The organism is Intestinicryptomonas porci, from assembly GCF_033971905.1.
Classification (GTDB): Bacteria; Verrucomicrobiota; Verrucomicrobiia; order Opitutales; family Intestinicryptomonadaceae; genus Intestinicryptomonas; species Intestinicryptomonas porci.
This window is the reverse complement of record NZ_JALBUT010000006.1, coordinates 115,167-160,523: the sequence shown is the minus strand read 5'-3', so window position 1 is coordinate 160,523 and position 45,357 is coordinate 115,167. Positions and strand designations below refer to the sequence as shown.

Below are 45,357 nucleotides of genomic sequence, written 5' to 3'. Positions count from 1 at the left end.
GTAGCAAAAATTACGAAGTAATTTTCCCGTAGGGCGACAACAGCGCGGATTTTGCAAAGCAAAACCAAGCGAGGGAGTGCAATTATGAGCCCTGAGTTTCGAAAGAAGCTCAGGGCTCTCTTGTTTTGGGACAAAACCACTGGAAAGTTTTTGCTCTCCTTGTTATCTACTACCTGACGCTATGATGTTTGATTCCTTAATTTTGTTGTGAATCTACCTCTGCTTTTTTTAACTAAGAAAGTAAGCTTGATTTTCAAAAAGGCTTTTGTTAGAAAAATTTTATGAAAAAAAGTTTTTTATTCTTTGTGTTTTTTTTAACATGCGTTTTTTGTTTATCGGAAAATAAAAGCAATCTTGTAAATGTTTCAACTTCGGCACCGTCCGCAAGTAATAAATCTGAAGTTTCTGATTTTTGGATATCCAAAAGCGGAAAACGACATAATAAAAATTGCAGGTATTATAGAAATTGCAAGGGCAGATCATGCACTAAAAATGAGGGAATACCTTGCAAAATTTGCGGCGGATAAATATGTCCTTATGTACAATATTTGATTTATGTAAGCGTTAAGGTATGAGAAGATTTTGTTTTTTGTTCTTTTGTATGCTTTTCTTGCATTTGATGGCGATGGCTGAAAAGATAAACGTTTTGAACGATGATTTTTTTATAAAAAGAAATGCCAATGCCATAGAAGGTCTAAATGCGCAATTTGAAAATTTACAAAATAATTTTATATCAAATATAGGCGAAGAAATTTTATGGGTCGGCATCAGCGATTATGGCATTATTCGTCAAAACATTTATGTGGTTGTTACCTCTGATAATGCTTATCTTTTTAAAAATAAAAGCATTGTAAACGACATGGATTTAGGGGATTTTGCGAAGATTTTGCTGACTCCCAAATTGAAGGAATTGTCGGATAAGGTTATTCAAAATCTTAATTCCGGTAAAATTAAAAATAGCGGGATTATTTATGACTCTCCCTTAATTTTATTAAAGTGGAAGAATGGAAGTTCGGCATTTCGTGAAAAAGCATTCTATTCTGACCCTTCGCAAAACGAACTTTTAGGTGATATTTTTGCCTTTATGGGCGAATGTGAAAATATTGGAACTTTTGGTTTCTTCAAACTTTTAAGGGAAGAAAATCCATCGGCAAACATCGCTTTTTCTCCTGCTTTGGTGAATATGGGGCTACGCTTTATTTGTGAAAATTCTTGCGGAGCAGTCAAGCAAGAGGTAGAGCCTTTTGTGTCGTCGGAGCCTTTACCTAAAAAAGAATGGATATTTAATTTTTCACTTACTGCAAATTATAATAAATCGCTTACTCTTGTTGACGGCATAAAAAAGTGCGGATTTTCGTTATCGTCTGCCGATTTCGGATTTTCAAATGATGTATTGAGGCTAGTTTTAAAATCTAAATTTGAGGGAAAATGGCAGAAAGATTTTGATAAAGTTTTTACGTCAAAAGGAATTTTTGGCTCAAAAGAGTTTGGCTATTACGAAGTCGATTTTATGAAGCGCAACGACGAAGAGGCGAAATATGCCGAAACTGACAGTTTTGAAGTTGTATCGCTGCCATTTAAATATGGCGACTATGAAATGTTTTTCTTCAAGCCTAAACAGGGAAAGGGTTTGGCGGATTTTGACGCGTCTAATTATAAATCTGCCATTGAAAGAACGAGATATGCGTCAAGAAACGTAAAGTTGTCTATCCCAAAATTTAAAATAAAATCGGATTTGGATTTTATTCCCACGCTTAAAAAGTTAGGCATAAACCGTCTCTTTGAATATACAAATGACTACAAGTTGTTTAAGGAAGAAATTTCTGTTGCGTGTGAAAAATTCCGGTCTGAAACGGAAGTTGAAATTGACGAAAAGGGGGCGATTGTAATTTCACAAGTTGTTGTTATGCTAGCTGTTTTTGGTTCTGAAAATATATCGGGTCCCATTGAATTTAAATTGGATAAGCCCTTTATTTATGCAATCTATAATCGCAGAACTTCGCAAATTTTGTATATCGGGCAAATTGTGACTTTTGAAAACAAAATCAAGAAATCCGACAATAACAACTTAAAAACAATGTTAACCGAATACTTGGACGAACAAGCAAAAAAATGAAAGCTCGCATCCGTTCTTGCGATATGAATGCGGGTTCCGATTAGCTATATATGACAATAAGATTACAAACTTAACAACTGTCTTTATTTTACTATTCGCAAAAGGTTTTTAAATTTCCCGCGTTAAAAAATTTTTTCTAAATTATTTTGCGTCTTGCGTTTATTTTTTTGAAAAAAGACTTTGCAAAAATTTGCCGATAGGTTTTTTTGTTTAGGTATGAAGAAGATTAATGACTCCGTTTTTTTCTTGGGAATAGCCGACAGGGAGCGCAAGCTGTTCGACCAGCTTGTTCCGCTCAGGGAAGGCACCACTTACAATTCGTATCTTGTGAAAGGCGGCGAAAAAAATGCGTTAATCGACACGATGTATGCGCCGTTTGCAAAAGAATATTTGGATGACGTAAAGTCGGCAGGGGTAAAAATCGACTACATTGTTTCAAACCATGCCGAGCAGGATCACTCTTCCTTAATACCCGCGCTTCTTGAAATTTATCATGACGCGGTTGTTTTATGTTCCTTGAAAGGTGCGGAAAATTTAAAGAACATGCTGAATGTTGATTCCTCTAAAATCCGCGTTGTTTCCGACAATGAAGAGGTGTCGCTGGGCGGAAAAACCCTGCGTTTTTACATGACGGCGTTTGTGCATTGGCCTGACACGATGTTTACTTATCTGGTTGAGGACAATCTGCTTTTTACCTGCGATTTCTTCGGGGCGCATTATACTTCGTTTGATTTGTATGCAGACAATTCTCCTGCCTTGGAGCTTGCGGCGAAGAGCTATTATGCTGAAATCATGATGCCTTTTGCGTCGTTTTGCAGAAAGCATCTTGCGCTTGCAAGAAAGATAAATCCCGCGATGGTTTTGCCGAGCCACGGGGCGGTTTACAAAGACCCGAAATTCATTTTCGAGCTTTACGAAAAATGGACTTCGACGGAAGTTTCGGGCAAGGTTTTGATTTGCTATGTTTCGATGTACGGCAACACGAAGATTTTGGCGGAGCGTCTCTTAAATTCGTTGTCAAAGCTTGGCATTTCCGCAAAGGCGGTTGATTTGATGGAAACCGACGAGGGTGAGCTTGCCGAAGAGTTGATTGACGCAACGGGTGTTGTTTTCGGCTCTTCATGCATATTGTCGGGGCCGCATCCGCGCTTGGTTTACTGCGCTTATTTGATGTCGATTTTGAAGCCTAAAACAAAGTTTTACACGCTAATCGGCTCTATCGGGTGGGGCGGAAATTTGATTGCGCCGATTGAGGCGAATTTAAAACTCCCGTCAATCGAAAAGCTTGATCCGTTTGTAATAAAAGGATGTCCCAAGCCCCAGGATTTTGAGGCGTTGGAAGCGTTTGCACGTGCCATTGCCGACAAGGTTGCAGAGTTAAAATCAGCTTAAATTCGGGTTTGTCATAACTTCAACAAGCGCGGGACCGTCGAATTGCAGGGCTTTTTCGACGGCTTCTTCGAGTTCTTCCGCTTCCGAAACTCTTATGCCGAACGTGCCGCACGACTTTGCAAACTCTGCGAAATTCGGATTTTTAAGCGAAGTTGACCAAACATTGAAGCGGGCGTTTGTCTGCTCCAATGATATTTTTGCAAGCTCGGAATTGTTGAATACGACGCATTTTATCGGCATCTTGTATTTTGAGACGGTTGTCCAGTCTGCGAGGTATTGGGCTAATCCGCCGTCGCCCACCACTGCGAACACCGGCAAGTTTTTAAATTCTCCGTCTTCTTTTGTCGCGCAGTATGCCCCCATGGCGGAAGGAAGCCCGACGCCGATTGAGCCGAGATAAAAAGAGAGCAATATTCTTTGGTTCTTCGCCTCGAAATATCTGCCGAAAGAGTAGGCGACGTTGCCGACATCAACGCTTATTATTGATTTTTCTGGAATTTTTTTCGACAAAACTTGGCAGGCGAATGCGGGCGAGATTGAGTTTGTTTCGTTTTTTGCGGCTCGTTTGGATTTTTCCGAAATCCAATTTTCTTTCAGCGTTTTTATTTCGGGACGGAAATCTTGTTTTTTTACCGCCTTTTCTTTAACCATTGCAAAAAGCGCGGATAGGGCGAGTTTTGTGTCTGACAAAATCGCACAGTCTGCCTTACGGCGTTTGCCAAAAGCTGACGGGTCATTATCTATTTGAATGACGGGAACTGTTTTTGAAAGCCCTGTATGCTTGCTGAATCCGCAGCCTGCTGCAATTATCAAGTCCGCTTTTTCGGCAAGTTGCATTGATGCCGATGTTCCGCTTCTTCCAAGCACTCCGCAAGCGAGTTCTCCGCTTTCATTAACGAAGCCTTTTGCGCGGTATGTCGTAAAAATCGGCGCGTTTAAAATGTTTGCAAAATCGAGGCATTCTTTTACTGCGCCTTTTGCGCCGAAGCCCATAAGAATTGCGGGGCGGCTTGATTTTTCAAGCATTTGACAGGCTTTTTCCAGAGACTTCGGGCTTGGATAACATTCCGTTTTGCAAGTTTTTGGGAATGTTTTTGAAGGCGATGCGGCGGCAGTTTGTACATCGTCGGGAACAACAATTTGGCTTACGCCGCGTTTTACGACTGCGTTTGCGTAGGCTTCGTTTGCAGTTTTTGCAAAGTCGGAATTTTCAAACAAGGTGTATTGGTTTTGCGCAACGCTTTCAAAAATGGAAGTTAAGTTCAGCTCTTGGAATATTCCATAATCAAGTTCGCTTGTCGGAACTTGCCCCATTATTGCGATTGCGGGGGAATTATCCAAGGCGGCGTCGCAAAGCCCTGTGAGTAGGTTTGTGGCTCCGGGGCCCGCGATTGAAAGGCAGGCGGCGGGTTTTCCTGTAAGTTTTCCGTATGCGGACGCCGCGAATGCCGCGCTTGATTCGTGGCGAATTCCGAAAAATTCCATTTTGCCTTTTTCTACATTTTTTCTGATTGCATCGGCAAGCCCAAGGTTTGAATGCCCGACCATCCCGAACACAAAGCGAAGCCCGTTTTCTTGAAGTGTGTCAATCAGGACTTCCGCGGCGGTGTGATTTTCGCTTTCGTTGGTCTCCTGATTTTCAGGCTCAAACATTCCTTTTGGCGCGCCGCAAAGGGGGCAGCACCAGTCGCCTTTCAAGTCCTTAAAAAGTGTTTTTTCCGCTGATTCATCGTATTTATATCCGCAAACCGTGCATATGTAAGTCATTTTCAATCCTTTTTTTTATTGTGTATTTATTTTTTTGATGCGCAAATTTATTGCAAGAAAATTTTATGAATTGACTTGGATTTAGATGAAAATAAAATTCATTAGTATGAAAAGATTGGCGTCATTATTTATTCTTTTGCCGTTTTTTGCTTTAAGCTTATCGGCATCGGAAGTTTTGGTTTTGTCTGCTCCAAAATCTGAAAATTCAAAAGCAAATGCGGCTTTCTCGCGGAGTCTTTCGGAGGTTTACGAGCTCAGGGTTCAAAATATTGAAATTTTTAACGACGCGCTGAAATCTTTGAAAGCACTTGAAAACCAAAAAGGCGCGGAGCTTCCCGTCTTGCGGCTTTCTCTATTTGACGATGTTTCTTTCGATATAAAAATTTCTTCCCTAAAAACAAATTCCTTGGGCGTATTCTGTGTCAAGGGAAGTTTGGAAGGCGGCAAAAATTCGTATGCAGTATTGGCGGTTTCTTCAAGCGGGGTTTTGACCGCAAAAATTTTCGACGCATCGAAAAATTACGAGTATAAAATCGTTTGCGACGTTTTAAATTCAGAGCAGAAAGCGGTTGAAAACGACGTTTCAAAAATGCCGAATTTGCCTTGCGGAACTGTGCAAGAAAGGGTGCTTGGCAAATGAAAAAGTTTGCGATTTTAATATTTTTACTTTTCGCGATTCCGCAGTTTGCGCTTTCTGCCGCGATAGACATAATGCTTGTCTTTGACATCGACGCCCAAAACTACGCAAGGCGCAACTACGGCGGAAGCTTGGAAGCATACGCAACGGAAATAATTGAAGAAGCGAATATTTTTTACGCAAATTCAAATGTGAACATCGAGCTTAACTGCGTAAAAGTCCACGCTTGGAACTACAGTTCGTCGGGAGACGGAAGCGTCGATTTGGAGAATGTTACAAACTCTTCTGAAATTGCGTCTTTGCGCGACGAGTGCAATGCCGACATGGTGTCGTTGATTACAAACGCGTCTTCTTGGGGAAATTTGGGCGGCATCGCTTGGCTTGTCAGTTCTTCTTCCGCAAACAAGTCTCTTTTGTTTTCGGCAGTCAACCGCTCTACGGGATCTGCTTCTACTTTTGTCCACGAGCTTGGGCATAACATGGGGCTTACGCACTCGCCCGACCAGGCGACGGAGCCGGGCGGCAACGGGCTTTATCCATATTCATGTGGCTATCATTTTATGGGTTCAAGCGGCAAGAAATATCATACGATAATGGCGTACAACTTTGACGGTAAAGGCGGCTACTATTCGCCTACTTCGATGTTTTCTTCTCCCGAAATAATTTTTGACGGCGTTCCAATGGGAACTTACGAAAAGCACAACTCGTCGCTTTCATTAAACCAAAGGAGGCTTGACATTGCAAGGGTTGGGTTTGATTCGCATTCCGCGCCGAGAATTCTCGAATTTACGCGGAATGCCAAGATAAACTCTGCGGGCGACACTGCGGATTTTACGGTAGAGGCGGAAAATTTGTCGGGGATTTCATACCGCTGGCAGATAAAAGAAAACGCAAATTCGCAGTGGTCGGATTTGCCGCATTGCGCGTCGAAAACATTGTCTTTCTCAGGAGATGAAATTTTTGAAAAGTACGGGGCAAAATTCAGGTGCGTTCTTTCAAATGCTTACGGAAGCAAGATTTCGGAAGAGGTTGGCTTTGAATTTGCCGTGGCTCCAATAACGCTTCTATCTTCAACCGATTCCAATATTGAGGTTTTTGAAGGGCAGAGCGCGGATTTGTTCGTGGAAGTCAAGGAAACGGACGTCAAATTCCAATGGCAGGTAAAAAAAGGCTCGGTATGGTCTGACATAGACGGCGCAAATTCCCCCGAATGGGAGGCGAAAAACATTCTTTCAAAAACGTCATTCAGGTGCAAGATAACGAGGGGTGAATTTGAATTTTACGCCCCGCAAATATCAGTGTCCATTTTAAAAAACGCAAAAATCACTTCCGATTTAAGTTCGGAAATCCGCGCTTATACAGGCAATGTGATTGTTTTTTCAATAAAGGCTTCGGGCGACGGGCTTTCGTATTGCTGGCAGAAGCTTTCAGAGGGCATTTGGCTCGACATTGAAGGTGCGGACGGGGCAAGTTGCCGAATTGCAAATGTCGGATTGGAAGATGCGGGGCAATACAGGTGCGTGGTTTCAAACGGTGGCGGCTTTGTTGTTTCAAATACTGCAAATTTGCAGGTTTTGCGGAGCGCGCGGATTGACGCCGAGCTTGGTGACACAGATGTGTATTCAGGCGACGATGCGTTTTTTGAAGTTATTGCAACGGGCGACAATTTGGCGTACCAGTGGCAAAGTTCTAAGAATATGTCTTCATGGACGAATTTAAAGGGCGAAACTTCTTCGGTGCTTAAAATTGAAAATGTCGGCTTAAAAGACGGCGGAATTTTTTACAGATGCAAAGTTTCAAACGCGGGGGCTGCGGCATACTCGAATGCCGCGGAACTTATAGTGAAAGCCCGCGCAAAAATCGAAAAGTGCATGCGTTTTTACACGGCTAAGCATTCGTCTTTGAACATAGAAGCTTCGGGCTTTGATCTGCATTACAAGTGGCAGAAATTTGACGGCGATATTTGGATTGATGTCGGAGAAGATTTAAATACGCTCAAGCTATCTTCCGCCGACTGGCAAAACAGGGTGAAATTCCGCTGTATCATCGGAAACACTTTGAATTTTGAAAACCAAATCATAACGGAATTTTCCGCGGTAAATTCAAGCATTGTTTTGGACGAATTTGAAAAATCCTTGGAATGCTATGAGGGCGTTAAAATAAAACTTGCTGCCAATGCCGAAAACTTGCTTGAAGGCTCTAAGCTGACCTTTAAATGGGAGTGCGACAAAAACGACGGCAAGGGCTTAAAGCAGGTCGGAACAAAGCCCGAACTATCCATAACTCCGACACTCAAAATGGACGGGTGGTCTTACAAGCTTACTGTTTCAAATGGAGAGGACGCCGAAGAGGCGGCGTTTTCTTTGAAGGTGTTTGAAAAACTCAAAATCACGCAAAAGCCCAAGCCATTAACGGTATTTGAAGGTTTGCAAAGCGAGGCTTTTTCAGTGTCGGTATCGGGGTATAATCCGTCATACCGGTGGCAGATGCAGGTAGCCCGCGTGAATGAAAAGGGAAAAATCGAATGGGTTTGGGAAGACATCGAAAATGCAAACTCTTCAGAATTTTATCCCGAAACGGCTTTGGATTTGAACAGCGCAAAATTTCGCCTCAAAGTCTTCAACGGCGGAATGGAAATTTACACTTCTTCTGTAAAATACACCGTCAGAGAGTCCGCAAAAATTTTAGGAATTGATGCGGTTCAAAACAATAATCTTATAAGCTCCGAAAACGCGGCGGCGGAAGCGGTCGATGGCTCCGCCATTACGCTTAATGCAGATGCGCGCGGCTACTTGGTCAAATACAAATGGTATGAAAACGGAGTGGAAATAAAGGGCGCGACGCAGAAAAAGTACGTCGTAAAAAAGCCGTATTCGGGAATGTACGCATATACTTGCGAAGTTTACAACATGGATAAAAAATCGGTTGCGACTTCTTCAAGCAAAACGATATTTCTTCATGTAAATCCATCTCTCAATCCTTTGGAGCTTTCGGGGCAGAGCTTTGCGTTCTTTGAAGGAGGGGAATATATGTTTACCCTTGCGTTTGTTTCCAACTCTTCCGCAAAAGTCATAAGTGAAAACGATGTTTTGGAAACGGGCGAAATTAAGAGCTACCGCCTTTACAAAAACGCAAGTGCATCTTACAAGCAAAAGGACGGTATTTGCAATTTCAAGCTTGGCATCAGTTGGCAGGATGCGCTTGAAAACGGCGAAACTCTTAACCTTTCAAAGGCGGAAAAAGAAGAAATTTCGGGTGCTATTGATTTCGGAGGCGGGGAAACCGCAGAATTCGGACGATTTGAAGTCGCGAGGGTTATAGAGCCTTTAAATCCTCTTCCGATAAGCCTTGCGGGAGCATTCTTGAAGCTTGGAGAATTTGAAATCGAAGTTCTTGGCGACGGCAAAAATTGTTTTGTAAACGGGGAAAAAGGAAGTTTGTCTTACAAGAGAATATCTCCGTTTGTCGCGACATTCACGGGCAGGCATGGTAAAAATTCGATAAAAGACGGCGTTTTGGCAATTTCAAACGGCAAAATAGTTTTCCGCTTTCAAGACGGGAAATCCCGTCTGAAAACAGGGGTTGCCGAGATTGATTTTTAAAAATCTCCGCGGTAGAATTTGCGGATATGGCGCGCAAGGTCGGCTTCTTTGTCAAGCTCCGCCTCTCCTTCCAAATACTCGGCGAAGTGTTTTGCAAAATACGGAGAGAGCGCGTAGCCTTTCGAGCCGAAGCCGTTGAATGAATACAGGTTTTGAAACTTTGGGTGGCGTCCCAAATGGGGGCGCGTTGTGGCGGTGCAGGGGCGCACTCCGCTTTCCTGCTCTACAATTTCAAATGGGATTTTCCCGATGATTGAGGGAAGGGCTTTTGCAAGCTCTTCGCGGGCTTCAGAAGTGGGGGAGGGGTTCATGAAATTTACCCTGTCCCAAGTGGAGCCGTTGCGGTATAGGTTGCCCTTGTATTTCATGAGCCATTTTTCGCGGTGGATTATGTGCTCAGAAACGTTTTCTTCTATTTTAACCGTCAGAATTTCCCCGCGGGCAGGGCGGTATGGAAGCCAGTTGAAATAGGGGTTATAGATTGCGCGCCAGCCTTCGCAAAACACTATTTTTTTCGCCTTTAAGTTTTTGTACTTAACAAAGCCGCTTTCGATTTCCAGTTGTGAATAATCGAAATTTTCAAGCCTTAAAACGCCGCATGAAGCCAAGTGGCTTCTTAGCAAATTCATCGCATGCGGAGCTTCAACCCACGCGGCGAAGTTGATGAAAAAACTGCCGAAGTTGTCGTTTAGTTCGGGAAATGTTTTGGGAGGGTTGTATTCGCTTAAAAAGCTCGAATAGTCAATGTCACCTTTTCTCTTATGCCATAGCTCCGCTTCTTCCGAAGACTTGCAAAGCTGTAAAATCTGGCGGTCGAAGAAAAATTTTTCGCCGAACTTTTCTTGGAGGGAGGCATAGTATTTTTTCGCGTAAGGCATTGCAATGCCGCTTCTCCAACTTTTTACGAGACGCTTGCCCGTAATGGGGTTCAGCACTCCCGCCGCAACCTTGCATGCGGCTCCATTCCAATCGTCGTCAATCACCGCGATTTTTTTCCCGCGCTCTAAAAGGTGCATTGCGAGGTTTGAGCCTGCTATTCCCTGCCCTGCGATGATGTAGTCAAAAAAATCTTCCATTTCCTAAAACAGGCTGCCCTGCATGAAGTCTTCGCCCAAATTTTTTATGCCGATAACATCCCACGCCTTGGGAGTCAGCATTCTGCCCTGCGGAGTGCGCTGAATGTATCCCTCTTGAATCAGAAATGGCTCGTGGACTTCTTCAAGCGTGTCGGCCTCCTCGTTTACAGCGACAGCTATCGTTCCGATGCCGACGGGCCCGCCCTTGTAGTTTTGCGCCATTACTTTCATTATGCGCTTGTCCATTTCGTCCAATCCGTTTTCGTCGATTTCCAAAAGCTCAAGAGCCTTTGAGGCGGAATGCTTTGTTATTACGCCTTTTGCGCGCTCTTCGGAGTAGTCGCGCACAAAGCGCACGAGGTTGTTTACGATGCGCGGAGTGCCTCTCGACCTTCTTGCGATTTCCATCGCGCCGTCTTCATCGACTTCAATGTTAAGAAGCGCGCATGTGCGCTTTACGATTTTTTTAAGCTCTTCTTTCGAGTAGTAGTCGAGCCTTGTTTTGAGGGTGAACCTGCTGCGAAGAGGAGCTGTCAAAAGCCCCGTTCTGGTGGTTGCGCCGATTAGCGTGAATTTGGGAATTGTAAGGCGGACGGAGCGGGCGTTAGGGCCTTGGTCTATCATTATGTCTATGCGGTAGTCTTCCATTGCGCTGTAAAGATATTCTTCGACAGTGCGCGGAATTCTGTGAATTTCGTCGATAAACAAAATGTCGCCTTCTTCGAGGTTTGTGAGAAGCCCTGCAAGGTCCGACGCCTTTTCGATTACAGGTCCCGAAGTTATGCGTATTTGGGAGCCCATTTCGTTTGCCAAAATGAGCGCCAAGGTCGTCTTGCCAAGCCCGGGAGGGCCGTGCAGCAAAATGTGGCTTAGCGAATCCGCCCTGCGCTTTGCGGCCCCAACCATTACTTTCAGGCGTTCGATTGTCTTTTCCTGCCCCGAAAAAGAGTCGAACCCCGACGGGCGCAATGAAGCTTCAAAGGAGTCGTCTTTTGTTTCGAGAGCCTGTTTAAGATAATCGTTTCCTGTCTGCATGTAAAATAGAATTGTTTTCCATAATCGCCTTTACAAGCAAAAAGATATTTTTAATGTGTTATATTTTCAAAATTTGCGCATAAAATGGACATCGAAAGCGTCAGGCTTTGCAATTTCAGAAATTCCGAGCTGTCGGAGGCGTCTTTTGGCGCGCCCTCTGTTTGGATTTACGGAAGCAATGCGCAGGGCAAGACAAACCTTCTCGAAAGCTGCGCGCTCCTTTGGGCTTTGCGTTCTTTCAGGACCTCAAAGACCGCAAACTTGATAAAAAACGGCGCGCAAACAGCCCAGATTTTGGCGAAGCTCAACCATGAAACCCTTGGGAAATGCGAAGTTTTGATGGAGTTTTCAAATTCCTCGAAAAAAGTTTTCGTAAACAATGAAGAGCAGAAAAAACTCGGGGAATTTATCGGTAAGTTTCCGATTATGCCCGTTTGCAACGACGACATAAAGCTCGTGCGCGGAGCACCCTTGGAGCGCAGACGTTTTATAGATATGCTGATTTCTTCGATGGACATGCGCTACTTTAACGCCCTTCGCGGATACCACGCGTCGCTTTTAAGCCGCAACGCTCTTTTGAAAGAGAACAATCCCGACGAAATTTCGCTTGGCGCATTTGAGGCTCAAATGGCTCAAAACGCCATGGTTTTAAATGAAATCCGCGCCTGCTTTTTTGAGCGGATAGGGGAAATCGCAAGCCGAAAATACGGGATTTTGTCAGGCGGGAAAGAGAAAACCGCCATAAAATTAAAGCCGAATTTTTGCGCCGAAGACGTCGAAGGCTACCGAAAGCTCCTGTTTGAATCAAGGCGGCGGGATTTTGCTCTGGGGGCTACTTCGTCCGGCCCGCACAAGGACGATTTTTTGATTTTTGTAAGCGGAAAAAATGTCCGCGATTTCGCCTCTGAGGGGCAGCAGCGTTCGGTTGCCCTGTCTTTGAAGCTTGCGCAGTTTGAAATCATGAAAGGCGGCGGCGAAGTTATGCCCGTGCTTTTGTGCGACGATATTCTGGGCGAGCTTGACGAAGATAGAAGAAGCGCGTTTTGGTCTTGCATAGATTTTGATGCGCAAGTAATCGCAACATCGACAACTTCCGCCCCGCAAAATTCTTCGCGGCAAAACTGGCGTTTAATCCGCGCCGAAAAAGGCGAATATTTTTGCGTATGATGAATTTGCGCAAATTAAATAAGCTCTACTGCAACTGAGTCGGCAAGCGGAATGCCTTTGCGGGAAAGGCGCAGGAAATCGCCTGATTTTTCCAGCAATCCCGTGGAAACCAGAAATTTTATCGGCTCTTCGTAGCGCGAAAAATCCGCATTCTTAAAGCGCGATTTCAGGCTTTCCAAATTTACGCCCTCCATCTTGCGAAGCCCGAAAATAACCGCGCTGTTAAATAATTCGTCGTCGTCCAATTTTACGATGTCTTCGCGCGCAGGGGAATTTTCCATTACGCCTTTTGCCCAGCTGTTCAAGTCGCTCGTGTTTCTAAATCTGAACCCGCCAAACTGGCTTGCCGCGCTTGGGCCGAAGCCTATCCACGAGTTCATGTTCCAGGTGTTCAAATTGTGGGCGCATTCCTTCCCATGCTTTGCGTAGTTTGAAATTTCGTAATGCTTGAAGTTCTTTTGGGCGAGAAAATCCATCGCCAAATACAAAAAGTCGGCTTCTTTTATCTGCGTTTCAAACGGCTTTTCGTTTCCCGCGCAGCATGAAGTCGCGCTTTCAAATTCGAGGCAGTACGCGCTTATGTGCGAAAGCGGGAAGCTCGCGGCTTTTTCCAAATCGGAATGCCAGTCTTCCCTTGTTTGGTTTTGCGCGCCGAAAATAAGGTCGATGTTGACGTTGTCAAATACTTCAAGGCTTTGTTCTATGGCTTTTTGCGAAGCTTCCGCCTTATGGGGTCGCCCAAGATTTTTCAAAGTGCGCTCGCTGAAACTTTGCACTCCGAGGGAAATCCTGTTTATTCCGAGGCTTTTTAAGACTTTGAGTTTTTGCGGATTTATGGTTGAAGGGGAGGCTTCGATTGTCCATTCAACTTTCCCCGCCTGATGTTCAAAGATTTTCGCAAGGCGGGAGAGCTGGTTTTCGCTTAAAATCGAAGGAGTGCCGCCGCCTATGAATATGCTTGAAATTTCCGCGCCTTTTGCGCTGTTAAAAAATCGCGACGCTTCTTTTTCAAGGCATTGCAGGTAAAGCTCCAGATTTTGGAAAGAGGGGGCTGTTTTGTAGAATTTGCAGTAGGCGCAAGTTCTCGCGCAAAACGGAACATGGACGTATGCGGCTGTCTTTTTTGGCGAATTTTTAAAAATATCTTTAAGTTTGTCTTGCACTATCGAAATAAATATTTAAAGCTTTTGATATAAAATTAAATGTCAAAACCATGAGTATTGTAAAGATTTTTAAATTTCTTGGCGGAGCGTTCGCGGGCTTAATCGTCGCGGGGTGCTCTTCGATTACCAATTTGTCCCCCGAAAAATTTCCGCAAAATCCTTCGGGAATATACACTTTGAGCATGCGCGCACACATCAACGATGGCGGCGTTGTCAAGGGTTCCGTTAAGCCGTTTGTCGTCATCGACGAACAGACTTTGCCTATGCGCGAAATTTCTTCGAGACCGGGCGACAGAATGTACGAGTTCGACTATAACATGCCAAAAGGCAGAAAAGAGGCGAAGTACTACTACATTTTGGAATACAAGTCTGACACCGGCGCGGGCGGCGTTGTGACGCGCTCCTTCCAAAGCGACAATGTTTACACTTTGAAAGTTGCCGACCGCTACATTATGAACATGCAGTTTGACAGAGGGCATATCGGCGCGGTTGTTCCCGTTGTCGGCAGGGGCTTCAATTCGCAGGATAAAATAAAGTTCGGCCCCGTCTTTGCCACAGTGGAAAGCGTGACGCGCGACACGATAAGCTTTGTCGTTCCCCCACTTGAATCAGACAAGACATACGATGTCGAGCTTGTTAGCGCATCGGGCAAGTCTTGGATTGGCGCGTTCCGCATTGACCGCTCTGAATTGGAAGTTTCGCCTGCGCAAATCGACATCAATACGGGCGACATCGTAAACGTGATTTTCAATATCGGCTTCAAGGCGGGAGAAAAGGGATATTACATTGACGTGAAAACAAACATTCCAAGCGCGGTCATGATGGGCGAAGTTTTCGTAAAGCCCGGGCATGACAGCGTTGTCGTTCCCTTGAAGGGCGTTGCCGACGCCAAGGGCAAGCTTTTCATCCGCGCGAGAGGGTTTGCGGAAAAGGTTGTTCCTGTTTCAATAAGCCCCGCTCAAATAAAGGCTGAACCCGTTGACTCTGCGACGGCTGAGCAGGTTAAAGAGCAGGTCAATGAAATTGACGTTGATGTAAAATAGCATTTAAAAAATCGAAAAAATCCCCGATTTTTAAGTCGGGGTTTTTTTTGCATGGCAAAACGAAAGGCAAATATGGCAAAAGTATCAAAGACAAAAAAATCAAACGGGGGTTCAAAAGCCGTGAAAGGCAAAATAATTGATTCTCCCGCCGACCAGCCCATTGACAGCGCGATTTCAAACATGTCGGAGCGCATAGTGAAAATTCAGCGCGACTTGCTTATGCCCGCGATTGTTTTCGACCACTTCGGCGTCCAAAACACAATCACGTTTTTCGGTGCGTCGCGCATAAAGTCTCCCGAAGTCGCGGAAGCCAACTTGGCTGAAATTAAAAAGCGCGCAAAGGGAGTTTCACGCCTTTCGCAGGCAATGAAAAAGAAGCTTGCCGACGCCGAGCGCGACAAAAGAATGTCAAAGTACTATGCGATGGCAGAGGAGCTTGCAATGCGTTTGCAGGAGTGGATAAATTTGAAAAAATTTGGCGAGCGCGACAACTTTTACATAATGACCGGCGGAGGCCCGGGCATCATGGAGGCGGCGAACAAGGGCGCATTCAAGGCCGGCGGCAGAAATTTGGGGCTTACCATAACAATCCCCGACGAGCAGCGTCAAAACGATTATGTAACAAAGGAGTTGGGCATAAATTTCCACTATTTTCTTATGCGAAAATTCTGGCTTCTATTCTTTGCGAAGGCCATTGTCGTATTCCCCGGCGGCACGGGAACTTTCGACGAGTTCTTTGAAGTCTTTACGCTAATGAAAACCCGCAAGACGCACGAAACATTCCCGATTGTTTTGTTTGATAGGGAGTTTTGGCAAAAGGCGGTGAACTTCCGCCACTTGATAGATAGCGACGTGATTTCAGAAAACGACTTGAAGTATTTCAAGTATGTCGAAAGCGTTGACGAAGCCTATAATTTTATCGTAAAGGGCTTGGAAGCGCGTTTGAAGCTTTAAAAACTCATTCAAATCTCAAAGGGCGGCGTTTTTTAAGCCGCTTTTTTTTGTACCCGCAATTAAAATGCTTGGAATATTTTTTTTGAAGTGTTTTAATGGCTATAAAACTGGTTTTTTCATATGGAAAATGTCGGAACAGCTTTTGTTTTGTTGATTTTGTCGTGCATAGTGCTTTTGGCTTGGGCGGTTGCGGCTTATTTTCGCATTGCGTCTTTGCGAAAAGATTTGGGCGCGAGCGCGGAGGAAAAATCTAATTTGGAATTTGCGTTGAAAGAGGAGATTTTTAAGCGCGAGGCCGCTGAAAAGTTTTCGGCGTCTTTGGAGGCGGGTATGTCTGAAAAGGACAAGAAAATAGAGTCTCTTTTAAATGAAAAAATCCGCCTTGAAAAGTCGGAAGCGCGAATGCAGGAGAGGGAAAAAGCCATGCTTGAAAAGGCGGGCGAATTTGAGGCTTTCAGCGCGAAAATTTTTGACGCCGCGCGCCAGAAATTTGAATCTTCAAACAAAATCCAGCTTGACGGCGTCTTGTCTCCGCTAAAAGAAAATCTTGCGTCTTTCAGAAAGCGCATAGACGATGTAGCGGAGCACGACGCAAAAAAATACGGAAGTTTGGAACGCCAGATAAATATGCTTTCTGAAATGAACGCAAAAATTTCAAAAGAGGCGGACAATTTGGCAAAGGCTCTTGTTTCAAACAACAAAACGGCGGGAAATTGGGGCGAAATGATTTTGGAGGACGCCTTGAAAAATTGCGGGCTTGTGGAAAATGTGAATTTTTTGACGCAGGACAGCCATGTGCAGGATGGAAAGTCGCGCATATTGGACGTTTTGGTGCGCCTGCCCGACAACAGAAATTTCATAATAGATTCAAAGGTGTCGCTTGTAAACTATATGAATTATTGCGCCGCGCCCGACGATAAAACGCGCGAGGCGGAATTAAAGCTCTTTTTAAATTCGGTGCGCGCCCACATAAAAGGTCTTTCCTCAAAGAATTACGAGGCGTTAAAGGACGTGCAAAATCCCGACTTCGTTTTGATTTTCATTCCAATCGAAGGGGCGTTCGAGCTTGCGATTACGAAAGATTTAAATTTGCTTCAATATGCCAATTCCCTTAAAATCGCCCTTGCAAGCCCCGCAACTTTGTTTGCATGCCTAAGGACGGTGGAAAATATTTGGAGCATCGAAAAGCAGAACAAGAACACCCTTGAAATCGCGGAACTTGGCAAGAGCCTCCACGAAAGGATTTGCCTCTTCCTCGAAAGGTTTGGGGAGCTTGGCAAGTCGATAGAAAAAGTCCAAAGGGGATATGCTGATTTGGATACTTCGATTTCGGGCAGGCAAGGCGTTTTGGGCACTGCGATAAGGTTGGAGGAACTTGGCGTAAAGTCGAAAAAAAACATCGGAAAGAAATATTTGGAGGAAGGCGGCGATGAATGACGATAAAAATTTGCCCGAATGGGTTCCGGAAAATGCCGACAAGTCTGTTTTTGCAACCGAAGTGATGCCCGGCATCAAGGCAAGGCACGACGGCTTTGAAGAGAGCGGATTTTCGAAAGTGGTAAAAAGACGCCCCATAGTGAAGCGCAAAAGCTTTTCGGTTGCCGAATATAAAGACGGAATTTTAAGCGGCGACAAAACAATGCTTTCGCGCGCGATAACCTTGATTGAAAGCAACGCGCCGCGCCACATAGAAAAAGCCCAAGAGCTTGTTTCGGAGCTTTTGCCGCATTCGGGAAAGTCGTTCAGAGTCGGCATTACGGGCGTGCCCGGGGCGGGGAAATCCACTTTCATCGAGTGCCTTGGCACAATGCTTTGCAAAGAAGGGAAAAAGGTTGCCGTTTTGGCTGTCGATCCGTCAAGCACTATTACCGGCGGCAGTATTTTGGGCGACAAAACCCGCATGGAAAACCTGTCGAGGCTCGAAAACGCCTTTATAAGACCTTCGCCTTCGGGCGGCGCATTGGGTGGGGTCGCCCGCAAAAGCCGCGAAACAATGCTTCTTTGCGAAGCTTTCGGCTTTGACACGATTTTAATTGAAACTGTTGGCGTGGGGCAGAGCGAAGTCACCGTGAGGTCGATGTCCGACTTTTTTCTGCTTGTGCAGCTTGCGACGCAGGGCGACGACTTGCAAGGGATAAAAAAAGGCGTTATAGAGCTTGCCGACGCGATAGCTGTCAACAAGTGCGACGGCAATTTGGTCGAGAAATCAACCCTTAAAAAGGCGGAGCTTGCGGGCGTACTGCATTTTTTGAACAGCCCGACACCGAACTGGTCGCCTTTTTGCGAGGTGTGCTCTGCCCACACGGGATTTAACGTGATGGAAATTTGGCGCAGGCTTCAAGAGTTTCATAAAAAAATGCTTGAGACGGGATTTTTTGAAATCCGCAGGGCGCATCAAAAGCGCGAGTGGCTGCATTCGGTGCTTGACGATGAAATTTTGCGCGAGTTTTATTCAAAGCCCGAGGTCGCAAGCATTTTGCCGCAAATAGAGGCGGATGTTGAGGCGTCTAAAATGCCTGTAACTGCGGCAGTAAGAAAACTTCTTTCCGCGCGGTAAAATATGTTGCTTTCGCAGGAATTTAAAGACGCTGTTTTGGAGTACAAGCTCTATCTTGAAATGGAGCTTGGCAAGAGCCGCAACACAGTAGCTTCTTATTTGAGCGATGTAGAGCAGTTTGCGCTCTTTTTGCAGTCGAAAAAAATTCAGTCTTTCGGCGGCGCGTCCGAAGCCGAAATTTCAGAATGGATTGCCAAGATTTCGCGCGGCGCGAAATCTTCCACGCAGTCGAGAAAGCTGAGCGCGGTAAAGTCATTGAGCGGTTTTTTGATGGAGGAAAAAATCTGGAAGTCCGATTTTTCGGAGCTTATCGCGCGCCCCAAAGTCCGCAGGGAAATCCCGAAAGTTTTGAGCAGGGAAGAAGTCTTGAAACTCCTTGCCGAGCCGTCGCGCGAAAATATGCTTGAAAAGCGCGACAGGGCAATGCTTGAACTTATGTATTGCAGCGGATTGCGCGTAAGCGAGCTTTGCGGGGTGAAAATTTCCGACTTGGATTTTCAAGCCAAAATAATACGCGTTTGCGGCAAGGGCGACAAGGTTCGACTCGTCCCGATAGGCGGCAGAGCCGTCGGCGCGATAAACGACTATGTGAATTTTTCGCGCGATTTTTTCAGAAAAAAACACCCGATTTATCTTTTCATAACAAATAAGGGCGACAAGCTTTCGCGTAAAACTTTTTGGCACAACATCAAAAAATACGCGCTGAGGGCGGGCATCGAGCATGAAATAAAACCGCATATGCTGAGGCATTCGTTCGCAACCCATCTCTTGGGCGCGGGCGCAAATTTAATGGCGATAAAAGAAATGCTGGGGCATTCCGACTTGGCGACAACTCAGATCTACACAAAAGTCGCCGATTCCGCCTTGATTGCCGAGCATAGCGCGCACCACCCGCGAAACAAGATGAAAATTGAATTTGAAAAATAAAAAAATCCGCATAAGGCGCGGATTTTTTGTTTTTTGCAAAATAGTTGGCATGAAATCAGCCAAGCTCTTCCGTCAGCATTTCCAGGACAAGGCTTGGATGCTTTGCTTCTTTTGCGACGGGAATGCCGGAATTTTTCATCTTTTCGGAGCATTTTTCGCCAATCGAATAAGCTTTCGGGCTTTTTGCGCCTTTTTTAAGTGAAAGCTTCTTCGCGTTTTTCACAAAGCCTTCGACTGCCGAGCCGCTTGCGAAATAAATTGCGTCCGCCCCGTTTTCAACAAACTCTTTCAAGGCTTCGTGTTCGCCGTCAAGCTCTATTAGCGAGGTCTTGTAAACGGGGAACGTATCTACGATGGCTCTTCCTTTTTCTTCCAAAATCTTTGATACGGAGTTGTCGTTTAGGTTGCCCGTGACGTAAAGCATATTTAAATTTTCGATTGTTTCGTAGTTTAAAATTGCTTCCGCCATGGCTTCGCCCGTGGCTTTTTCGGGAATGACGTCTGTTTGAATGAAAAACTCCTTCAATGCATCTGCGGTTGTGCTTCCCACGCAGGCAATTCGGCAAGGCCCTATGCAGCGTATGTCTTTAAACTTCTTAAAGAATTCCTTGAAGAAGCCCTTTACGCCGTTTGCGCTTGTAAATAAAATCCATTCATAGCAGGCGAGGTTTTTCAGAACATCTTCCGCAACCTCCGCGTCCGCCTCAAATTGCACGTCTATCAGCGGCAATTCCAAAACTTTCGCTCCAAGCTCTTTCAGCTGAGAGGCGAGGGGCTCGTTGTTCGGGCGCGTAAGAAGTATTGTCTTTTTGCTTAAAGGGAGATTTTTCATGATATTAGAAAGTGAAGTCGTCTTCTTTTCTGACGGAGAGCGCGAAAGCTTCAAGCAGGGCGGCGCAGCTTTGGACGTCTTGCAAATCCGCAGTTTCGGCGGGAGTGTGCATGTATCTTAACGGAATGCCCAAAAGCCCTGTTGCAACGCCGCGCCTTGTCATTTGCAGTATGCGGGCGTCTGTCCCCGTCGGGCGCGGCTCTGCGTTTATCTGGTATGGAATGTTATTTTTCTTTGCGCATTCAACGAGACGCTCAAAAACGACGGGGTTGATGTTCGGACCCCTTGAAATCACAACACCTGCGCCGAGCTTTATAAGCCCGTATCTGCGGATGTCGCAAGTTGGGAAGTCTGTCGCATGTTCGACGTCTATGGCGATTCCTATTTGCGGGTTTACGCTGTAAGAGGCTGTCCATGCGCCGCGCGTTCCAATTTCTTCCTGGCTTGTGGCGACCGCCGTTATTTTGAAGTCGGGGTTTCCGCCTTTTTCCTTTATCCTGCGCAGGGCTTCAAAGGCGCAGTAGCATCCCGCCTTGTCGTCGAAAGCCCTTGCGGCGTAGCGACTGCCGTGGAGGTGTTCAAGCCCGCATTCAAATACCGCGCTGTCTCCGATTTCAACGAGGCTTTCCGCTTCGTCTTTTGATTTTGCGCCGATGTCTATCCAAATCTGGTGGGTTTCGGGAACGTCTTTACGCTCTTTCGCGTCCATTAAGTGGATTGCCTTCTTGCCCGTAACTCCGCGCACAATCCCGTTTTTTGTAAGGATTGCGACTCTTCTTCCCGAAAGCATTATGTTGTCATGCCCTCCGAGTTGTTGGAAGAACAAAAATCCGTCGTTGTCGATATGCGAGATTATAAGCCCGATTTCGTCGATATGCCCCGCGAACATTATGGTTTTTTCCGCATTGCCGACAGTGGCAAATCTGTTTCCCAAAACGTCGCGCGAATATGCGTCAGCGAATGGCTTTGCGAAAGCATCGACGGCACATGCCGCCTGCGTTTCCGCTCCCGTGGGCGATTTTGTCGCCATTAGCGTTTCCAAAAAAGCATCTGGTTTTATAGTTTCCATAAAAATAGTTTAAAGTTGTTTTATCGGAAAATTTTTCAATTATTCAGGGCGCAGCTGTTTCATCGAAACTCCCAAAAGCTTTTGCGCTATCTTTTCAAGCTCGTATTCAGAACCCTTGAAGTGGAACGTGCGCTGTATGTGCAACTGCGATTTTTGGGGTTCGAGCGCGAGGGCGGGAGAGAATGTCGAGGTTTTGAAAAACTTGTCGGCATAGAATGTATCGTGGTTCGCGGGGCCGTTGTTGAATATCGAAACGGCGTCTCCGTCAAGCATGTCGTTTGTTCTGCGCCAGTACGGGGCGATGTATTTTGCGGGCGCAGGCGGCGGAACGAACGTTATGATTGTCAGCAGGTTTTGGTCGGAATCGTACGCGCCCAAAATGTTGCGCGTGCGCTTGGGATTCATAAAAATTTCGCCGAGCTTCGAGCCGTCCATGCGCATTCTTACAAAATCGCCCGCAACCGAAAGCCTGTCTCCGATGGGGGATTCATTGTACATGTCGGTTATTATCGAGCCTATGTCTTTGGGCGAGCCTTGGTTAAACGGAAGGAAGGCGTAGGTGCTTTTATTCGCATGGAACGTGGAAACCACCGCCAAGTTTATAAGACCGCTTTTTTCTCCCCAGGGCTTTTCTCCCTTGTTTGTAATTTTGTTCACCGATTGAAAGGCAACAATTTTGACGGTTTCGGGAATTTCAGTGTCTAAAATTATTTTGGCGTTTTCTTTCGTGATGTATGTAATTTCGCGGTTTGCCAAAATTTTTATGTTTTCCCCCTTGGCGTTTTTAAGCGAAATTTCCTTTTCAAAAGACGCTTGGTGGCGGTTCTTGCTTTTCACTTCCCACGGCTTTGACGAAATATCCTGCGGTATTTTCCAGTTGTCGGGGACAAATAGCGCGTCTTTTTCAAAGAACACAGAGTGGTCGGTACCTTCGGGGCCTATCCAAAACCTGTCTTCGCCGCCGTATAAGTTGCCGTGGCTTTCCTTCTCTCCCGAAGCTATGAGATTGCGGTTTATCCAGCCCATGCTGTATCCGTCGTCCCCGCTTAGAGTTGATGTCATGACCCGCGCCTGGAGCTTGGGCGACACTGCCACAAAACTTTCGTCTTCGCCAAGCACGATGCAGTCTGCGTATTTTTCGAGAAAAGCCAAGTCAAGCCCGAATTCCCACGCGTTTGAGGCGGATTTTTCCGCAATGGAATCTTCCAGCAGTCCGCATGCGCTTATAAACAATCCCGCGCCCGCCAACAGGCAATATGTCAAAGTTTTTTTCATATTGGCTTTAAATAATGTCAAAACATTGTTTTTGCGCAATATAAAAAATGTAAAACACGCTTTTATGGCGGACGCAAAAAAAAGACACCCGAGACAGGCGTCTTTTTTTATCAAGATTGGGTTTGTTCCAGCAAATCTTACTTTGCCTTGAATGCGGAGCTTGCCTTGAACTTGATTGCCTTGGAAGCCTTGATCTTAATCTTTTCCTTGGTCTTGGGGTTGATACCGGTGCGCGCCTTGCGGTCAACTACAGAGAAAGTTCCAAAGCCGATGAGCTGAACCTTCTTCTGTTTCTTTACGCCAAACTGGATGGCTTCGATGACTGCGTTGAGGGCTCTTTCCGCGCAAGCTTTTGTTGCGTCTGCGCCGAGGATTTCTTGTACTTTTGCGATGAGATCTGCTTTATTCATATAATATTTATATTTTTGTTGAGGTTAATTGGAGTAAAATCCGCTTAAAACATAAGCAATTAAGGTGGAATTTTTTATTTCAGTCAAATGAAAAATTGAAAAAATCCGAAAAAAATATCGGAAGAATGCCGATGAATAAAAGAGATTTTAAGGTTGAAAGGAGTTTTTTAAATTTTGTTTTGCAAAGTTTGGGCAAATTCATAAACTTTAAGAATACAATTTTTTTTAAGGACTATTATGAAAAAAGCAATAAAAGTAGCAGTTACCGGCGCCGCCGGCAATATTGGTTATTCAATGGTGTTTCGCATCGCAAAAGGCGATTTGTTCGGGGCTGACCAGCCTGTCGAGCTCAATCTTATAGACATTGCCCCTGCGATGGACAAGCTTGAAGGCGTGAAAATGGAGCTTGACGACTGCGCTTTTCCGCTTCTTGAAAAAATCGTTTGCACTTCCGATTTGGCGGAGGGCTTCAAGGATGTAAACTGGGCAATTCTCGTAGGCTCCATGCCGCGCAAGGCGGGTATGGAAAGATCCGACCTCTTGAAAATCAACGGCGGCATTTTCACGGGGCAGGGCAAGGCAATCGAACAATATGCCGCAAAAGACGTGCGCATTTTTGTTGTAGGCAATCCCTGCAACACAAACTGCTGGATTGCAAAACAGTCCGCTCCGTCAATCCCCGCAGACCGCTGGTTTGCAATGACGATGCTCGACCAACACCGCGCTACATACCAGCTTGCAAACAAGACCGGCGTATTGAGCCGCGACGTCAAGAATGTCGTAATTTGGGGCAACCACTCTTCAACACAGTATCCCGACGCATACAATGCCACGATAAACGGAAAGCCCGCGGTTGAAGTCGTAAACGATAAGGACTGGCTTGAAAACGACTTTATCCCGACCGTGCAAAAGCGCGGTGCTGCAGTCATCGCCGCGCGCGGTGCGTCTTCGGCGGCTTCCGCTGCAAACGCGGCAATCGACACTGTTTACGCGCTTTCAACTCCGACCCCGAAAGGCGAATGGTTCAGCGTCGGTGTCTGCTCGAACGGAGAATACGGAACGCCCAAGGGAATCATAACTTCCCTTCCCGTCCGCACTGAAGACGGCAAGACTTGGCATGTCGTTGAAGGCTTGGACATCAACGAATTTTCCCGCGCGAAGATTGACGCAACAAACAAAGAGTTGCTTGACGAAAGCAATTCCGCAAAAGAAATTTTGGGTCTTTAATTTTTAAGGCTTGCGGGTGTCCGAGAAATTCGGGCACCCGTTGTTTTATGCGGGCATGAGGGCGGCTTTAAGAAAAAGCATAGAAGGCGGAGTCGAAAAATTTTTTGAGGGCGGCTTCGCGCAAGGTTGGTTTTTCAAACTTTCCGACGCTTTTATGGAAAGCTTGGACATTGCGCTCACTTTGAAGGGGGCGACGCGTGGCACATGCTTTTCGTTTGCCGCGGGCGATGTCTTTTATGACGATGCTTCCGCTTATTCCCTTGAATGGGGCAGGGCGAAGTTGAAAATAAAATTTTGCGCGAGGGTGTTGCAGGCAAATCCGTCTTCGATAGTTCAGCAGGAAATTTCGGGAGGAAAAAAAACAAGGGAAGTTGTTGACGGGCTTTTGGTTTTCGCCCTTGATTCCTATTCGGGCGGCGAAGTTTTTACCCGTGAAATTGAAACTAACCAGTACGACTTCGTGAATTTTTTGCGGACGGGAATATTGGAAAGCGCGGGGCTTAGGTTATCTTAAAGCCTTATCTGCGTTTTTAGGAATTTGCGCTGTTTTTTTATCAGTTTTTTTGTCGATAAAAATATTTTTTCGGCGAGGTTTGAAAAGTCGTTTTGCCTTATGGCTTCCATTGTTTCGCGGTATCCTATCGCCATTGCAGCCGACGGATTTTTTTCAATCCCGATAGACATCAATTTTTTTGTTTCTTCTATAAGCCCGTCTTCAATCATTTTTTCGGCGCGTGTTTTTACCCTTTTAAAAAGCTCTTCATCGGGCATGTCGGTGCTTTTGAAATTGATTTTGAAGTTGCCCATCGGGCAAGGCAGGCTCTCGAATTTTCTGCGCAGTTCTTTGAGGGTGAGAGATGTCGCCAAAACTCTTTCGAGCGCGGGGCGTATTCTGCGCGGATTTTGAATGTCTATGGAGTCGGCGGCTTCGGGGTCGAGGGATAGCAGTTTCTCTTTGAGTGCTTCGCTTCCGCCCAAATCAAACAGCTTTTGGCATTCGTCCTTTACGGATTTTGGAATTTCAATTTCGTCCGTCACGGGAGAAAACCAAGCTTTCAAATAAAATCCGCTTCCCCCGGCAACGATTACCCTTTTTTTGTTTTTTAGGATTTTTTCCAGCGCGTGTTTTGAAAGAGCCACATATTCGCCGACGCTGAATTGCCGCGACGGATGGCATACGTCTATCAAGTGGTGCGGAATTTCGGCGCGCTCTTTTGCGGACGGCTTTGCAGAGCCTATGTCCATAAATTCGTAAACTTGCACGCTGTCGCAGGAAATGATTTCGGCATCGACAGCTTTTGCAAGCTCTATCGCTTTCGCCGTTTTTCCCGAAGCGGTCGGTCCGCTTATTATGAAAATTTCTTCGCCGCCAATATCCATTGTGAAAATTTAATCATACTCTACTTGAAGGGAAAATTTTTTCGAGAAAATTTTAATGGGATTTTTTCTTGAAGAACGGCGGGGGCTTGTTAATTTTCTCTTTCGATGAAAGCCTTTTTCACAAGTTCGATTTTTTTGTTTTTGGCGGCGTTTGCGTTTGCAAAAGAAGACTATTGGAATGTCGGTTTGCAGATAAACACCGTACGCCCTCCGCTTCCAAGCTCGTTGGAAGATGTCGAGTATTGGGATTTAAACGGCGACGGAGTTTTTGACGCCATTAAGACCGTCTCTTCAAAGGGCATTCCGATGCTTTGGCTTGACGATGGGAAAAACGGCATAAATAAAGGGGATTTTGCCTTGCCCGCAGTGAACTCATGCCTTCTTGTCGATAGAAACAATGACGGCGTTTACGACTTTATCGTAAAGTGGCTCGACGAAGACGGCGATATGAAGGCCGACCTTCAGCTTGTCGCGGAATATCCTCTTGAACCCACTGATTTGGTTTGGCCAAACGGTCATTACATGTGGGTTATAGACACTCAGCATGATGGCGTTTTCAACTGCATCGACTGGCAAAATTTCAAAATAAACGCATGGAAAAAATCGGGGCTTTCAAACTTTTATTTGGGCTACGGCGGGCAAAAGGCGTTTTTGAAAAACCATACTTCGACCGACAAAATGCGGGATTTGCGCCTAAACTGGGAAAATCCGTTTTTGTTTTATGACGAGGATTTTGACAATTTAAGCGAAATGGCAATCAGGGTTATGGTTCCATTCAAAAAGACGGGAAAAGAGGGCGCGAAGCCTAACACCAAGGAATATTCGCAGCTTGGCGGCAATTGCGACTGGCTTTCGCTTGCGGTTGATTTGGATAATGACAACGCCCCCGGCAACGAATTTGATTTCGACTTTTCCATATGCTATATTGGCGACGGTTTTAAATATACCGACTGCGTACAGCGCATAAAAAATTTAAAGGCGATGAGGGGAATGGAAGAGGCGGACAAGTTTTTCCCCGACCCGAGAATAAGAAATTTGCAAGAGCTTGTTTATCCCGACCACAGGCAGGTTAAGGAGCTGATGTACTCAAAAGACGCAAAGTGGTCTAAGTTCTGGTTTGTATATGACGAGGACGACGACTGTTCAAGGTGGGAGCGCGTGGAGTTTTACAAGCCTTTGGACGTGTTTAAAGTCGGTACAAACAAAGGCGGGCTTGACGACAACGTGCAGTCAGACCCTTCGGGCGACAGGGGAGAGTGGGATTTAAATGGCGACGGCGGCGGATTTTTGTACATCGCAAAATTCGACGGAAAGCTTCACTTGGCGGGGGCTGAGTGGGGAGCTTGGCGCATAGACCAGGACGCCGAGTATTTCCAGGGCTTTAACAGGACCTTTCAAAACAAGGACCCCAAAAAGTTTGCAACAATCCTCTATGAGGATTCCGACAAAAACGGATTTTTCGACACGGTAAAATACGACTTGGACGGCGACAAGGTTTTTGAGGAAACCGTGAGTTTGGCGGAGCTTGGAATTTCCGATATCTGCGAAAAAATCGACATTTCAAAATTCTCATACGCCGACTATTTGAAGCTTGGCGCGGAAATGGCAAACCGCATGTGGGAAAACGCGCAGGAGCTTCTTTTAATCGCGCAAAAAAGCGGGCTTGACACTTCTTGGTACGCGAAGCTTGCGGCGGCAAACTCAATCCGCGAAAAATATTCAAACGGCTGGTGGCTTCAATTTTATATTTACCGCGATTTAAGAAGCATGCTTGTTTTAAGAGGCGAAACCGAAAAGGCTGAAAAGCTGAAAAAAGCCTATTATTCGGGCGACTGGTCTCAATTCGGCAAATAGAAAATAATTTGCTTGAAAACTTTTTAAGCAAATCCACTCTGTCTTGTATGTTTATAGACGAGGCAGAAATTTACATGAGAGCGGGCAACGGCGGCGACGGTTCGGCGAGTTTCAGGCGCGAAAAGTTTATTCCGTTCGGAGGTCCCGACGGCGGCGACGGCGGCAACGGCGGCAATATTTACGCTTTGGGCGATGAAAATATGACAGACCTTGAAGCCTACCGCTTCACTCCGCAAATTGTGGCAAAGAGTGGCGGCAAAGGCATGGGACGCAACAAGACGGGCGCGGACGGCGGAGACATAGACGTGCATTTCCCGCTTGGCACGATAATAATAAATTCCGAAACTTCCATGGTTGCCGCGGAAGTTTTAAAGCACGGAGAGCGCATCTTGATTTTGCGCGGCGGCAAGGGTGGCTTGGGCAATACCCATTTTAAGACATCAACAAACCGCGCTCCGAGGCAGTTTACGGAGGGAACAGAGGGCGAGGAAGGCACGTTTAAGCTTGTTCTTAAAACCATTGCCGATGTCGGAATGGTGGGTTTCCCGAACGCGGGGAAGTCTTCTTTAATGAATTTGATTACGTTCGGTCGTCCAAAAGTCGGCTCTTATCCGTTTACGACTTTGCACGTCAATGTCGGAATTATAGAGTATCCCGAATTTTACGACAGGCTTGTTTTGGCGGACATTCCGGGAATTATCGACGGAGCGTCTGAAAACAAGGGGCTTGGGCATAAATTTTTGCGCCACATTGAAAGGTGCAAAATGCTTTTGATTATGCTCGACATGGCGGGAGAGGACGGCAGGGACCCGCTTGAAGATTATTCGGTCTTGATAAGAGAGCTTTCCCTTTACGATGAAAAACTGCTTGAAAGACCGATAGTGGTTGCGGCAAACAAAATGGACGAGCCTGCCGCCTTGGAAAATTTAAAGAAATTTGAAAAGAAGCACCCGAATATAAAAATTATTCCGATTTCCTGCCTTTCGGAAGATGGCGTGCCTGAATTGAAGGCTGAAATTTACTCGGTATGCAAGGCGCAGGCTGTTCCCGATAAAAACCATTTTGAATTTTAATAAAAACAAACGCCAAAGCTTTTTGCTATGGCGTTTTTTGTTTTTCAGCGTTTGCGCGCGTTTTTGTTTGGCTTCTTTTTCGGGCGCGGGGCTTTTTGCCTGCCTTTGTAGGCGGCTTGCGGATTTATCATATCGTGGGCGTCCTCGCAAATTTCAAGGTATCTAAATGGCGTGGAGTCTTCGTTTGTGATAAATCTGCCCCATGCGTCGAATGTCGCCTCAGCGGGAACGGGCTGGCGTTTTATTTTGTCGCTCGACCACATTAAGCGCATCTTTCCTTCGCCCGTTCGATGTTCGTAATTTATCTGGACAGGGAACATGTAGCCTTTTTTCAGGCTCACCGTGGCTGTTCGCGGAGGCATGGAGCTTTGGTAGTTGTTTTCGCGTATAAGCTGTTTGTTGCCGCGCTTTAACTCGTAGCCGTCGCCGTCGGGGGCTTCCACTTCAAAAGTATAGTTCCCGTCTGCGGGGATTTTTATGGAGGCTTCCCACTGCATTCTGAAATTTGTCGGTTCTATTCCTTTTGCGGGGCTTTCCCCGAATGTAAATTCGATAGACGGCTTGTTGTAGGCGCGTGGAACTCTTTCGGCGTCTTTTGAGCGGTTAAACGATACTCTTGCGCCCTTTATTATCGGAGTGTTCGGAGGGTCGTCTGACATCGGCATGAAGGCGGTTGCTTCGTCATATTCATCGAACATTCCTATGAAGAACATTTCAGCTCCCGCGCTAACGGCATTTTTTATCTGCTCTTCGACAAACTCTCCGTTTCGCCTCGGAGTGTACGCTTGGTCTGAATTGGATTGTATATGTTTTAAATTTGCCCATGAGAACCCCGGGTGGATATGGGCGTAGTACAGTACATTTTCGCCGAGCAGTTCCTTTACGTTTTTTATGTCGCTTTCATAACTGCGGTGGAGCCAGAACAAAACGGCGTCGTGGTTTTTGAAATGAGATTCTATCCATTCGGGCTTGTCCTTCCATCTGCCTGATGCGCCGCCTATGAAGTAGTTGCCGCCGTATTTCGGGTCGTTTTTAAGAAAATTCATGACTCTGTTTGATTCTTCAAGGGAAATTCCGCGAAGCTCCATTCCCCAGACGAACACGACGGGCTTGCCGTCAACCCTTGCGTAGTTCGGGTCTTCGCGCAGTCCGAATTCGTCGATGCACCATTTCCAGTCGTTTGAAATTTTTTCAAAAATATTTTCGTCGGAGCATCCGCTTATGTCGTATTCTATCGCCCAAATTCTGCCTGTTCTATTTGCCGCCTCGCGGACATTGCCCATGACCCATTGCTCTCTTTTATTGTTTGCCCAAGAGTCTCCGCCTATGAATCTTTGCAAAAACGCGCCGTCGATGTTGTATTTTTTCATCCATTGAAAATGGGTATATACCACTTCGGGGCGGGCGGACGAAAACAAATACGCGGGCTTTCCGCTTAACGTCTTAGTTTCGTGCGCTTTTTCCAAGACTCCTTTCGGGTAGTCGTCCAAATACGGCCACATGTCAACCGAAAATCTTTGCGCGGGAACATTGCCCCAATGCACCCATCCGTCTTGATAGGCGTCGTTCGGAGTTCTGAACCATCCCTGGTACCCCGTCATTGTCTTGCCCTTCAACGTGTCGTTGTTTGGCGGCTTTACTGTTTTGCCCTTGTAGGGATATTTCCAGGATTCTGCAATAAGGTATTTGAAGTAGGCGTTGTTGAATGCTTCTCCGCTTACGGTCGCCTTTGCGATTGCCAAGACGGGATTTGGCGTAGCGGCGCGGTCTTCCGACCAGTGCGATTCCCTAAGCTTTACGGAGAACGCTTTAATCTCGTCCTTTTTTATTCCCGAAAAGCGGTAGTGTGCGGTTTTCCATGAGCGGGAATTTAAAAGAATATGGTAGGTGGACTTGTCAGGCTTGATTTCTTGCCCGAGAGAATTTATCGCGCGGATTTCGAGCCTGCCGTAGGAGGCGTCGGCAAATGTCATCTCCAAAAATATTTCGTCTTTCGGCGTGTTTGGCCATTTTCCGCCGCGAGGTTGCAAAAATATGGGGGAATCCTTCTTTTCAATCCATGCGACTTTGCTGTTTCTGGAAGTCAGCCTGAAATTGTCGTTTTTCGTATATTCCCCGTCAGGGGTTTGAAAGGCTTGCAGGGGAAGCTCCTGCGCTTGCAAAATCAGGGGAAAGGCGCATATGAAAAAAATTGCGGCAAATTTTATTTGTCGGAACATAGGCAAATATTTGGAAAATTTTTAAGCGCGCATTCGATTCTTCGTAATTCCCCGCACCCCATGCCAAAAATGCGCAAAAAACTTGAACTTAAAGCGGCTTAACATTAAAGTTCGTGTTAAAAACTGACGATATAATCTAAATGTTGTTTGGCATTATTCAAGTATTTTTTGAATTGCGGATTTTAACGGAAAATTTTTGCGGGCACCATGGATAAATTAAGGGATTTTTTGGCTGGAAAATTGGGGGCAATTTCCGAGGATAAAGTAGATTTTTGCGTTTCGGCTATATTTGTCGTTTTAATTTTTGCGGCGGCGTTTGCCCTTGCCTGCGTTTTGCGCATCGTGTTCTTTAAAATTGCAAAGAGATTTTTGGAGAGAAAAAATCCTTATGTGAGAAACGCCATTGCCTCCCACAATTTGATTGGGAAGCTTGCGAGCTTTCTGCCCGCGTTGCTTGTCCTTGCGTTTTTGCCCGCAGTGTTTTACGCGGGTGAGCCCGGCGCAAACATAGTCGAGCGTTTTTGCCTGATTTGGATTATCGTTTTGGGGGTGCGCCTGTTAAACTCCCTGCTTTCCGCGCTGAATGAAATATTTTCAAAAAAGAAAGCGGCAAACGGGGGCAATTACGTAAAGGGATTTGTACAAATATTTCAGGTGGTCGTGGTGTTTGTGGCGGCAATTATCATAATAGGCATTTTGATAGACAAGTCTCCGCGCTCTCTTCTCACGGGGTTGGGAGCGTCGGCTGCGATTTTAATGCTGGTTTTCAAGGATACCATTTTGGGCTTTGTGGCGGGAATTCAGCTTTCGCTAAACGATATGTTAAGAATTGGCGACTGGATTACCGTCAAAAAGTACAATGCGGACGGAAACGTTATTGAAGTCGGGCTTAATGCCGTGAAAGTTTACAACTTCGACAACACCATAACCACTGTTCCGCCTTACGCCTTGGTGAGCGATTCCTTTCAAAATTGGCGCACTATGGAAATTTCCGGCGGAAGGCGTGTGATGCGCTCTATTCTCATCGACCAGCAAAGCATAAAATTTTGCTCGCCGAAAGATTTTGCGTCATTGCGTGAAAAATCCGAAACATCTGCTTTCTTGGAAAAATTCACTCCTGAAAATTTTAGCGCGGACGCGGAGGGCAAGACGCTTACCAATCTCGGGCTGTTCAGGGCTTACGCCGAATTTTTGATAAGGAATAACCCAAGCGTAAATTTGCAGATGACGTATATGGTAAGGGAACTTGAACCGACTTCTCAAGGGCTTCCGCTTCAGTTTTACTTTTTTGTGAACAATACCGAATGGGTCGCATTTGAGCGCATTCAGGCTGATTTCATGGATATGTTCATCGCGCTTTTGCCACTGTTTGATTTGCGGATTTACCAAGAGGAATCAGACTTCGGGGAAAGCTGAAAACGCTCAGAATGTCCCCGGCTTTCGCTTTGAGCTTATAATTGCCGAATTTGCCTTGATTTTTACGTCCGATGCGATTTTAACTTTCGGAATGAGCGCGCAGCCGCTTGCGATGTCGCACCTGTCCCCGACTTTGCAAAATCCCGTCAGATCACAATGCGAGCCTATGTTTGAAAAAGCCCCCGCGCTTGCGTTATGCCCGATTTGCGAGTGGCTTTCAATTATCGCAAATTCCCCGATTTCAGCCCCTGCCGAAACAAGGCAAAACGGGGCGATTATCACTCCTTGCGATATTTCCGAAAGCCGCGAAACTTCGCAGGTCGGGTGGATTATTTTGGCGAATTTCGCGTTTTTTCTTTTCAAAAAATCGGCGGCGGCAATGCGCTTTTTTATGTCTTTTATTGCAATGCAAAACACGTCTTCCGCCTGCGGGGAGTAATTTTCCATAATCCCCAAATATTCTGCCGGGAAATTTTTTATTTCTATCGGGCTTAAAAATCCCGACACGCTCCATCCTGCGCTTTTGGCAAAGCAAAAAACGTCCAATCCGAAATCGTCTTCGCAAACAATTATGTTCATTTACTTTGAGCCTGTAAGCCCGCCGTCAACCGTAAGGCTTGTTCCCGTAATCCAAATAGACGCGTCTGAAAGCAGGAATGCCGCGGCGTTTGCCACATATTCGGGCTTCCCGTAGCCGAGGGGATATTTTGCCTCGTCGATTTTTGCGAGTTCGGGATTTTGGTTTAAAAAGGACTCTGTCATCGGAGTTTTTACGAGCGCGGGGCAGATTGCGTTTGCCCTGCATTTGCGCGGCGCAATTTCAGCCGACAATGCTTTTGTAAATGCTATCATTGCGGCTTTCGAGGCAGAGTATGCCGATATTGCGGGCTGTGGCAGAAACGCGCTTGTTGAAGACATGAAGACAAGGGACGCCCCCTTGTTGAACTTCTTGTTTCTTAAAAGATGCCGTGTCAGCTTTATTTGCGCCGTGCAGTTTAAGCTTATGATTTTTTCAATTTCATTTTCGTCGGAAAATTTTAAAAGCGACGAATAATGTATGCCAGCGCACGCCGCAAAGCCATCGAGAGGCGGAGTTTCGCACGCAAGGGTTGCAAGCGAATTTTCATCGCTTAAATCGGCGCAAATCAAAGGTCTGTTTCCCAAACATAGTTCGTTTGCAACAGCTTTAAGTTTTTCTTCGCTTCTTCCGCTCAAAACGACATTTGCTCCGAGCTCTGCGAAAATTCTTGCGCACTCCTTGCCAATTCCCGAAGTCGCGCCTGTTATCAATATCGTTTTGCCTTTTAGTGAAAATTGGCTGCCTTGCATAAATTTTTCAAAATTTGTTGATTTTTTTAATTAAACTTTCACTTGCAAAATTCGTCAACAACTAATTTTATACATGCTAATGTTTATGAAAATTTTCGCGGATGAAAAATCTAAGAGGGCGTGCGAATTTTTGGCGCGCGAAGCCTGCGCGGCGGGGGGAAGGGCGTATTGCGTCGGCGGATGCGTGCGCGATGCGCTGCTCGGAGTCGAGCCTAAGGATGTTGATGTCGAGATATACGGGCTTGAAGCGGAAAAAATCGAGAGGATTTTGTCGAAAAAATTCAGGTTTGAAATTGTCGGAAAAAGCTTTGGAGTATGGATTTTAAAGGGGCTTGACATTGATGTCAGCATGCCGCGCACCGAGCGCAAGACGGGAATCGGGCATAAGGCGTTTGAAATTGTGGGCGACCCGTTTCTTACGCCCAAAGAGGCATGCGCGCGCCGCGATTTCACCATAAACGCGATTTTATACGACATCCTTTCGGGCGATATCATAGACGAATTCAGCGGGATGGGCGACTTGAAGAATAAAATTCTCCGCCACACATCTGAAAGATTTTCGGAAGACCCTTTGCGCGTGCTAAGAGCAATGCAGTTTGCGGCGCGCTTTAACTTGGACGTCGCGCCCGAAACTGTCGAGCTATGCTCCAAAATCGAAATGGAAAATTTGCCCGAAGAGCGGATTTTTGAGGAGTGGAAAAAACTAATTTTAAAGGGTGTTGAAATTTCAAGGGGGCTCTTCTTCTTGCGGGATTGCGGCTGGGTAAAATATTTCAGGGAACTTGCGGATATGGTGGACTGCCCGCAAGATCCGCGCTGGCATCCCGAAGGCGACGTTTATGTCCATACCGCCCATTGCATGGATTCTTTCGCAAAAAAGCGGGTAGGCGACGATAGGGAAGACTTGATTGTTGGGCTTGCCGTGCTATGCCACGACATGGGAAAACCCAAATGCACCACGATTGGCGACGACGGCGCGATACATTCCTACGGGCACGATATTATTGGAGGCAAAGTTGCGCGCAAATTTTTGGAGCATCTTACGCGCGAGAAGTCCATTGTGGAGGAAGTCGTCCCTTTGGTGGAGCGTCATATGGCTGTTTTGGATCTTTGGCGCAGCAATGCGGGAGACGGGGCAATACGCCGACTTGCGGGTAAGGTGAAGCGCATCGACCGCCTTGTGCGCCTCGACGATGCCGATAGAAACGGACGCCCGCCCATCGAACCCGAAGATTCCCCTCAGGGCTTGTGGATTATGCAAAGGGCGGAAGCTCTCGCTATAAAGGATTCTGCGCCAAAGCCGATACTCCTTGGCAGGCATTTGATAGAGCTTGGTCTTACGCCAAGCGTGAAGTTCAAGGATATTTTGAATGCCGCATACGAAGCGCAGCTTGACGGGGCTTTTTTCGACGTTGAGCACGCGGTAAAATACGCAAAAGACAATTTGCTTTAAAGAAAACTTGACTAATCGGCGCATTAAGACTTTATTCATTGTCTTTAAATCAAGCTTTAGTGGTGGAATTGGCAGACACGTACGATTCAGGTTCGTATGCCGCGAGGCGTAAGGGTTCAAGTCCCTTCTAAAGCACTGTTTTTGAAGCCCCTAAATTAAAACGTTTAGGGGCTTTTTTGTTGATGAATAAAGGGATTGCGGGCTTTTTCAACCTCCGCTTGCCGTTCGCTTGCAATCCGCAAAATATCCCTATTTTGGCTTGAAAAGTCCCCAAAAAGTAGTTTGTGGACGGATTGATGCGGTTGAAGTAAGTACAAGGTGTAAACGGGGATTATCGCAATGATGTTGGGGCGGGGCACAGGTATTATGCAAAAAATCCCGACGCCAATGCCTCGGGATTTTTATGCTTAAGACGGGACTTGAACCCGTACGACTGTTTAAAGTCAGCGGATTTTAAGTCCGCAGCGTCTACCATTCCGCCACTCAAGCGTTAAAACAGAATCGCGTTTTCGCGATTATTAAAATGAGAAATCTACATTATATTGAGAATTTGTCCATACTTTTTTTGTTTTAAGCGAATTTTCCTTATTTGCATCGGGTTTTATATTTTATTTGATTATTATTTTAGGTATGGGTTTGTTGATTTTTAGTTAGTTATGAAATTTTTTACGAAATAAGTGTTGACAGTAAATCTTTCGGTTTTAAACTTAATTTCAAATCTTATAATTTAAATACTTATGAAAAAGTTAATACTAACCTCATTATCAACCCTTGTCGCATTTGCGGCTATCCCTTCTTTTGCGCAGATTTACGACTGGAAGTTTGAAACTTCGGAGCCTACCGACATAAATTGGTCGGACATTGAATGGACTAAAACGGAAACTACGCAACCTCGCGACAGGTTTTATTTGAATGTCAACAATTCCACTTCTTCCACTGTTAAAATTGTCGGCGGACAGACTGTCAATATGCTCGAAGACGCTTCGATGTATTTGGAAAATGACACAAAGCTTGTCATTGGCGATACAGAAGGAGATCAGATTTCAACGTTGCATTTTGTTGCAACAGGCTCGAAAGATACGTTTTTGGAAATAACGGGGCGTTCGAGTGTTGTAGTGAACAAAAACGGTGTTTTGACGATGGATGCCAATCGTCCAATTCGTTGGTGGAGTCCTTCTAACACTGTTGCTGATGATTTTGTGGCATTCTTGGTGGACGGCGGTACGGTTAACGGCAGTGTTAATGTCGGAACGGTCCAAAACAATGTCGGCAAGGTCAATGCGGTATTCCAAAATGGTGCGACTCTCAATCGAAATACAGAAGTTAATCCATTGGGAATGAATGGTAAGGGTACGCTCACTTTTGATAATTCCACTTACAATGTTTGGAACATAAACAATCTCGGCACAAACAACGGCTGGGGTAATCACGTTATGAATACCGGAGCTGATAATCAAAATTATCAGAATTCGGTTGTCATTACAAATGGTTCAGTTTGGAACGGTGCCGGTGTTCTTACTTTGGGGGGTGACGGCAAGGCTACCGGTGTAACTTATTACGACTTTTCTTCCGATATTACAAATTCCGGAATGACAGGGGCTGACCTCACTTTGCAAGTCGGCAGGGCAACGAGCGAAGAAAGTTTCTTTAAATTCGCAATCACAAACGGCGGTAAAGTTTCGGCAAAGAATGTTATATTGGGCGCACAGGATGGCACAAAGAGCCAGCACACCATGGGTTCTTTCACCTTTGAAATGGAAGGCGACAGTGCCGACAATATGGCAAGGTTTGCCGCTTTTGGTCAAACCATTTGGAATCTTGCCCGCACAAATGCAGACAGCACTTGGAATACGAACTTCTTGATGAAGGGCAATGCAAAGTACCAGACAGTCGGTTCATTTGATGTTGCAAGAAATGAGGATTTCGGCGGCACTGCCAACTTCATTATGAGCGGAGACAACAATATATTCCAAATTGGCGGCAATTTTAATGTTAAGGGCGGCTGGAATCATACAAATGTTTCTGAAGCGGAAATCAACATTTCAACTGCCGATGCCACAAATTCGACATTCCAGACAAACGGCATGAATGTTTATTCGCACGGCAACAGCAGAATAGACATTGATTTCTTGGGAAGCACGAATACTCTTTCGTTTACAAATTCCGACTTCAATATGTATTCGTCTAAAATCGAGGGCGATTCTGTCGCATCGGTTGAAATCGGCGTTGCAACATTTACGTCGGTCAAGAATTTCCGTTTGACAAACAATGCTTCCGGTCAGCAGGAATTGGTGTTCTCAAACGGGGTAAACGCAACGTTAAACAGCGCAAGCTTCTCACAGTCGGATATTGAAGGCGGAGATGCAGTTAGCTACTATGTTGTAAAAGACGGCGCAACGCTTACAACTAATGCAGACAATGGATACAGTACCCAGAATGGTGCTATGCGTTCGGGCGAAGTCGGCATCAAGCTTTTGGGCAACGGCTCTTCTTTCATTTCAAAAGGACAGATGAACGTCCATCCCGGCAATGAAGGCAATACGGGCGGTACTTACGCAATCAGAATGCTCGGCACTAACGGCACTTTTGAAGCCCAAAAGAATTTGCACTTTAGCGGCTTGTTCCAAGGCGACGACGCCATGTACTTGTTTGAAATGCAAGGTTCCGGCAACACTGCAAATATAAACACATTCAATTTTGGCAACAACAATTCGACTGCCGGCACATACCGCTTCTATTCCAAGAGCGATTCTGCGGAAAAGAAGAATAATCTCATCGTTACAAATACGACGATTGCATTGGAAGGTCAGATGGTCGAATCTACTGCTGTTCGCGAATTCATCATGGCGGGCAACACAACTTTGCGCACAAGCACAGGCGGCGGCGTTATAATGAAAGTTCACGAATACGGCGGCAAGGATTACTTGGGCGGAACAGGACTTTTTGAAGTTCGCGGTTCGGGCAACGACGCTTTGTTTACTGAGCTTAAATTCGGCAACGGCATCGCTTCGAGCGGAACTGCAATAATGCGCATTGTCGGCGGCGGTTCTTCCATTGAAACAAGAACTTTCAGAATGATGAGCGGCGCGTGGACTTCTCTTGATGAGCGCATCGGCGGCGTTTTGGAATACAAATTCGATGATACCGGTATTTCCGCAATCAAGATTACAAACAATATCGAAAATTCCTTCAACGGAATTTTGAGCGTTGACTTCTCCGGAATGTCGGGCAATTACGATAACGAACGCTTTGTTTTGATTTCAAGCGCGGACGGCAACCTTGAAAATAAAATTGCCGAATATTGGTATAGTTTTGAATATAATGAAGTCTTGGAGCAGATGGAAGTCATAACCAGAGGCTTGGATAACGAATCCTACACCTTTGCGGTTGAAGACAGCCTTGAAAACAGCGGCTACAAGGATTTCGTAGTTTACTATACAGGGGCTACTGTAATTCCTGAACCTTCTACATACGCGGCAATTTTCGGAGCTTTGGCTCTCGCATTTGCGGCGTACCGCAGAAGAAAGTAATTTTATAAATTGCAAGAAAATCAATGGAAGACTGCCTTTTCGGGTAGTCTTCTTTTTTTAGTTTATATTTTGGTATTATGGGATTTTATGTATTTTACATTGCGAAAAAAACATATTTTGCGGCTGATTAAAATCTTCGTCTTGTGTCGCCTGAACTTGACTTGCTTTGGGATAGGGTTTTTATTTGTATGAAATTTTTATGGCAATTTTAGACTGGTTTAAAAATCTGTTTTTTGGCGCGTCCGAGCCTTTTTCGGATGCCGGCACGTTTTTTGTCTGGGAGCCTTGTTCGAAGTCGCATTCCGAGGTCGTGCCAGGCTATGCAAAATATTTGCTTGATTTGGGTTATAAGGTTTCCGTCATTGTAAATCCCGAAAAGCTGAAAGAGGGTGTGTTTTGCAGGTTTTCAGACCCGAATTTGATTTTAAACAGCATCAGTCGTTCAAAGGCAAGGAAGTTCTTTTTGAAAAAGGGTTTGGCGAACGCCAAAGGCATTTTGGTGACAACGGTCGGCAAGCTCTCGAACGGCAGGGATTATAACGGCGCGTACGAGTTTTTTGCGAAGAAGCTCCCCGGACAGAAAACCCTGTTTGTCGAGCACGAAATAAAGCCTGCGGTCGATGGCGGAACTTGGGACGAAAATATCATAACCCTGCGCAAGCCCGACTACAAGGGCGCAAAGAGCGTTGTGGTAAACCCGCATTACTTTGGAAATGTACGCATAACGAATAAAAGCGAAGACATCGTAAAATTCATTGTCGTTGGCGCGTTGCAGGATAAGCGCAGGGATTGTTCCATAATTCTTAGCGCGTTTGAAAAGCTTATAGACCGCGGCATAACGAACGTGAAGCTTATCGCGGTGGGGAAGGGGGCAGTGAATTTGCCCGAAAAAATAAAGCCCTATGTGGAGCTTAAAGGCTCGCTTCCGTTTAAAGATATGTATGATGAAGTTGAAAAGGCGGATTTCTTTTTGACTTCTTACGAGCCTGATTTCGCGCCGCATTTGCGCTACATAACAACCGGCACGAGCGGGGCGTTTCAGCTTGTTTACGGCTTTTTGAAGCCCGTTGTAATTCAGGAGAAATTCGCGCCGATAAACGGGTTTAACGGCAAAAACTCCGTCATATATTCAGATTCTTCAAGCTATTCCGAAGCCTTGGAACGGTGCGTAAAAATGTCTGCGGGCGAATATGGCAAAATGCAGGCAAATTTGAAAGCTCTGGCGGATGAAATTTATGCTCAGTCTTTGCTTGCCCTTAAAGAACTGATTGAAAAATAATGTTTTGAATACTGTACTACTCCAAGTTTCGCGCGGCTATCTCACCGATATGTTTTGCTTTTGAGCCTCGTTTATTACCTGGTTTTTGAAAGTGTTGTTTATTTGGCAGTGCTCGCACTGCTGGGATATTTCAATGCGGGCGGCTATAAAGGCGGAAAGATTGCCCGCGTACCATTTGTTTGCCAGTTTTTGCGCGATTTCAAGAGAGTGCGGACTTAAAATAATAGTTTTGCGAACCCACATTTCATTATTGGTCTTTTTCATAATGACTATGTTTTAGCTTATTGTGATTTTTTCAACAAAATTATCTTGTAATGATATAAAACGATAATTTATTACTAAGTGATTATGCAATAATTTTTTAAGGCCGAAAATATTTTTTATGTCGCGGATTTTGCAAAAAAACCTGCCTCAATGCGGCAGGTTTTCAAATTCGATTGTCTTGCGCCTTATGCGAGACCTTTCTCAAAAATCAGCTCTATAAATTCTCTGACAGCCCCTTCGCCGCCCTTTTTGGAAAGCTTTATGATGTTTGGTATTTCCGCGATTTTTTTTACGGCGTCGGCGGGGCAGGCTTTAAGCCCGACGGCGGACAGAAGATCTAAATCGTTTATGTCGTCCCCGACGTAGGCGACTTCATCGAGGCTTATGCCGATTTCCCCGCAAAGTTCCGTAATTGTTTCGATTTTGGGGCGTTTGCCCTGAAACAGATAGTCGATTTCAAGCTTTTTTGCCCTGCGGCTTACAATTTCGGTATTTTCGGAAGTTATGATTGCGGTTTTTACGCCTTTTGCCTGAATGAGCTTTATGCCCATTCCGTCGCGCGTGTTGAACTTCTTAAATTCGTCGCCGTTTGCGCAATAATACATTCCAGCGTCCGTCAGTGTCCCGTCAACGTCGGTTGCAAATAGTTTTATTTTTTGAGCCATAAATTTTTGTTTTGTTAAAATAGCGGTGTTTGCGAAAAAAAATCCGCACTGTTTTGCGCGGATTTTTACGATGCCTTTAAAGGTTTGCCAAGAGCTTTTCGATTTCCGCAAGTTTTTCTTGATATTGGGCGAGCTGTTTTTTTGCCCCTTCAATCACGTTCGCGGGTGCTTTTGAAACGAAAGCTTCGTTTGAAAGGCGCGCGTTCGTGCTTTTTATAAGGCTTTCAAGCTTTTCCTTTTCCTTGCCGAGGCGTTTCTTTTCGGCAGCTGCATCGACTGAGTTTGACAAATCCAAATAGATTGTGCCGAGGGCGCAGATTGTCGCGGGGCAATCCGAAACTTCCGCCTTGATTTCAATGGAGGCGGCTCCCGCAATCTTTTTCAGCTTTTCGGAGTTTTCAGCCACGATTTTCGATTTTTCTTTATCCGACGAGAAATAAAGCTTTACGTCGCGCTTGCTTGCAAGCTTGTACTGCGCTTTCAAAGCGCGCGCTTTTGTTGCGAAATCGCGCAAGCCTTCGGTTGTTTTAAGTGCGTTTTCGTCAGCCTTTATACCGAGGGAGGCAAGCTTTTCTTCAAAATGCGGATTTTCGTTTTGGATGAAATCTCCGTCTTTGCCAAAACCCATGGAGTGCCACAATTCTTCCGTTATGAACGGCATGAACGGGTGGAGCATCAAAATCAGCGAGCGCAGGCACAAGTCTTGGACTGCTAAAACCGTCTGCTTTGCGCTTTCATCGGAGAGGCGGGATTTTGAGACTTCCAAGTACCAGTCGCAGAAATCCGTCCAGAAGAATGAATAGAGACGCTGAGTGATTGAGTTAAACTGGTATTCTTCGTAGTCCTTGTCGATGGCTTTGGAGGCGTTTATGAGGCTTGTCAAAACCGCAAGGTCGTCGGAGTCGAGCTTTGACTTGTCAATGCGCGAAACGATTTTTTCAACCGACGAATTGTCCGCGATTTCTCCCGACATTTGGCGGAAGCGGCAGGCGTTCCAAAGTTTGTTGCAGAAGTTTCTGCCAAGCTCGACGCGCTCTTCGCTAAACAGAATGTCCTGTCCTTGCGGCGCGCAGTTCATTACGCCGAAGCGAAGCCCGTCGGCTCCGTACTTTGCGATAATTTCGAGCGGGTCGGGCGAATTGCCGAGGCTCTTTGACATTTTGCGCCCCTGCATGTCGCGTATGATTCCCGTGAAATATACGTTCTTAAACGGGATTTTATGCGCGTCGTCTCCGTCCATAAATTCCAAGCCCGCCATAATCATGCGCGCGACCCAGAAGAAAATGATGTCGGGCCCCGTCACAAGGTCGCTTGTCGGATAGAAGTATTTAAGCGACTTGTCTTCCATCGCCTTTTTGTCGGGCCAGCCCATTGTAGCGAAAGGCCAAAGCCATGAGCTTGCCCAAGTGTCGAGAGAATCTTCGTCTTGAACCCAATTTTCCTTGTCGGCAGGGGGATTTACTCCCACATAGACGTGTTCCGGGTTTTTAAGGTCGATTTTTTCAACGCCTTTTTTGTACCATACGGGGATTCGGTGCCCCCACCATATTTGGCGCGAAATGCACCAGTCGCGAATGTTGTCGAGCCAGTGAGTGTAGGTCTTTTCCCATCTTTGGGGCCAGAATTTTATAAGCCCGCTTTCAACCGCTTTCTTGGCTTCTTCGATTTTGGGATACTTCAAGAACCATTGGTCTGAAAGGCGCGGCTCGATTGGAACATCGCCCCTTTCGGAATATCCGACGTTGTGTTCGTAGTCCTGAACTTCTATTAAAAGCCCCAAGTCCTTTAATTTTTGGACTGCGAGTTTGCGGGCGTCCTCGCGGTTTAAGCCCTTGAAGTCTTCGCCTGCGAGTTCGTTCATCGTCGCGTCGGGATTCATTATGTCGATGATTTCGAGATTGTGGCGTTGACCTATTTCAAAGTCGGCGGGGTCGTGGGCGGGGGTGATTTTGAGCGCGCCCGTGCCGAACGACATGTCAACATACTTGTCGCCGATGATTTTGATTTTTGCGCGGGGGAAAGGACGCCAGCAGTGCTTGCCGATTAAGTGCGCATAGCGTTCATCGTCGGGGTTGACTGCGACTGCGGTGTCGCCCATTATGGTTTCGGGGCGCGTTGTGCAGATTTCCAAGTACTTTCCCGGCTCTTCCGCGATTTCATACTTCATCTTGTAGAATTTGCCCGCTTCGTGCTTCATTATCACTTCCTCGTCGGAGAGGGCGGTCAAGTTTACGGGGCACCAGTTTACCATGCGCTTACCGCGGTAAATGTATCCCTGCTTGTAAAGCTTTACGAATGCCGTAAGTACTGCTTCGGAGTAGTCGTCGTCGAGAGTGTGCACAAGCCTCGACCAGTCGCAGCTTGCGCCGAGTTTTTTAAGCTGCTCTATTATTATGCCACCGTGCTTGTCGCGCCAGTCTTTCGCGCGCTCGATGAATTTTTCGCGACCGAGCTTTCTTGCGGACGTTCCTTCCTGCCTTAAAACTTTTTCGACTTTTGTCTGGGTTGCGACGCCCGCGTGGTCCGTTCCGGGAATCCAAATAGCAGACTTGCCAAGCTGGCGGGCGCGCCTTATTAAAATATCTTGAATGGTGTTGTTTAAAACGTGTCCCATCGTCAGCACGCCCGTTACGTTCGGGGGGGGGATTACAATGGAATACGCTTCTTTCGAGGAGTCGGGTCTGCCTTCAAAGCAGCCTTCCGCGACCCATTTCGCGTACCATTTGTTTTCTACTTCCGAGGGATTGTATGCTTTTGATATTTCGCTCATTTTGCTTATAAAATAAAGAATACTAAACAAAAGCGATGTTAAAATAAGTCAAACAATTAAAGCCTGTTTGGGCAAAAATTTGCGTTTTTCAGGGAAAAATTCGCGATTTTGCTTAAATCGAGCTTTTTTGCGTTGAGTCCGCGTTTTATTTTTGGCAAATTTCCACAAATAAAATGAATGATATTTTGGAAAAATTGGACGAGGTTTGGGGCGAAATCCGCAAAGAGGCGGAATCCGTTGCTGAAAAAGAACCCGCGTTGACTTCGCTTTTTGAAGATGTGATTTTAAGTCGCGCCACTTTGTTTGAGGCAATAGGGTGCAGAATTTCCCGCAAATTCGCCGCAAAGGCAATGCCCGAAAGCCTTGTTCGGGAAATTTTTGTTTATGTATGCTCCAAAAACGAGGACGTCCGCAGGAACATTTTGCGCGACATAGTTGCAATTTACGACCGCGACCCCGCCTGCTCGAGCTATCTTGAACCCGTCATGTATTTCAAGGGGTTTCAGGCGATTTGCGTGCATCGAATGGCGCATGTTTTGTGGAATGCGGGGCGAAGGCACCTCGCTTTGTATTTCCAAAGTCTTTCTTCTGAAATCTATGGCGTTGACATTCATCCCGCGGCTAAATTCGGGGGCGGCATATTGCTCGACCACGCTACAAGCTTTGTCGCGGGCGAAACGAGCGTTGTCGAAGACGATGTTTCCATCTTGCACGAGGTCACTTTGGGCGGCACAAGCACCGAGTGTGGCGACAGGCATCCGAAAGTCCGCTCTGGCGTTTTGATTGGCGCGGGCGCGAAGCTTTTGGGCAACATTGAAATAGGCATGGGCGCGAAAATAGGGGCGGGCAGCGTTGTCTTGTGCGACGTTCCCGCGCATACCACCGTGGCAGGCGTTCCCGCCAAAAGCATATGTTCTTCAAAGGAGAGAATGCCGTCTTTAAACATGAACCAGCATCTCGAATAATTCGGTATAATTTCCTGATTTGCAATTTATCCGCCATTTTGCCCGTTTTGGGCTTTGGCGGATTTTTTATTTTCGGGAATTGCCGCAAAATGATTGTTTTTTCTTGCTTAAAACGCCGTGCAAACTTTATTGTTTTTTTGTCATGTTTAAGCGTTTGATTTTTTTAGTCTCCCTTTTTTTGATGGCTTCTTCCGTTTTGTTTGCGGAGCAGCTCAAGAGGGCTAAGTATGTTTTTTTGTTTATAGGAGACGGAATGTCCCTTCCGCAACGCATGATTGCGCAGAACTACTTAAAGAGTTTGGGCGGGGATGATTTGCTCATAAATTCGCTTCCCATACAATCCATAACTTTCACTAAGTCTGCCGACTCTTTGATTACAGACTCCGCCGCGAGCGCGACTGCCATTGCCTGCGGGGAAAAAACCAAAAACCATTACATCGGCGTCGATTCAACCGGAAATCCGCTGACATCAACTGCGTATGTGGCGAAAAAGTCGGGCAGAAAAGTCGGAATTATAACCTCCGTCACCTTGACCCATGCGACGCCCGCCGCTTTTTACGCCCATAATTCAAACAGGGGCAACGAGTATGAAATTGCTCTCGATTTGGTAAATTCGGGTTTTGATTATTTTGCGGGCGGAGGAATTGCCCAACATGACAACAAAAACGCTAAGTCTTTTAAAGGCGACATCTATTCGCTTGCGAAAAATTCAGGCTACTCCGTTTTTGTGGGGGAAAAAGATTTTGCCGAAATATCGGGGCAAAAAAAGGTGATAGCCGTTGAAAACAAGGGCGGGGCGATGCCTTATTTCATCGATAAAAAGGACGGGCTTCGCCTTGCGGACTTCACCCGCAAGGGCATCGAGCTTTTAGACAACCCGAAGGGATTTTTCATGATGGTAGAAGGCGGCA

35 protein-coding genes and 2 tRNA genes (1 of these 37 cut by a window edge) are annotated in these 45,357 nt (G+C 45.9%); 21 read left to right on the top strand and 16 right to left on the bottom strand.

Features of this window, described 5'->3' with window-relative positions; translation table 11 throughout:
- Window positions 1–625 precede the first annotated feature (625 nt).
- Window positions 626–2,116, top strand: a complete 1,491-nt coding sequence (locus MOX91_RS06465) for a serpin family protein (protein ID WP_370397263.1) — start codon at window positions 626–628, stop codon at window positions 2,114–2,116.
- Between the two features lie 216 nt (window positions 2,117–2,332).
- Window positions 2,333–3,508 (top strand): FprA family A-type flavoprotein, encoded by a 1,176-nt coding sequence (locus MOX91_RS06460; protein ID WP_370397262.1) that lies wholly within the window; start codon window positions 2,333–2,335, stop codon window positions 3,506–3,508.
- Here the strand turns inward: MOX91_RS06460 and MOX91_RS06455 are convergent.
- A complete protein-coding gene (locus MOX91_RS06455) occupies window positions 3,500–5,275 on the bottom strand; it encodes a thiamine pyrophosphate-binding protein (RefSeq protein ID WP_370397261.1) in 1,776 nt (591 codons plus the stop codon). The two genes, MOX91_RS06460 and MOX91_RS06455, sit on opposite strands and share 9 nt — an antisense overlap.
- A 106-nt stretch (window positions 5,276–5,381) precedes the next feature.
- On the opposite strand from MOX91_RS06455, the gene MOX91_RS06450 reads away from it, so the two are divergent.
- Both MOX91_RS06450 and MOX91_RS06445 read left to right on the top strand, forming a co-directional pair.
- Window positions 5,382–5,915 (top strand): hypothetical protein, encoded by a 534-nt coding sequence (locus MOX91_RS06450; RefSeq protein ID WP_370397260.1) that lies wholly within the window; start codon window positions 5,382–5,384, stop codon window positions 5,913–5,915.
- The gene (locus MOX91_RS06445; protein ID WP_370397259.1) at window positions 5,912–9,514 is read left to right on the top strand and encodes a M12 family metallo-peptidase; all 3,603 of its coding nucleotides are present in this window, start codon (window positions 5,912–5,914) and stop codon (window positions 9,512–9,514) included. Before MOX91_RS06450 ends, MOX91_RS06445 begins: the two co-directional genes overlap by 4 nt.
- On the opposite strand, the gene MOX91_RS06440 is transcribed toward MOX91_RS06445, so the two are convergent.
- Window positions 9,511–10,590, bottom strand: a complete 1,080-nt coding sequence (locus MOX91_RS06440) for an NAD(P)/FAD-dependent oxidoreductase (RefSeq protein WP_370397258.1) — start codon at window positions 10,588–10,590, stop codon at window positions 9,511–9,513. The genes MOX91_RS06445 and MOX91_RS06440 overlap by 4 nt on opposite strands.
- 3 nt (window positions 10,591–10,593) lie before the next feature.
- Complete coding sequence (ruvB, locus tag MOX91_RS06435) at window positions 10,594–11,625, bottom strand: Holliday junction branch migration DNA helicase RuvB (RefSeq protein ID WP_370397257.1); 1,032 nt, start codon at window positions 11,623–11,625, stop codon at window positions 10,594–10,596.
- A gap of 84 nt (window positions 11,626–11,709) precedes the next feature.
- On the opposite strand from ruvB, the gene recF reads away from it, so the two are divergent.
- A complete protein-coding gene (gene recF, locus MOX91_RS06430; RefSeq protein ID WP_370397256.1) occupies window positions 11,710–12,792 on the top strand; it encodes a DNA replication/repair protein RecF in 1,083 nt (360 codons plus the stop codon).
- A 14-nt stretch (window positions 12,793–12,806) separates the two neighbouring features.
- On the opposite strand, the gene hemW is transcribed toward recF, so the two are convergent.
- The gene (gene hemW, locus MOX91_RS06425) at window positions 12,807–13,955 is read right to left on the bottom strand and encodes a radical SAM family heme chaperone HemW (RefSeq protein ID WP_370397255.1); all 1,149 of its coding nucleotides are present in this window, start codon (window positions 13,953–13,955) and stop codon (window positions 12,807–12,809) included.
- A gap of 50 nt (window positions 13,956–14,005) precedes the next feature.
- Here hemW and MOX91_RS06420 point away from each other — a divergent pair, with 50 nt between their 5' ends.
- The 5 genes from MOX91_RS06420 (at window position 14,006) to xerA (ending at window position 19,436) form a co-directional block, all read left to right on the top strand.
- Window positions 14,006–14,998 carry a hypothetical protein gene (locus tag MOX91_RS06420; RefSeq protein WP_370397254.1) on the top strand — a complete coding sequence of 331 codons (993 nt, stop codon included), beginning with the start codon at window positions 14,006–14,008 and terminating at the stop codon, window positions 14,996–14,998.
- 72 nt (window positions 14,999–15,070) lie between these two features.
- Window positions 15,071–15,952: an LOG family protein gene (locus tag MOX91_RS06415; protein WP_370397253.1), complete on the top strand. Its 882-nt coding sequence runs from the start codon at window positions 15,071–15,073 to the stop codon at window positions 15,950–15,952.
- Window positions 15,953–16,072: 120 nt separating this feature from the next.
- Window positions 16,073–17,389 (top strand): DNA recombination protein RmuC, encoded by a 1,317-nt coding sequence (locus MOX91_RS06410; protein ID WP_370397252.1) that lies wholly within the window; start codon window positions 16,073–16,075, stop codon window positions 17,387–17,389.
- Window positions 17,382–18,509 (top strand): methylmalonyl Co-A mutase-associated GTPase MeaB, encoded by a 1,128-nt coding sequence (gene meaB / locus MOX91_RS06405; protein WP_370397251.1) that lies wholly within the window; start codon window positions 17,382–17,384, stop codon window positions 18,507–18,509. The genes MOX91_RS06410 and meaB overlap by 8 nt, the downstream gene beginning before the upstream one ends.
- 3 nt (window positions 18,510–18,512) lie before the next feature.
- Window positions 18,513–19,436, top strand: a complete 924-nt coding sequence (gene xerA, locus MOX91_RS06400) for a site-specific tyrosine recombinase/integron integrase (protein ID WP_370397250.1) — start codon at window positions 18,513–18,515, stop codon at window positions 19,434–19,436.
- Between the two features lie 55 nt (window positions 19,437–19,491).
- Here xerA and MOX91_RS06395 read toward each other — a convergent pair whose 3' ends face one another.
- From MOX91_RS06395 to MOX91_RS06380, 4 genes are all read right to left on the bottom strand, one after another.
- Window positions 19,492–20,268 carry a uroporphyrinogen-III synthase gene (locus tag MOX91_RS06395; RefSeq protein WP_370397249.1) on the bottom strand — a complete coding sequence of 259 codons (777 nt, stop codon included), beginning with the start codon at window positions 20,266–20,268 and terminating at the stop codon, window positions 19,492–19,494.
- 4 nt (window positions 20,269–20,272) lie between these two features.
- A complete protein-coding gene (locus tag MOX91_RS06390) occupies window positions 20,273–21,337 on the bottom strand; it encodes a M42 family metallopeptidase (protein ID WP_370397248.1) in 1,065 nt (354 codons plus the stop codon).
- A gap of 39 nt (window positions 21,338–21,376) precedes the next feature.
- Complete coding sequence (locus tag MOX91_RS06385) at window positions 21,377–22,612, bottom strand: DUF6786 family protein (RefSeq protein WP_370397247.1); 1,236 nt, start codon at window positions 22,610–22,612, stop codon at window positions 21,377–21,379.
- Between the two features lie 137 nt (window positions 22,613–22,749).
- Window positions 22,750–23,022 carry an HU family DNA-binding protein gene (locus MOX91_RS06380; RefSeq protein ID WP_370397246.1) on the bottom strand — a complete coding sequence of 91 codons (273 nt, stop codon included), beginning with the start codon at window positions 23,020–23,022 and terminating at the stop codon, window positions 22,750–22,752.
- A gap of 237 nt (window positions 23,023–23,259) precedes the next feature.
- On the opposite strand from MOX91_RS06380, the gene MOX91_RS06375 reads away from it, so the two are divergent.
- Together MOX91_RS06375 and MOX91_RS06370 are read left to right on the top strand one after the other, a co-directional pair.
- Window positions 23,260–24,249, top strand: a complete 990-nt coding sequence (locus MOX91_RS06375; RefSeq protein ID WP_370397245.1) for a malate dehydrogenase — start codon at window positions 23,260–23,262, stop codon at window positions 24,247–24,249.
- 16 nt (window positions 24,250–24,265) lie between these two features.
- Entirely contained in the window at window positions 24,266–24,763 is a 498-nt protein-coding gene (locus MOX91_RS06370) for a hypothetical protein (protein ID WP_370397244.1), read from the top strand.
- Here the strand turns inward: MOX91_RS06370 and miaA are convergent.
- Entirely contained in the window at window positions 24,760–25,629 is an 870-nt protein-coding gene (miaA, locus tag MOX91_RS06365) for a tRNA (adenosine(37)-N6)-dimethylallyltransferase MiaA (RefSeq protein ID WP_370397243.1), read from the bottom strand. The genes MOX91_RS06370 and miaA overlap by 4 nt on opposite strands.
- Window positions 25,630–25,734: 105 nt before the next feature.
- Between miaA and MOX91_RS06360 the strand changes: the two genes are divergently transcribed.
- Window positions 25,735–27,483 carry a hypothetical protein gene (locus MOX91_RS06360; RefSeq protein WP_370397242.1) on the top strand — a complete coding sequence of 583 codons (1,749 nt, stop codon included), beginning with the start codon at window positions 25,735–25,737 and terminating at the stop codon, window positions 27,481–27,483.
- A 47-nt stretch (window positions 27,484–27,530) separates the two neighbouring features.
- Window positions 27,531–28,556 carry a GTPase ObgE gene (obgE, locus tag MOX91_RS06355; protein WP_370397241.1) on the top strand — a complete coding sequence of 342 codons (1,026 nt, stop codon included), beginning with the start codon at window positions 27,531–27,533 and terminating at the stop codon, window positions 28,554–28,556.
- Between the two features lie 44 nt (window positions 28,557–28,600).
- Here the strand turns inward: obgE and MOX91_RS06350 are convergent, their stop codons facing one another.
- On the bottom strand, window positions 28,601–30,775 hold the full coding sequence (locus MOX91_RS06350) for a PA14 domain-containing protein (RefSeq protein WP_370397240.1): 2,175 nt from the start codon (window positions 30,773–30,775) through the stop codon (window positions 28,601–28,603).
- Window positions 30,776–30,982: 207 nt separating this feature from the next.
- On the opposite strand from MOX91_RS06350, the gene MOX91_RS06345 reads away from it, so the two are divergent.
- A complete protein-coding gene (locus tag MOX91_RS06345) occupies window positions 30,983–32,191 on the top strand; it encodes a mechanosensitive ion channel family protein (RefSeq protein WP_370397239.1) in 1,209 nt (402 codons plus the stop codon).
- Window positions 32,192–32,197: 6 nt separating this feature from the next.
- Here the strand turns inward: MOX91_RS06345 and MOX91_RS06340 are convergent, their stop codons facing one another.
- Together MOX91_RS06340 and MOX91_RS06335 are read right to left on the bottom strand one after the other, a co-directional pair.
- The gene (locus tag MOX91_RS06340; RefSeq protein ID WP_370397238.1) at window positions 32,198–32,770 is read right to left on the bottom strand and encodes an LbetaH domain-containing protein; all 573 of its coding nucleotides are present in this window, start codon (window positions 32,768–32,770) and stop codon (window positions 32,198–32,200) included.
- Window positions 32,771–33,520 (bottom strand): SDR family NAD(P)-dependent oxidoreductase, encoded by a 750-nt coding sequence (locus tag MOX91_RS06335; RefSeq protein WP_370397237.1) that lies wholly within the window; start codon window positions 33,518–33,520, stop codon window positions 32,771–32,773.
- Between the two features lie 85 nt (window positions 33,521–33,605).
- Between MOX91_RS06335 and MOX91_RS06330 the strand changes: the two genes are divergently transcribed.
- Both MOX91_RS06330 and MOX91_RS06325 read left to right on the top strand, forming a co-directional pair.
- A complete protein-coding gene (locus MOX91_RS06330; protein WP_370397236.1) occupies window positions 33,606–34,973 on the top strand; it encodes a CCA tRNA nucleotidyltransferase in 1,368 nt (455 codons plus the stop codon).
- A gap of 53 nt (window positions 34,974–35,026) precedes the next feature.
- Window positions 35,027–35,108 (top strand) — tRNA-Leu (locus tag MOX91_RS06325).
- Between the two features lie 269 nt (window positions 35,109–35,377).
- On the opposite strand, the gene MOX91_RS06320 is transcribed toward MOX91_RS06325, so the two are convergent.
- Window positions 35,378–35,462, bottom strand: a tRNA-Leu gene (locus MOX91_RS06320).
- Window positions 35,463–35,710: 248 nt separating this feature from the next.
- Here MOX91_RS06320 and MOX91_RS06315 point away from each other — a divergent pair.
- Window positions 35,711–38,503 carry a PEP-CTERM sorting domain-containing protein gene (locus MOX91_RS06315; protein ID WP_370397235.1) on the top strand — a complete coding sequence of 931 codons (2,793 nt, stop codon included), beginning with the start codon at window positions 35,711–35,713 and terminating at the stop codon, window positions 38,501–38,503.
- A 199-nt stretch (window positions 38,504–38,702) separates the two neighbouring features.
- Window positions 38,703–39,782, top strand: coding sequence for a hypothetical protein (locus MOX91_RS06310; RefSeq protein WP_370397234.1), 1,080 nt, complete (start codon window positions 38,703–38,705; stop codon window positions 39,780–39,782).
- Window positions 39,783–39,818: 36 nt separating this feature from the next.
- Here MOX91_RS06310 and MOX91_RS06305 read toward each other — a convergent pair whose 3' ends face one another.
- The 3 genes from MOX91_RS06305 to MOX91_RS06295 form a co-directional block, all read right to left on the bottom strand.
- Window positions 39,819–40,046 carry a hypothetical protein gene (locus MOX91_RS06305; RefSeq protein ID WP_370397233.1) on the bottom strand — a complete coding sequence of 76 codons (228 nt, stop codon included), beginning with the start codon at window positions 40,044–40,046 and terminating at the stop codon, window positions 39,819–39,821.
- A 185-nt stretch (window positions 40,047–40,231) separates the two neighbouring features.
- Window positions 40,232–40,711 carry a 3-deoxy-D-glycero-D-galacto-nonulopyranosonate 9-phosphatase gene (locus MOX91_RS06300; protein WP_370397232.1) on the bottom strand — a complete coding sequence of 160 codons (480 nt, stop codon included), beginning with the start codon at window positions 40,709–40,711 and terminating at the stop codon, window positions 40,232–40,234.
- Window positions 40,712–40,787: 76 nt separating this feature from the next.
- The gene (locus MOX91_RS06295) at window positions 40,788–43,481 is read right to left on the bottom strand and encodes a valine--tRNA ligase (RefSeq protein ID WP_370397231.1); all 2,694 of its coding nucleotides are present in this window, start codon (window positions 43,479–43,481) and stop codon (window positions 40,788–40,790) included.
- 173 nt (window positions 43,482–43,654) lie between these two features.
- Between MOX91_RS06295 and cysE the strand changes: the two genes are divergently transcribed.
- Both cysE and MOX91_RS06285 read left to right on the top strand, forming a co-directional pair.
- Complete coding sequence (gene cysE / locus MOX91_RS06290) at window positions 43,655–44,446, top strand: serine O-acetyltransferase (RefSeq protein WP_370397230.1); 792 nt, start codon at window positions 43,655–43,657, stop codon at window positions 44,444–44,446.
- 142 nt (window positions 44,447–44,588) lie between these two features.
- Window positions 44,589–45,357 carry the 5' portion of an alkaline phosphatase gene (locus MOX91_RS06285; RefSeq protein WP_370397229.1) on the top strand. The gene runs 602 nt beyond the window's last position, so only the first 769 of its 1,371 coding nucleotides appear in the window; the start codon lies at window positions 44,589–44,591; its stop codon lies beyond the right edge, outside the window.

Bases quoted from the DNA above. Each gene is read 5' to 3' on its own strand.
- MOX91_RS06465 (WP_370397263.1), top strand. From the start codon at position 626: ATGGCTGAAAAGATAAACGTTTTGAACGATGATTTTTTTATAAAAAGA.
- MOX91_RS06460 (WP_370397262.1), top strand. From the start codon at position 2,333: ATGAAGAAGATTAATGACTCCGTTTTTTTCTTGGGAATAGCCGACAGG.
- MOX91_RS06455 (WP_370397261.1), bottom strand. From the start codon at position 5,275: ATGACTTACATATGCACGGTTTGCGGATATAAATACGATGAATCAGCG.
- MOX91_RS06450 (WP_370397260.1), top strand. From the start codon at position 5,382: ATGAAAAGATTGGCGTCATTATTTATTCTTTTGCCGTTTTTTGCTTTA.
- MOX91_RS06445 (WP_370397259.1), top strand. From the start codon at position 5,912: ATGAAAAAGTTTGCGATTTTAATATTTTTACTTTTCGCGATTCCGCAG.
- MOX91_RS06440 (WP_370397258.1), bottom strand. From the start codon at position 10,590: ATGGAAGATTTTTTTGACTACATCATCGCAGGGCAGGGAATAGCAGGC.
- ruvB (WP_370397257.1), bottom strand. From the start codon at position 11,625: ATGCAGACAGGAAACGATTATCTTAAACAGGCTCTCGAAACAAAAGAC.
- recF (WP_370397256.1), top strand. From the start codon at position 11,710: ATGGACATCGAAAGCGTCAGGCTTTGCAATTTCAGAAATTCCGAGCTG.
- MOX91_RS06420 (WP_370397254.1), top strand. From the start codon at position 14,006: ATGAGTATTGTAAAGATTTTTAAATTTCTTGGCGGAGCGTTCGCGGGC.
- MOX91_RS06415 (WP_370397253.1), top strand. From the start codon at position 15,071: ATGGCAAAAGTATCAAAGACAAAAAAATCAAACGGGGGTTCAAAAGCC.
- MOX91_RS06410 (WP_370397252.1), top strand. From the start codon at position 16,073: ATGGAAAATGTCGGAACAGCTTTTGTTTTGTTGATTTTGTCGTGCATA.
- meaB (WP_370397251.1), top strand. From the start codon at position 17,382: ATGAATGACGATAAAAATTTGCCCGAATGGGTTCCGGAAAATGCCGAC.
- xerA (WP_370397250.1), top strand. From the start codon at position 18,513: ATGTTGCTTTCGCAGGAATTTAAAGACGCTGTTTTGGAGTACAAGCTC.
- MOX91_RS06395 (WP_370397249.1), bottom strand. From the start codon at position 20,268: ATGAAAAATCTCCCTTTAAGCAAAAAGACAATACTTCTTACGCGCCCG.
- MOX91_RS06390 (WP_370397248.1), bottom strand. From the start codon at position 21,337: ATGGAAACTATAAAACCAGATGCTTTTTTGGAAACGCTAATGGCGACA.
- MOX91_RS06385 (WP_370397247.1), bottom strand. From the start codon at position 22,612: ATGAAAAAAACTTTGACATATTGCCTGTTGGCGGGCGCGGGATTGTTT.
- MOX91_RS06380 (WP_370397246.1), bottom strand. From the start codon at position 23,022: ATGAATAAAGCAGATCTCATCGCAAAAGTACAAGAAATCCTCGGCGCA.
- MOX91_RS06375 (WP_370397245.1), top strand. From the start codon at position 23,260: ATGAAAAAAGCAATAAAAGTAGCAGTTACCGGCGCCGCCGGCAATATT.
- miaA (WP_370397243.1), bottom strand. From the start codon at position 25,629: ATGGATATTGGCGGCGAAGAAATTTTCATAATAAGCGGACCGACCGCT.
- MOX91_RS06360 (WP_370397242.1), top strand. From the start codon at position 25,735: ATGAAAGCCTTTTTCACAAGTTCGATTTTTTTGTTTTTGGCGGCGTTT.
- obgE (WP_370397241.1), top strand. From the start codon at position 27,531: ATGTTTATAGACGAGGCAGAAATTTACATGAGAGCGGGCAACGGCGGC.
- MOX91_RS06350 (WP_370397240.1), bottom strand. From the start codon at position 30,775: ATGTTCCGACAAATAAAATTTGCCGCAATTTTTTTCATATGCGCCTTT.
- MOX91_RS06345 (WP_370397239.1), top strand. From the start codon at position 30,983: ATGGATAAATTAAGGGATTTTTTGGCTGGAAAATTGGGGGCAATTTCC.
- MOX91_RS06340 (WP_370397238.1), bottom strand. From the start codon at position 32,770: ATGAACATAATTGTTTGCGAAGACGATTTCGGATTGGACGTTTTTTGC.
- MOX91_RS06335 (WP_370397237.1), bottom strand. From the start codon at position 33,520: ATGCAAGGCAGCCAATTTTCACTAAAAGGCAAAACGATATTGATAACA.
- MOX91_RS06330 (WP_370397236.1), top strand. From the start codon at position 33,606: ATGAAAATTTTCGCGGATGAAAAATCTAAGAGGGCGTGCGAATTTTTG.
- MOX91_RS06315 (WP_370397235.1), top strand. From the start codon at position 35,711: ATGAAAAAGTTAATACTAACCTCATTATCAACCCTTGTCGCATTTGCG.
- MOX91_RS06310 (WP_370397234.1), top strand. From the start codon at position 38,703: ATGGCAATTTTAGACTGGTTTAAAAATCTGTTTTTTGGCGCGTCCGAG.
- MOX91_RS06305 (WP_370397233.1), bottom strand. From the start codon at position 40,046: ATGAAAAAGACCAATAATGAAATGTGGGTTCGCAAAACTATTATTTTA.
- MOX91_RS06300 (WP_370397232.1), bottom strand. From the start codon at position 40,711: ATGGCTCAAAAAATAAAACTATTTGCAACCGACGTTGACGGGACACTG.
- MOX91_RS06295 (WP_370397231.1), bottom strand. From the start codon at position 43,481: ATGAGCGAAATATCAAAAGCATACAATCCCTCGGAAGTAGAAAACAAA.
- cysE (WP_370397230.1), top strand. From the start codon at position 43,655: ATGAATGATATTTTGGAAAAATTGGACGAGGTTTGGGGCGAAATCCGC.